The sequence below is a fragment of the Desulfovulcanus ferrireducens genome (assembly GCF_018704065.1).
In the GTDB taxonomy this organism is placed as follows: Bacteria; Desulfobacterota; Desulfovibrionia; order Desulfovibrionales; family Desulfonatronovibrionaceae; genus Desulfovulcanus; species Desulfovulcanus ferrireducens.
Genome location: NZ_JAGUQP010000022.1, coordinates 6,615 through 47,432 on the forward strand (window position 1 = coordinate 6,615; position 40,818 = coordinate 47,432).

The 40,818-nt window shown below is 45.8% G+C and carries 31 protein-coding genes and 2 tRNA genes; 19 read left to right on the forward strand and 14 right to left on the reverse strand.

Annotated elements, in window-relative coordinates:
- Positions 1 to 13 precede the first annotated feature (13 nt).
- A complete protein-coding gene (locus KFV02_RS08480; RefSeq protein ID WP_252381113.1) occupies positions 14 to 5,125 on the forward strand; it encodes a cadherin-like domain-containing protein in 5,112 nt (1,703 codons plus the stop codon).
- A 104-nt stretch (positions 5,126 to 5,229) separates the two neighbouring features.
- The gene (locus KFV02_RS08485; protein ID WP_252381114.1) at positions 5,230 to 6,543 is read left to right on the forward strand and encodes an HlyD family type I secretion periplasmic adaptor subunit; all 1,314 of its coding nucleotides are present in this window, start codon (positions 5,230 to 5,232) and stop codon (positions 6,541 to 6,543) included.
- Positions 6,544 to 7,131: 588 nt separating this feature from the next.
- On the opposite strand, the gene KFV02_RS08490 is transcribed toward KFV02_RS08485, so the two are convergent.
- The 6 genes from KFV02_RS08490 to KFV02_RS08515 all read right to left on the reverse strand — a co-directional run bounded on the left by KFV02_RS08490 (position 7,132) and on the right by KFV02_RS08515 (position 11,039).
- Positions 7,132 to 7,208, reverse strand: a tRNA-Asp gene (locus KFV02_RS08490).
- 11 nt (positions 7,209 to 7,219) lie between these two features.
- A tRNA-Val gene (locus KFV02_RS08495) sits at positions 7,220 to 7,295 on the reverse strand.
- Between the two features lie 67 nt (positions 7,296 to 7,362).
- Positions 7,363 to 8,130, reverse strand: coding sequence for a glycosyltransferase family 2 protein (locus KFV02_RS08500; protein WP_252381115.1), 768 nt, complete (start codon positions 8,128 to 8,130; stop codon positions 7,363 to 7,365).
- 2 nt (positions 8,131 to 8,132) lie between these two features.
- Complete coding sequence (locus KFV02_RS08505) at positions 8,133 to 9,311, reverse strand: DegT/DnrJ/EryC1/StrS family aminotransferase (RefSeq protein ID WP_252381116.1); 1,179 nt, start codon at positions 9,309 to 9,311, stop codon at positions 8,133 to 8,135.
- 55 nt (positions 9,312 to 9,366) lie between these two features.
- Complete coding sequence (gene tmk, locus KFV02_RS08510; protein ID WP_252381117.1) at positions 9,367 to 10,029, reverse strand: dTMP kinase; 663 nt, start codon at positions 10,027 to 10,029, stop codon at positions 9,367 to 9,369.
- Positions 10,005 to 11,039 carry a 3'-5' exoribonuclease YhaM family protein gene (locus tag KFV02_RS08515; protein WP_252381118.1) on the reverse strand — a complete coding sequence of 345 codons (1,035 nt, stop codon included), beginning with the start codon at positions 11,037 to 11,039 and terminating at the stop codon, positions 10,005 to 10,007. The genes tmk and KFV02_RS08515 overlap by 25 nt, the downstream gene beginning before the upstream one ends.
- Positions 11,040 to 11,179: 140 nt before the next feature.
- Here KFV02_RS08515 and surE point away from each other — a divergent pair, with 140 nt between their 5' ends.
- The 3 genes from surE (at position 11,180) to gap (ending at position 14,052) form a co-directional block, all read left to right on the forward strand.
- Entirely contained in the window at positions 11,180 to 11,941 is a 762-nt protein-coding gene (gene surE / locus KFV02_RS08520) for a 5'/3'-nucleotidase SurE (protein WP_252381143.1), read from the forward strand.
- Between the two features lie 52 nt (positions 11,942 to 11,993).
- On the forward strand, positions 11,994 to 12,923 hold the full coding sequence (gene fba, locus KFV02_RS08525) for a class II fructose-1,6-bisphosphate aldolase (protein ID WP_252381119.1): 930 nt from the start codon (positions 11,994 to 11,996) through the stop codon (positions 12,921 to 12,923).
- Between the two features lie 130 nt (positions 12,924 to 13,053).
- Entirely contained in the window at positions 13,054 to 14,052 is a 999-nt protein-coding gene (gene gap / locus KFV02_RS08530) for a type I glyceraldehyde-3-phosphate dehydrogenase (RefSeq protein WP_252381120.1), read from the forward strand.
- A gap of 78 nt (positions 14,053 to 14,130) precedes the next feature.
- Here the strand turns inward: gap and KFV02_RS08535 are convergent, their stop codons facing one another.
- From KFV02_RS08535 to KFV02_RS08555, 5 genes are all read right to left on the reverse strand, one after another.
- A complete protein-coding gene (locus KFV02_RS08535; RefSeq protein WP_252381121.1) occupies positions 14,131 to 15,084 on the reverse strand; it encodes a tetratricopeptide repeat protein in 954 nt (317 codons plus the stop codon).
- A gap of 403 nt (positions 15,085 to 15,487) precedes the next feature.
- Positions 15,488 to 16,234, reverse strand: a complete 747-nt coding sequence (locus KFV02_RS08540; RefSeq protein ID WP_252381122.1) for a hypothetical protein — start codon at positions 16,232 to 16,234, stop codon at positions 15,488 to 15,490.
- A 58-nt stretch (positions 16,235 to 16,292) separates the two neighbouring features.
- Positions 16,293 to 16,925 (reverse strand): isoamylase early set domain-containing protein, encoded by a 633-nt coding sequence (locus KFV02_RS08545; protein WP_252381123.1) that lies wholly within the window; start codon positions 16,923 to 16,925, stop codon positions 16,293 to 16,295.
- Between the two features lie 3 nt (positions 16,926 to 16,928).
- A complete protein-coding gene (locus KFV02_RS08550; protein WP_252381124.1) occupies positions 16,929 to 17,480 on the reverse strand; it encodes an RNA polymerase sigma factor in 552 nt (183 codons plus the stop codon).
- Between the two features lie 226 nt (positions 17,481 to 17,706).
- Positions 17,707 to 18,537, reverse strand: coding sequence for a hypothetical protein (locus KFV02_RS08555; protein WP_252381125.1), 831 nt, complete (start codon positions 18,535 to 18,537; stop codon positions 17,707 to 17,709).
- Between the two features lie 546 nt (positions 18,538 to 19,083).
- Between KFV02_RS08555 and KFV02_RS08560 the strand changes: the two genes are divergently transcribed.
- The 7 genes from KFV02_RS08560 to KFV02_RS08590 all read left to right on the forward strand — a co-directional run bounded on the left by KFV02_RS08560 (position 19,084) and on the right by KFV02_RS08590 (position 26,795).
- Positions 19,084 to 20,769: a sensor histidine kinase gene (locus tag KFV02_RS08560; RefSeq protein WP_252381126.1), complete on the forward strand. Its 1,686-nt coding sequence runs from the start codon at positions 19,084 to 19,086 to the stop codon at positions 20,767 to 20,769.
- 11 nt (positions 20,770 to 20,780) lie between these two features.
- A complete protein-coding gene (locus KFV02_RS08565; RefSeq protein ID WP_252381127.1) occupies positions 20,781 to 21,215 on the forward strand; it encodes a response regulator in 435 nt (144 codons plus the stop codon).
- Between the two features lie 4 nt (positions 21,216 to 21,219).
- On the forward strand, positions 21,220 to 21,636 hold the full coding sequence (locus KFV02_RS08570) for a response regulator (protein WP_252381128.1): 417 nt from the start codon (positions 21,220 to 21,222) through the stop codon (positions 21,634 to 21,636).
- Positions 21,626 to 22,045: a response regulator gene (locus tag KFV02_RS08575; RefSeq protein WP_353617325.1), complete on the forward strand. Its 420-nt coding sequence runs from the start codon at positions 21,626 to 21,628 to the stop codon at positions 22,043 to 22,045. The genes KFV02_RS08570 and KFV02_RS08575 overlap by 11 nt, the downstream gene beginning before the upstream one ends.
- A gap of 48 nt (positions 22,046 to 22,093) precedes the next feature.
- Positions 22,094 to 23,341, forward strand: coding sequence for a sulfite exporter TauE/SafE family protein (locus KFV02_RS08580; protein ID WP_252381129.1), 1,248 nt, complete (start codon positions 22,094 to 22,096; stop codon positions 23,339 to 23,341).
- Positions 23,342 to 23,344: 3 nt separating this feature from the next.
- Positions 23,345 to 24,049: a hypothetical protein gene (locus tag KFV02_RS08585; protein WP_252381130.1), complete on the forward strand. Its 705-nt coding sequence runs from the start codon at positions 23,345 to 23,347 to the stop codon at positions 24,047 to 24,049.
- A 136-nt stretch (positions 24,050 to 24,185) separates the two neighbouring features.
- Positions 24,186 to 26,795: a PEP/pyruvate-binding domain-containing protein gene (locus KFV02_RS08590; protein WP_252381131.1), complete on the forward strand. Its 2,610-nt coding sequence runs from the start codon at positions 24,186 to 24,188 to the stop codon at positions 26,793 to 26,795.
- Here the strand turns inward: KFV02_RS08590 and KFV02_RS08595 are convergent.
- On the reverse strand, positions 26,772 to 28,118 hold the full coding sequence (locus tag KFV02_RS08595) for a glycerate kinase type-2 family protein (protein ID WP_252381132.1): 1,347 nt from the start codon (positions 28,116 to 28,118) through the stop codon (positions 26,772 to 26,774). The two genes, KFV02_RS08590 and KFV02_RS08595, sit on opposite strands and share 24 nt — an antisense overlap.
- Before the next feature lie 313 nt (positions 28,119 to 28,431).
- Here KFV02_RS08595 and KFV02_RS08600 point away from each other — a divergent pair, with 313 nt between their 5' ends.
- From KFV02_RS08600 to KFV02_RS08630, 7 genes are all read left to right on the forward strand, one after another.
- Positions 28,432 to 29,691: a glycosyltransferase family 4 protein gene (locus KFV02_RS08600; RefSeq protein WP_252381133.1), complete on the forward strand. Its 1,260-nt coding sequence runs from the start codon at positions 28,432 to 28,434 to the stop codon at positions 29,689 to 29,691.
- 310 nt (positions 29,692 to 30,001) lie between these two features.
- On the forward strand, positions 30,002 to 31,741 hold the full coding sequence (locus KFV02_RS08605) for a sugar phosphorylase (protein ID WP_252381134.1): 1,740 nt from the start codon (positions 30,002 to 30,004) through the stop codon (positions 31,739 to 31,741).
- Between the two features lie 19 nt (positions 31,742 to 31,760).
- Positions 31,761 to 32,138 carry a phosphomannose isomerase type II C-terminal cupin domain gene (locus tag KFV02_RS08610; protein WP_252381135.1) on the forward strand — a complete coding sequence of 126 codons (378 nt, stop codon included), beginning with the start codon at positions 31,761 to 31,763 and terminating at the stop codon, positions 32,136 to 32,138.
- Positions 32,139 to 32,495: 357 nt separating this feature from the next.
- Positions 32,496 to 33,665: a zinc-binding metallopeptidase family protein gene (locus tag KFV02_RS08615; RefSeq protein ID WP_252381136.1), complete on the forward strand. Its 1,170-nt coding sequence runs from the start codon at positions 32,496 to 32,498 to the stop codon at positions 33,663 to 33,665.
- Positions 33,641 to 34,612: a glucosyl-3-phosphoglycerate synthase gene (locus tag KFV02_RS08620; protein WP_252381137.1), complete on the forward strand. Its 972-nt coding sequence runs from the start codon at positions 33,641 to 33,643 to the stop codon at positions 34,610 to 34,612. Before KFV02_RS08615 ends, KFV02_RS08620 begins: the two co-directional genes overlap by 25 nt.
- A gap of 84 nt (positions 34,613 to 34,696) precedes the next feature.
- Entirely contained in the window at positions 34,697 to 36,166 is a 1,470-nt protein-coding gene (locus KFV02_RS08625) for a glycosyltransferase family protein (RefSeq protein WP_252381138.1), read from the forward strand.
- Position 36,167: 1 nt separating this feature from the next.
- Positions 36,168 to 37,127, forward strand: a complete 960-nt coding sequence (locus tag KFV02_RS08630; RefSeq protein ID WP_252381139.1) for an HAD family hydrolase — start codon at positions 36,168 to 36,170, stop codon at positions 37,125 to 37,127.
- Positions 37,128 to 37,444: 317 nt separating this feature from the next.
- Here the strand turns inward: KFV02_RS08630 and KFV02_RS08635 are convergent, their stop codons facing one another.
- Together KFV02_RS08635 and KFV02_RS08640 are read right to left on the reverse strand one after the other, a co-directional pair.
- On the reverse strand, positions 37,445 to 38,881 hold the full coding sequence (locus KFV02_RS08635; RefSeq protein ID WP_252381140.1) for a sigma-54-dependent transcriptional regulator: 1,437 nt from the start codon (positions 38,879 to 38,881) through the stop codon (positions 37,445 to 37,447).
- Positions 38,863 to 40,350, reverse strand: a complete 1,488-nt coding sequence (locus KFV02_RS08640) for a sensor histidine kinase (RefSeq protein ID WP_252381141.1) — start codon at positions 40,348 to 40,350, stop codon at positions 38,863 to 38,865. The genes KFV02_RS08635 and KFV02_RS08640 overlap by 19 nt, the downstream gene beginning before the upstream one ends.
- Positions 40,351 to 40,818: the final 468 nt, after the last annotated feature.

Genomic DNA, 40,818 nt, shown 5'->3' on the forward strand with positions numbered 1-40,818 from the left:
CATCGGCAACGAGTTGAATAACGTAATCCGGGGCAACTCTGCGGCCAATGTTCTCACAGGTTTGGCTGGTGACGATACTATTTACGGTAATTCCGGTAATGACTCCCTGTTTGGTGGTACAGGCAATGATTACCTTAACGGTGGATATGGTGCTGACGCCATGAGCGGCGGCACTGGCAACGATACCTATATCGTTGATCATAGCAGCGATGTGGTTACCGAGCTTGCCGATGAGGGTATTGATATTGTCCATTCCAGCGTCAGCCATACCCTATCGGATAATGTCGAGAACCTGACCCTGACCGGCTACGGCTATATCAACGGTACCGGTAACACTCTGGACAACGTGATCATCGGCAACACCCGCAACAATACCCTGAGTGGTTTGGCCGGCAACGATACCCTGATTGGTAACTCCGGCCACGATACTTTGGACGGTGGCACGGGTGCCGATACCATGAGCGGGGGCTACGGCAACGACACCTATGTTGTGGACGATAGCGGCGACGTGGTGAGCGAGTCCTATAATCGGGGCACCGATCATGTACGTTCCAGCATTGACTATACTCTGACCGATAATGTGGAGAACCTCACTCTGACCAGCACAGCCGATATCGACGGCACCGGCAACAATCTCAACAATGTGATCACCGGTAATTCGGGCAGCAACATTCTGGATGGCCGGGGAGGCCACGATACCATTTATGGTAATGCGGGCGACGATACCCTGATTGGCGGTGACGGTAACGACCGGCTGTACGCCGGGGACGGTGCCGACCAACTCTTCGGCAATGCGGGCAGCGATACCCTGGACGGCGGCAGCGGTGTGGATACCATGGTCGGCGGCACCGGTGACGATACCTATATTGTTGACGCGACCAGCGATGTGGTGGTCGAAAACGTTGGCGAGGGAGTTGATCTTGTCCAATCCTCTGCCACCTATACCCTGAGCGATAACGTGGAGAACCTGACCCTGACCGGTTCCGCCTCGATCAACGGCACCGGCAACGAGTTGAATAACGTAATCCGGGGCAACTCTGCGGCCAATGTTCTCACAGGTTTGGCTGGTGACGATACTATTTACGGTAATTCCGGTAATGACTCCCTGCTCGGCGGTGATGGCCTCGACTATCTCGACGGCGGCACCGGTGCCGACGCCATGAGCGGCGGTACTGACGATGACACCTATATCGTTGACAACGCGGATGACACCGTAACCGAGCTTGTGGGCGAGGGTACGGACACCGTCCGTTCCAGTGTTAGCTATACCCTGAGCGATAACGTGGAGAATCTGACCCTGACTGGCTCCGCCTCGATCAGCGGCACGGGCAACGAGTTGGATAACGTGCTTACAGGCAACAGCGGCAGCAATATCTTGAGTGGTCTTGCAGGCAACGACACCTTGTTGGGTAATTCCGGCCCCGATACTTTAGACGGAGGCAGTGGTGCCGATATCATGAGCGGCGGCTACGGCAGCGATACCTATGTGGTGGACGACGCCGGCGACGTGGTCAACGAATCCTACAATGCAGGCACCGACCATGTGCACGCTGGCATCGACTACACCCTGGGTGAAAATGTCGAGAATCTGACCTTGACCGGGACGGCGGATTTGAACGGTATCGGCAATAATCTCAATAACGTGATCACCGGTAATGTGGGCAATAACGTGCTTGACGGCGGTAGCGGCGCCGACACTCTGATCGGCGGAGCCGGTGACGATACCTATATGATCGATAACTCAGCGGACGCCATTGTCGAGTTGTTTGACGGCGGTATCGATACAGTACATTCCAGCGCCAGCTTTACCATAAGCGACAACATCGAGAACCTTTACCTTACCGGTACAGCATCTATAAATGGTACCGGCAATGATGTAGATAATCTTATTGTCGGTAATAACGGTAACAATACTCTCTCCGGCAAGGGAGGCAGCGACACCATCTATGGTGGTAATGGCAACGATGTCCTGAACGGTGGAGATGGCGTTGACCGGTTGTTTGGCGAGAGCGGCAACGACACCATTAACGGTGGCACCGGTGCCGACATGATGACGGGCGGGATTGGTGATGATATCTATGTTGTCGATGATGCGGGAGACATGGTCATTGAGAATGCAGGTGAAGGCATTGATACCGTTTGGGCCGGTCTTGATTACACATTGGGAGATCACGTTGAAAATCTGGTTCTGACCGGTAACACTGCTATAAACGGCACTGGTGACGAATTCGGCAATGTGATCTCCGGCAATGATGGATCCAACGTCCTGAATGGTCTAGCAGGCGACGACACTTTGATCGGCAACGGCGGCGACGATACGTTGATTGGCGGCTTGGACGCCGACATCATGCAAGGCGGCATTGGCAACGACACTTATGTAGTGGACGATGCCGGTGATACGGTTGTTGAGGCTGCCAATGCCGGTAGAGACACCGTTCAGGCGAGTATCGACTATACCTTGACCGACAATGTCGAAAACCTGACCCTGACCGGCACGGCTAACCTTAAAGGTACCGGCAACGCACTGTCTAATACCATCACCGGGAATGAAGATGCCAACATCATTGACGGCGGCATGGGGGCCGATACCATGGTTGGCGGGAGCGGCGACGATACTTATCTGGTCGATAATACGGCTGATGCGGTGATTGAAGCGGCCGATGCCGGGACAGACACCGTCCTGGCGAGTATCGACCATACCTTGGCCGCCAATGTCGAAAACCTGGTATTAACCGGTACTGGTGAACTTGCCGGGACCGGCAACGCCATGGATAACGCCCTCACCGGCAACAGTGGGTCTAATATTCTTGCCGGTGAAGATGGCAACGACCTCCTTGATGGCGGTTTGGATGGTGATACCCTGGTTGGCGGCAGTGGTGATGATACCTATGTCGTCGATAACGCGGGCGATACCGTAGTGGAATCAAGCGGGCAAGGAATCGACACCGTGCTGGCGAACGTCAGCCACACTCTCAACGCCAACGTAGAGAATCTGGAACTCACAGGCGAGGATGACATCAACGGGACCGGCAACGACTCGGATAATGTCATCATCGGTAATAGTGGCGGCAATATCCTTGCCGGTGGCGGTGGTAACGATTACCTCGATGGCAGTCATGGCGCTGATACCTTGGCAGGCGGCGGAGGTAACGACTTTCTCGAAGGTGGCTTGGGCGACGATATTCTACAGGGCGGGGCGGGTGACGACCGCTACGTTTTTCAACTCGGTGATGGTAATGACCGTATCGTGGATGACCTGGGACAAAATACCCTCTACGTGGGCAGCGGCCTGACCGAGTTCGACCTGAAGGCGGACCGGGTGGGCAACGACATGTTCGTGCAGGTTCTCGGCACCACCGATACCTTTGTGCTGGCGGACGGGTTTCTGCAGACCGGGGAAGGTCTCAACACCATGGAATTCGACGACGGCACGGTGCTTGACCGTACCGGTATCGAGATGCTGATGAATCGTCCGCCAGTGGCAAACCTCGACCAGATTACTGCATATGAGGACGGCGGTCCGCTGGTTTTCTCGACAAGCCATCTTCTGGCCAACGATACCGACCCAAATCCTTGGGATGTGCTCACGGTGACATCCGTCGGGGCATCGGAAACGGGTGTATCGGTTTCCCTGGAAAACGGTGAAATTACCTACGACATTGGCGACGGCTTCCAGTCGTTGGCCGAGGGTGAGGTAGCGCACGACCGCTTTGCCTACACCATAAGCGATATCAAGGGGGCAACCGCCAACGGGATAGTGGAAGTGGACATTGTTGGCGTCAATGATATTCCGGTTGTCCAAGATGCTGAGCCGATTTTTCTTAAAGGGGTTCTTACGGCCAACGGCACCGTGGATGCATCTGATGTGGACGGCGATACCCTCTCCTACTCTGTGAGCGGCGCACCGGAACACGGTATACTGAGCATCGATGAGCAAGGCAGCTGGCTTTACACCGCCAAGGACGGTTATTACGGTGCTGACCGTGCTACCATTACCGTGGACGATGGCAATGGCGGCATGGTCACAACCTCGCTCGACTTCACGGTGAATGTTTACGAGGAGGGTGACTGGATCATCAATGGCGACGGGCCGGATGGCATCCAGCTTAAAGGGGTGAGCAAGGATGACCTGCAGCTTTCCAGGATCGATAATGATCTGTTCGTCGCCATCCGGGAACGCGGCTCCATTACCATGCGTGGCTACTTTGCTGCTCCGGAAAACGGCGTCAAGCTGATGGATACCCTGGAGGGGCCGCTGCATCTCACCAAGGACCAGATTTGCGAAATGGAGACTGGCTCGCGTTGGAGGCGGAGACCTGTCGAGTTCGGCGAATGGGGCGCCAAAAACCTGATCCACGGCACCGACTCCAGCGACCGTATTTTCGGGGCCGATCAAAACGATGTTCTCTTTGGGGGGGATGGCCACGATACCATGAAAGGCCATTGCGGCGACGACTCCCTGTTCGGCGGCTTTGGCCATGACCTGCTTTATGGCCAGTGGGGGACGGACACCCTCTATGGCGACAGCGGCGATGATATTCTTTTGGGCGGCTCCGGTAACGATGTCCTCGTTGGTGGAGATGGCAATGATCGCCTAAAAGGTGGCAGCGGTGATGATTGGCTCTGGGGTAACCAAGGTCGTGACAGGCTGTATGGCGGTAAAGGTAACGACAAGCTCACGGGTTCGCAGGGGAACGATCTTCTTAAAGGCGGCGCCGGGGATGACATCTATTATTTTGAACGCGGTGACGGCCTGGATATTATCCGGGAGGATCACGGCGGTTATGGAAAACACTGCCATAAACATGGCGACAATGACACGGTTAAGTTTGGAGAAGGAATCGTCAGGGATGATATCTCTGTTTTCATGAAAGGCAGCACCCTTTTTCTTCAATATGGAAACGATGATATCGTCACGGTCAGGAACCCAAAAAACAAGAAGAAAAGGATCGAACGGTTTGAACTTTCAGACGGCGCATACCTAACCGATACCGACATCAATCAGATCATCCAGGAAATAAGTGCCTTTGCGGTGAACGAGGGGATCGACATGAATTCTGCCAACGATGTCCGGCAGAGTGAACAACTCATGAATATAGTCGTCAATTCCTGGAATTATGCATAAATAGGCGTTCAGTCATCAGCTTGCAGCTTTCCTTTATCTTGTTGTTGGCTTACTGAATACTGACCTTTGACCACTGTTCGCTTGCAAGGAAAAAAACACCAGTTATGCAGAGCTCATCATCTGACGACAGCCACGAATTCAAACCGTTATTGGTCGAAATTGAGGATAGGCCATTAAACCCTCTGGGCAGGACTGTTTTCTGGGTTATCATCGCGGCGCTTGTCTTTTTTACGATTTGGATGTTTTTCGGCAAGGTGGACGTCGTCGTTACAGCAAGGGGCAAGGTCATTCCCGACGGCGAGGTGAAAATACTCCAGCCGCTCACCACCGGCGTGGTCAGCGGTATCCTCGTGAAACCGGGGGATTTTGTACAAAAGGGCCAAGTGCTCATGGAAATAGACCCTTCCGACATCGAACCTGAACTTGAATCGATGAAGGCCAATCTCAAGCAACTCGAACTAGAAATATTGAGACTGGAATGCACTCTGGCGCATAAACCGTTCGCTCCTGATGTCTCTAAATATGATGAGTCAATAATAAAGGTGCAAAACGAAATTTATTATTCCACCATAAAGCGACTGCAAAAACAACTTTGCGTTAAGGCCGAGGAGTTGAAACAGGTCGAGGAACAGTTAGAATCAGTGAAAACTACAAGGGCACAAGACGTCTATCTTTTAAATCTTAGCCAGGACAGGCTAAACAGGCTCAAGGAGGTAAAAGATATCCTCAGCAAGGATGAATACGACAAGGCGGAAAGCGATTATAAAGATAATGAGAAGAGTGTTAAAACGGCTGGTCATAAAATTAACGAGTTGGTTGCTGCTAGGGCCCGTATTTTTAAGGAGATTGATTTTATTAAAGAGGATGAAAGAAACAAACTTCTTACAGAACTTGTCGAGAAACGTAAAAAATATAAATACTTACGGGCGAATATGGATAAGGCGGCATATATCAGCGCCAGACAGCAGATCGTCACGCCGGTCAACGGCTATGTGAATAAATTATTTATTCATACCATAGGTGGCGTGGTAACCCCAGCGGAAAAACTTGTTTCGATAGTGCCGGCAAACTCGCCGCTGGTAATCAAGGCCTTGGTGAGGAATAAGGACATAGGTTTCGTATCAGTCGGCATGAATGTAAGTATAAAAATAGACACCTTCAGTTTTCAGAAATACGGACTGCTCAAGGGGACGGTTAAGCATGTTTCCAGGGATAGCATTGAAGACGAAAACCTCGGTCTAGTTTACGAAGTATATATAAATCCGTCAGAGACATCTTTGCTGGTTGAGGGTGTTGAGACTCCAATTACCACTGGTATGAGTCTAACTGCCGAGATAAAAGTCGGTAAACGGCGGGTCATAGAGTTTTTCATCTACCCGCTGATCAAGTACCTTGATGAAGGGATAAGTGTGCGATGAGTTATTACCAGTCACAGAGAGAACGGAAATCAGATTTTTTTTTCATCAGACCTTCGTAGTTCATTAAATGTAACACCCTACCAATTTTGAAAGCGTTCAGCTATCAGCTGACAGCTGTTTCTGACTGTTTTTCTTAATAAGTTTCACTGGAAACTCCATAAGATAGTTATTTGCTATTTCCGCGCAAACTATTCCAGGGACCGACGGGGCTACTTTGTGCCGTTTAAGTAGTAGACCACCCTGATTTTTGACCTCCTGTTAGTTTACTATCCATCTGATCATCAATCAAAAATTTCACCAAGCCTTGCGTCAGTGTAGCCTAAAGCCAAGTCAGCCAATATTTGGCTACTAGCCTTTGCTTTTGCCTATTATTTCAAAACTAGTAAAGTGGTAGGTAGTCCTGTTTTCTGCTTCAGGTAGTCAGGTAAAATAGGTGTAGTTTGGAGAGTAATTGAAAAAATGATGATAGCAAAGGGATAAAAAAGGTAATTTGCGGCAAATTTGCGACACTAAAGGGGAGAAATTTTGAGAAAATCAAAAAATAAGGGCTCAGGGAATTTCCCTAAGCCCTTGATTTTGTTGTTTTTATGGCGGAGCCGACGAGACTCGAACTCGCGACCTCCGGCGTGACAGGCCGGCGTTATAACCATCTTAACTACGGCTCCGCTTAAAACCGTGGTGGGCGGAACAGGGCTCGAACCTGTGACCCTCGGCTTGTAAGGCCGATGCTCTCCCAACTGAGCTATCCGCCCCCGCCCAACGGAGAATGTCTATTTATAGGTCTCAAGTTTGTTTGTCAACAATTTTTTTTTAAAAATTTTAATTTTGGGTTTCATTTTTGTTTGTGTGGAGTTCAGCCAGACGAATATACTTGTGAAAGGCGTAAAAGAAAGAATTTATGGCCAGAATGAATCCGGCCTGTCCGTCCAGAAAGCCTCTTTTTAAGATATAGAGCTTTAAAAATCTGCCCAGACCATGTCCCAGGGCCTTGAGCAGGGATGTTGTTTTCCCCTGGGCGAACATCTCTTCAGCTGCCACTTGTGTGTAATAGTTAATCTTGTCCATGTGTTCCTTAAGATTTTTGTATGGATAGTGAATGATGTCACCGCGAAGCTTTCTGGTTTTTCCTCTGGTACGGAATCCGTAATGAGGTCCTGATGTATGGATATAAGTCTTTTCCAGAAGAAAGACTCGCAGCAGATAATCCGGGTACCATCCGCTGTGGCGGATAAAGCGGTCAAAATAAAAAGAGGTGCGCGGACAGTAGAAAGCGGTATAATCTTCTGGCCTTTGCAAAGCCGCGACTATTTCCTGCCGGAGCCTGGGCGAGAGAATTTCATCCTGGTCCAGGGAGACAACCCATGGGGTGTTGATGTGCTTAAAGGCAAATTCGAATTGCTTGGCCGGCCCCGGCCAGGGATTAACAATGACTCTAGCGTCGCATTCTCGGGCAATGGCCACTGTTTGGTCAGTACTTTCCGAGTCCACAACCAGGATCTCGTCGCAAAAGTTTAGGCTTTTTAGACATTCTTTGAGATGGCGTTGGCCATTAAATGTGAGCACAAGGCCGGTAACCTGGGATGACATAGTCAGTTCGCACCTGCTTTCGTTAAAATGGTTTTTACGGCCAGAATAACATCCTGGACATCCTGCTCGCTTAGCTTGGCAGAGAGAGGAAGGCTGACAGTTTGCCGACCAATACGCATGGCATGCGGGTAGTCTTCTGGTTCCCAGCCAAATCTTTTCTGATAATAAGGGTGTTCCGGAATGCTTAAATAGTGGACCCCGGTGCCTATATTGTGGCCATGCATGGCCTTGAGAAATTCATCGCGGGTTATACCGGTTTTTTCTTCATCTATTAAAATAGTATACAAATGATAGCCGTGTCTGGTTTCTGGTTCTGGGTCTGCAGGCAGGGTCAGTGGCAAGTTTTCCAGAGCTTTATTGTATGTGTGCCAGATAGATTGCCTCTTGAGCCAGTTTTCTTCCACCCGTTTTAGTTGGTGTAGACCTATGGCTGCCTGTAGGTCCATCATGTTGTATTTAAATCCTGCTTCTGTAACCAGGTAGTGTTTATATCCTTCATCTGAAAACCTGCGCCAGGCGTCGCTGCTCATGCCATGCAGAGCCAGCACTTTTATCCTGGCAGCGTATTCTTCCTTTTGGGTGAGAACCATCCCCCCTTCACCAGTGACTACGTTTTTGGTCACATAAAAGCTAAAACAGCCAAAATCACCAAACGTACCACAGGGAGTGCCTTTGTATTCGGATTCAATTGCATGAGCGCAGTCTTCAATCACCATCAGGTCAAATTTTTCAGCCAAATCCATTATGGCTTCCATCTCGCATGGCCGGCCTGCAAAATGGACTGGCAGGATAGCCTTGGTTTTGGAGGTTATTTTGGAAGCTATTTGCTCAGGATCGATATTCATGCTTTCGGGGTCGACGTCTGCCAGAACCGGAGTGGCTCCGCTATGGATAATGGCGTTTATTGTGGCGCAAAAGGTCAGGGGGGTGGTAATGATCTCGTCTCCAGGGCCGATACCGGCGGCAATAAGGCTTAAATGCAGTGCAGCAGTACATGAATTTAGAGCTACAGAATAAGAAGCCTGTTTATATTTTTTAAAATTTTCTTCAAATTTTGCTACTTTGGGGCCGGTGCCCAGCCAGCCAGTTTTTAAGCAGTGCACAACTTCGGCAATTTCATCTTCTTCAATCAAAGGTGCACCAAAGACCAAAAAATTATCTTTTGAGCGAATTGGTTGCATGTTTCTCCTTTACTTATGAGTGACTAAAGTAAACTAAATTTTTTAAGTTGGAGCTTCAAATCTGATTTGATACGCCCTCTACTCTTTTCTCTTCAAAGCTTGTCACTTTATTAAGGATCTGTGTAAAAATTTCGTCAATCTCGCCAGTGGCGTCCACTATCACAAACCTGTTTTTATTAAGCGCGGCCCAGGTCAGGTAGCCTTCCCGGACCCTGTTGTGAAATTTAATACTCTCCGCCTCGAATCGGCCCTCATCTTTTGTCAGTTTTTTTTGAATGTTTCTGGTCACGGCCCGTTTCAAACCAATTTCTACTGGCAAATCAAGAAGAATTGTCAGGTCGGGCCATAAGTCTTTAGTGGCAATTTCATTAAAAGAATGCAAAGTTTGAGGGTCCAGCCCTCTGCCATAGCCCTGGTAGACAATGGTCGAGTCAGCATATCGATCGGAAATGACAATCTGCCCCCTGGCAAGAGCCGGGCGGATAACCTGTTCGACATGCTGGGCCCGGTCAGCCAGATAAAGAAAAAGTTCTGCCTCTTTGGTCAGGTCCTGACTTTCCATGGATAACAAAATCTTGCGCAGGGTTTTGCCTAACCTGCTCCCTCCGGGCTCTAACGTAACGAGAACATCTTTACCCTGAGACTCAAAATATTCTTTTAGCTTGTTCACCTGGGTGGTTTTCCCACATCCTTCTATGCCTTCAAAGGTAATAAACATCGATTTGTCCTTTTTTCTTTATTTTTTGGGGAGTTAGGCTCTTTTGGAGTACGCAGTGGCCGATACACGGGCCTGGCCAGGGAGCGGTTATAATCTGACCAATAAGGGGTGTTACTATCATCTTCGCCCAAAGGTTCAAGAGCCTGATCTATGGTGTTCATCTTTGCATCCAGGTTGTCCGCATAGTGGAGGACAAACGCCTCGTGAGTTTTAGGCCGTTTGGGAGAACCAAATTCGAGTTCCCCATGATGGCTGATAATAATGTGCTTGAGATGGAGGATGAGTTCAGGGTGAACGTCACCCAGTTTTTTTAAATGTGGTTCCAGGATCTCCAGGCCCAAAAAGATATGCCCCAGAAGCTTGCCTTGATCTGTGTATTCGCGGCTTAACCCCGGGCTAATTTCAAAGGCCTTGCCCAAGTCATGTAAAGCGGCGGCTAAAACAAGAATTTCCCGATCCAACCCCGGATATAAATCACAGATGGAAAGGCAGATTTTGCATACGCTCAAAGTGTGTTCCAGAAGCCCGCCCACATAGGCATGGTGGATAGATTTTCCACCCGGGGCATTGAGCAGGGCCTCCTTGATTTCAGGATTGGAAAAGATTTTTTTGCTAAGTCTCTTCCAGGCTGGAAAACTAAGCTCCTGTTTCAAAAGCTGGCAAAGTTGGGTATAAAGTTCTTCAGGTGGTGTTTTACTCGCCGGCACAAAACTGGCCAGGTCTACCTGGTCTAAATCAAGGAACTCCATCTGCTCAACATTGATTTGCAAGGTATCGCCAAAGAGTTGGACATTGCCTCGGACAAAGACAAATTGTTCGGGTTTTAAGTCCGGAAAGTTCTGACTTAACGGGCTCCAGATTCGGGCCTGTATCTGCCCTGTTTTGTCCTGAAAGGATAATTGCCAGTAAGGACCGTTTTTCGCCTGGGCCAGTCTGGCCGTGGTAATAACGAATATATCCGCTATTTGCTGGCCTTGCTTTAAGTCTTGTACATATATTTTTTTCTTCATCTTCTGTTGCCAATCCTTGAGTCCTGAGTTAATTGCGCATCAGATTCTATTGTTAAAAATCTGAGATTAGCTTAATCAAGCATGGATTAGGAAGCAAGCAATAAAAACTATGTAACCAGGAATTCGTTATTATGAAAAAAATGGACATTCTCTTGACCAATGATGATGGTATCCATGCCGTCGGTCTCAGATGTCTGTACCGGTCACTGACTCAGGCCGGGCATAATGTTTGTGTGGTGGCGCCGCTTACAGAACAAAGTGCAGTGGGTCACTCCGTAACTATTTTTTCTCCTGTGCGGGTAAAGGAAATAAAAGAAGACGGTTTCCGGGGGTTAGGGCTTTCCGGGACACCCGTGGACTGTGTAAAATGGGCAGTAAGCCATTATTTATCCAGCCGGCCAGACTTGATAATTTCAGGGATAAATAACGGGGCCAACGTAGGAGTAGATGTAATTTATTCCGGAACTGTTTCAGCGGCTACTGAAGGGGCACTGGTAGGTCTGTCCGCTTTGGCTGTTTCTGTTGATAATTTTTCTCCCCAGGACCTGACAGATCAGGCAGAGTGGGTATCCAGGTTTGTGGCCAAATTTTCTTGGACTAGCCTGCCTGAGCGTTGTGTATTAAATTTGAATTTTCCAGCCATAGACCTTGATGAATGCGCAGGGTTAAAAGTTTGTCCGCAAACAGATGTTGCGTATAAGGACTTTTATGATCATCGCCAGGACCCCAGGGGGCGTTCCTATTTCTGGCTGGGGGGAGAGATACCCATGCACAAGGTGCAGGAAAATACAGATCGTTATCTTCTCTCAAAAGGTTATATTACTCTGACTCCTTTAAGATTTGATTTGACTAACTGGGAACTATTAAAGGAGTTGGAGAAGTGGAGTATAAATGAAGGATGAACGGCCGAGTTAGGTTAGGCGGTGCGAAATTTTTTAACAAGGAGGAAAGATTATGCCATTAACATCTCCCAAGGAAATGTTTGCCCGGGCCTATAAAGAGGGTTTTGCTGTTGGTGCTTTTAATGTGAATAATATGGAGATCATCCAGGGTATTATTATGGCTGGAGAGGAAGAAAGGTCTCCTCTTATCCTGCAGGTTTCTGCAGGGGCACGTAAATATGCTGGCCAGAATTATATAATTAAATTGGTGGAGGCTGCTTTAGAGGAGACTGATCTGCCTATTGTTTTGCACCTGGACCACGGACAAAATTTTGAAATTTGTAAGGAAGTTATTGATGCGGGGTTTACTTCGGTGATGATTGATGGTTCTCATCTACCCTTTGAAGAGAATATCGCATTGACCCGGCAGGTGGTTGAATACGCCCATGACAAAGGGGTATGGGTCGAGGCCGAATTGGGTCGTTTGGCTGGAGTTGAGGATGAAGTCAGCTCAGAAGAAAGTATTTATACTGATCCAGATGAAGCCGTGGAGTTTGTGGAGCGCACTGGATGTGATTCTTTGGCCATTGCCATTGGAACCAGCCATGGAGCCTATAAGTTCAAGGGAGAACCGAAATTAGATTTTGAACGTCTGGAAAAGATTTCCAGCATGCTGCCAGGATTCCCCCTGGTTTTGCACGGAGCTTCATCCGTGCTGCCTGAGTTTGTCGAGATGTGTAATCAATATGGCGGCGATGTGGCTGGCGCAAAGGGAGTACCGGAAGAGCTTTTGCGCAAAGCTGCCAGCATGGGTATATGCAAGATTAATATTGATACGGATATTCGTTTGGCCATGACAGCGGTCATTCGCAAATACCTCAAGGAGAATCCAGGTGTATTTGATCCGCGTAAATATTTGGGGGCTGCCAGACAGGCTGTTAAAGATATGGTTCAACATAAAATAAAGCATGTACTTGGTTCATCCAATAAGGTAGATGGGTAATGGGGAGATGGGTAGATGAGTGGGTGGATGGTTTTGTTGGTGTTTTTGATTTTGCTGGCCGACAACCATATCTGTTTATATCCCATAAACTCGTTTACCCATTAACCCATAAACTCAAATGGAGGTAAGCATGGCTTTGAGAATTGGCATCAATGGATTTGGTCGGATTGGACGCTATATGGCCAGGTTGTTGGCTGGTAATAAGGAGCTGGAGTTGGTCATGGTAAATGCCAGGGCCGATAACAACACCCTTGCCCATTTGCTCAAATATGATTCTGTGCATGGCCGGTTTAGCGGCCAGGTAAAGGCCAATGAAGAAGGTTTTATTTTAGAGGGTAATCAGGTCTATGTAACCAGAAAGGCGCCAGGAGAATGGGTCTGGGGAGATTACGGCATAGATATTCTTTTAGAGACTACTGGCAAATTTCGGGATAGAGAAAGCTGTGAAAAACATTTGGCTTGTGGTGCCAAAAAGGTGGTTATTAGTGCGCCAGGAAAAGATCCTGACGTTACCATTGTTATGGGCGTTAATGATCATGAGTACAAGCCGGAATATAAGATTATCTCCAACGCCTCATGTACTACCAATTGCCTGGCCCCGGCAGTTAAAGTTATTCATGAAAATTTTGGCATTAAGCACGGTGTAATGACCACTGTTCATTCGTACACTATGAGCCAAAGGATTTTGGACGGCTCACACAAAGATCTGCGCCGGGCCCGTGCCGCAGCCATGTCCATGATTCCAACTACAACTGGAGCGGCCAAGGCAGTGACCAAAGTGATCCCGGAACTCGAAGGGAAACTGGATGGAATGGCCGTGCGTGTTCCCACCCCCAATGTTTCCTTGGTGGACTTTGTAGCTGAAGTGGAAAAGAAGACCACGGCGGAAGAGGTTAATGCGGTTTTAAAAGCTGCCGCGGAAGGCCCGCTTAATGGTCCTCTGGGTTATACTGAGGAGCCTTTGGTGTCTATTGATTTTAACGGGAGCATACATGGAGGGGTGGTTGATGCCCTGTGCACCAGGGTTATGGACGAGACCATGATTAAATTGATTGTCTGGTATGATAACGAGGCAGGTTTTTCTAATCAGCTTCTCAGGCTGGTCAAAATGATAGCTAAAGATATGTAAGAAGCAGTCCCGCTTGTCAGCGGGACTGCTTCTTTATTGCTGCCTACAAGACAATAAAACTTAGTCCTATAAATCAGCTTATTTCCGTAAAGTAACAAAGGAAATAGATTCGTTAAGAAAATATGTTTTATTTTCGAACCTAACACGCTCAGCCCTGCCAAAGCCATCGTATGTGAGGCGAGCCGGATCAATATCCGGAAAATTTTTCAATAAAAAGTCTTTCACAGCCTTTGCTCTTGCCTTTGCCAGAACAGGATCTCCTTTTTTATACCCTATGATCTTCAGGACAATTTTTTTATTGATGCTCAAGATGCCGCCAAGAACTTTCAATGAAGGTTTTGCTTCGAGAAGGATATTGTCGGTGCCGGGTGTAAAAGAAATGTTTTTCAGAGTAACCCGCCGGTAACCAATGGTGAAGTTGCGATATGAGAAGTCGCCGAGGGCGTTAAGATGATCCACGGCCTGCAACGCCCATCTTCCTCTCGGGTAATACTTTAAGTATTTTTTCCATGCATTGATTTCCTCAACTGGTTTATTCAATTTTTTGAGTGCCAATCCTCGATTATAGAGAGCTTCTGGATTGTACGGATCGTTTTTTAACACCCCGTCATATTCTTTCAGGGCTGCTTCCCACTGACCACTATCCAAAAGGTTGTGGGCAAGATAAAGCCTGGCTGGGACGTGGTCTTTGTTCAGCTTGAGAGCTTGCCGGTAGCTTTTGCGTTCATTTTCAAAATCTCTGACTGCCCAATAGGCAACTCCAAGCCAAAAATGATAATCTGCCTTGTCTGGAGCAAGTTGTACGGCGCGGCGCAAATAGGGCAGAGCCTTGTCTGGTTTTTCCTGGGCAAGGTAAAAACGACCTATGTAATAATTTGCCTCGTGGTTTTCCGGGTCTTCCTGGAGCACTTGTTCAAAAGCGCGGATGCCCTCTTCGTAACGCTCCTCAACGAGAAACCGTTTGCCGTTCGGTAAGCAAGCGCATAGAAGCAAGGTTAAACTGATGACTAATAACTGGAGTCTTTGGCACATACACTTCCTCCTCTTTTTGGGGATGGGTATCTTAAGTTTATTGGCCTTGTCTGCTGGTTTAGTCTTTTTTTAATACAGGAGCCTGTGGCCAAACCTTTTTATCAACTTAATTTCCATAGTTTATTTCAATCCTGGTTTCTTTCATGCTGTATAAGTACCTGGACCTGTTCTCAAAACTTGCTTGCGGACAGAGCATAATGGGATACTTTGGGTAAAAAAATATTCTTTTATTATCGATAGTTATGGTCAGTATCGCAAAATATTTAGCCCATTCATCCCGATGCTCTGTTCTTCCGCAAGTATCACTAAGATTGGGTTACCCAAGCCGTTTGTAATGCATTTCAGAAACCAAGACTTTCAATCAGCGGCTAAAAATGGGGGTTTGGCCACAGACTCAGGAGCACTATTGTGGCGTCTGTGTATTATCAGGCTGCCCCATAGTTGGCCCATGGCGCAGGTTACGACCAGTAAATCCGAGCGAGTTCATAAGGCCTTTGAAATCGTCCTTTTTGCGAATGGTCTGCAATGTTATCTTAGCAATATCCTGGTCTGAAATGCCCCTTTCCCGGGCAGCAGCAATCACCCTGGCGAGATAACGCCACGATGGTGTAAAACATTTGAAACGTAAACCAGTGAAAAGAATTTGTTCAGCGAGCTCCAGATTAAAGTTTATCTGCTTCAATAACGCTAAGTTCTCCACTGCAATAGCAAGCATAGGCAATGAGGCTGAAGGGGCTAACTCGATGAAACGCGCCAACTCAGGGCGAGAAATACCTAAATTGAGACTATCTACCAACACATTAAAGTCTTCACTGGATATTATTTTGTCCGCAGGCTCAGATATTACCCCAAGGAGCAGTTCTTGGACATAGCAATAGTTGTCTATTTCCTGTTGCAGCGCCTGGGCTATGATCCGGGGAGGGACCCTTTTGGCCAGGCCTTCCTCGATTTTGTCCATTAAGTGATTAAGAGGAATTTTTTCTTTTTGTGCAGAAACCAAGGCGTGCAAAAAGAGATTGATGTCTGCCGAAGAAAGTTGATGTGCCGCCCCCAGTGAAAGCACCCGGTTCAAGACAGCCTCTGATACTCCAACTGTGCGCGCCTTGTTTATTAAGTTACTGTTTGCTGCTGGGCTTTGGGCGTAGGTCATGGATGGATTAAGCCACAAAGCTAGTAAAAATACGCACAAAATAGCGAGCAAACTGTTCTTAAATAGAGTTTTCGTGTCCATCGCTGACAAAAATGATAGAGTTTGTATTGCCGAATAGATCTGGTTTGCGAAACGCGGCGTTAGGGTCGGCCACCACCTCTTTATCGTTTACAAGAAAAGCGTATTCGTGGCGGCCTTTAGGGAGTTTAATTTCCAGGACCCAAAAGTCTTTCTCTTTTTCCTTGCGCATTTCGAATCCGGCTGGATTCCATCGGTTGAATGAGCCGATGACGCTGACAGCCTGCGCCTGCGGATAATGCAATATGAACGTGACAGGAACGAGATCCTCGCCTCGTTCGTTTTCGCTGAGAAGATTTTTGTGGCCTGGCAATGTGTTGAAGAGTACAAACAGTATAAGGCCTAGAGAGACCGCTGCAGCAGGCATGAGTTTCACCGGGGAAATGGTTATAGAACGCGGAGAAACAGCCCAAAGGTATAAACGTCGCCATACAGAGAGTTTTTTGGGTTTAAGTGAGCGTAGGACCGTATCGGCCAGATTTGGAGGTGGTTCATGATCGGGCATGTCTCGCAGCATACGGGTGAGGTGGAGCAGTTCCTCCATTTTGTCTTGTTCGTTCAAGTCTTTGCCGGAGATATCTGTTTTGAAGTTATCTGGTAAATTTTTGTTCATCACTCACCCCCCCCCCCCCTTGAGAGATCGGCGAAGCATTTCTAGCCCGCGGCTAACGCGCATTTTGGCGGCGCTGACCGAAATTTGCAGGGCTTGAGCAATGTCTCGCATGGACATCTCTTCACGGTAGCGCAAAATGATCGCCTCGCGGTACTTTAGCGGCATCCCGACAAGGGCTTTTTCTATCTGCTGGAAATCCAAGCTGTCGTTCATACTGTCCTGCTGGTCTGACAAATGGCTTAATTCAGGCAGCTTCTCAGAGTTCTCCTCAGAATATAGGTGGCGTTTGTTTTTGCGTATTAAATCTTTAGCATGGTTTATCCCCACTGCATACAACCAGGGGAAAAATTTTTTTCCAGGCTGAAAATGCTCCAACTTTTCATAAGCCTTGATAAAGGCTTCTTGCGTCAGCTCTGCAGCTTCATCAAGGGATCCTGACATCCGATACATGAGGTTAAAAATAGGTTTTTGATATCTTTTAACGAGGATACCGAATGCATTGGTATCCCCTTTTAAAACTCGGTTGATTATGCGCTGTTCGTCAGAGGCATCCATAAGTTGAGAATAATTAATTCGCTATATGCTAACTATAAGTTTCAGAGAGAATTTTGCTGTTTTATTTATAGCAAAAATAAATCTGGGTTGCTTGAATTAGTAAGCCCCATTTCTCTTGAACCTTGCGAAATATAATCTCATTAATATTTAATCTTTCGAAGGTAAAGGAAATGGGGCGGATTAATAATACTTGCGACTTAATTATAGAGTTGTAGCCTCTACAGAGTTAGCGATGGCCTCCACCACCGTGGCCGCCGCCACCTCCGCTACCTCCGCCGCTACCACCTCCGCTACTTCCCCCGCCGTGTCCACCACCGTGGCCGCTTTCATGGGAGGAGCCAAGGCCATGTCCTGTTCCGCCAGCACTATGTGATGATCGTGAACCAATGTTTGAGCTTCCCAGGCCAATACCTTCGCTACCTGAATCCATTTTAGATAGGCCATGTTTGGAAAATTCGCCCTTTAAGTCGCGGGAAGTAGCTTCCATACGTTCTCCGACCATTTCGCGCGTCCGTTCCCGTATTTGGAGTTCAGTTTCTTCTCCTTTGTTCCTAACACGTGCCTGTACCTGCACGGGTTCGTTTTTTTGGTGTCCAAGCCCCAGAAGACCGGGATGCAGCCCTAACTCCTGGGCTATTTGGCCCCATCCCAGACCTGCTTCACGCATTGCAGCGATATCTTCGGGATTAACACCGGCAATGTTGGCAAGATTTTGTTCCATGGTCTTTTGGGCTTCACTTTGGCGCTGGCGAGCCTGCTCGATCGCCTCTGTATCTCCCGACATTTCAGCCTGTTCCAGCTCCGAACTTGCCTCTTGGACCTGTTCCAGGGCGGTTGTTAACTCTGCAACCGGGTCAACTTCTGTTTCGGTGGCGACACTAACTTCTGTGTCTGTGGTGGTGACGGCTGTATCAGTGGTAACGCTAACTGCTGTGTCTGTGGTTACAGCTGTGTCTTCCGCCTGCACCCTGGTTCCGGCCAAAAGCAAGATCAAGCCGGCCAAAAAAAGTATGCCAGTTACTAACGAAGCTTTCATGGTGAATGATTTTGCAAACATGTAGTCCCCCTTTTTTTAATTAAAGATTAAACCTGAGCCACTAGAACGGCCGTTCTTTTTACTTTTACTTATATATACGAACCAACTGCGCAAAAAGTCACAAAAAAAATTGAAATTTGGAAAAGATGTTGTTTTTGTGTGGTCCCAAAAAAACCTATGTCCCCTAATCCGAGCGGTGAATTGCCAGTATTATTCACCTTTCTCCTACTTCAATACCTCTATGGTCTCTTGGCGAAAACAAATGGCTAGTAGAAAATGGTAATTTTAACGGAAGATGAAAGCCGTCCTTCAGCTCTGACAAGCAGAGAGGCAGGTTAGCTGCGGTTTATCTTTTGAGTGAGCAATGCTCTGCTTGTCCATTTTTTTTTACAAAGTGTAAAATATTCTGACACAAAAAAACACAAATTATTTTTTTCATCCCAAAATTTTTAGAAAAAAACTGGTTTTTCAAAAGGTTAGGTCTTTTATTTTTGGCATGGCTATTGCCTAATAATTGTGAGGGCTTCGCTCCATATTTAAGTATATCTGACAAGAGAAAGTTATTGTATGCAGGAACAAATTATTCATGATGAAAATTACTATCGTAGTCTGACCAGAAATATGGTCATATTAATTATTGTGGCTGCTTTTACTCCTCTAATTTTGATTAATGGTATTATTGGATATAAATTTAATACATCCTATAAAGAAAAAGTCATAGCTCATTTAAAAGAGATGGTGGAAAAACATAAACAAAGTATTGATTCGTTTTTGAATGAAAAGTTATCTGATATTTTGGTTTTATCTGAATCATATTCATACGATAAGTTTTCAAAAAATGAATTTTTAGCGAGAAAATTACACATATTAAAACAAGAATACGGACAAGTGTTTGTAGACTTGGGAGTTGTAAATGAGCAAGGGATACAAATGGCTTATGCTGGCCCTTTTAGACTGGCCAGGGCAGATTATTCTAAGGCTAAGTGGTTTAAGGAAGTTTTAATAAATAAATTTTATATTAGCGATGTATTTTTAGGTCTTAGGGGACTTCCACATTTTATTATCGCCGTTCTAAAGGAGGAAAATGGTCAAAAGTGGATTTTACGAGCCACAATTGATTTCGTAGCTTTTAATAATTTGGTGGGGAATATTCGCATTGGTAAAACAGGATTGGCCTATATTTTAAATAGACAGGGAGAGTTTCAGACCAAGCCGCGGGTAACTCTGTCTTTTGATCAAGAGTTTTACAGAACATTAGTGTCCCATGTCCGCGCGGAGAATCTGGTTTATTTTCATCATATTAAAAATGAGATGGGTGATGAAACCATCTATCTTTTGACGCCTTTAAAAAAAGGTAATTGGGTCCTGGTTTTTCAGCAGGCTGATGCCGATGCCTTTTCAGATCTCTATCAGACCAGAAATATCTCTCTGCTACTTCTAGCCATTGGCGGATGCTCTATTGTATTTATTGCCATTTTTTTATCCCGAAAAATGGTCAAACAGATCCGCAAAGCAGACCTGGAAAAGGAGATGACGAATGAGCAGGTTATCGAGGCTGGTAAGTTGGCTTCTTTGGGAGAACTGGCTGCCGGTATTGCCCATGAGATAAATAATCCTGTGGCTATAATGGTTGAGGAGGCGGGTTGGATTGAGGATCTTTTAGAAGACGAAGACTTTAAACAGAGTGAGAACCTGGAAGAGTTTATACGAGCTTTGAAGCAGATCAAAACCCAAGGGGCCAGATGCAAAGAGATTACGCACAAGCTCTTGAGTTTTGCGCGCAAGATAGATTCGAGGGTGCAAAGCCTGCAAATCAACGATTTAATAGACGAAGTCGTTGCACTGTCTGAGAAAAGGGCCAGGTATAATTGTGTGCAGATTGAAACCAGACTCACTCCTGCCCTGCCTAAAATTAATGCTTCGCCTTCGGAGATGCAGCAGGTTCTTTTAAATTTGATAAACAATTCTCTTGATGCCATTGAGCCTAAAAAAGGAGGCAAGATCAGCATTACCAGCAGACGCGAGGGAGACTACGTGGTTATAGCCGTGGCTGACACCGGAAAGGGAATTCCCAAGGCCAATTTGCAGCGTATTTTTGAACCTTTTTTTACGACCAAGCCCGTGGGTAAGGGCACGGGCCTGGGCCTGTCCATTTGCTACGGGATAATTAAAAAAATGGGTGGTGAAATTACGGTTAACAGTGCCGTAGGTGTAGGCACAACATTTCATATAAAGATACCAATAAACAAATAGGAGGGATGGATATGGCCATTAACTTGCTTTTAGTCGATGATGAAGAAGGCTTTGTGACCACCATGACTAAAAGGTTGGCTAGAAGGGGGTTTCAGGTGGAATCTGCCCTTAGCGGTCAAGAAGCTTTAGAAAAGATTAAGAGAATGCCTTTGATAGATGTGGTAATTCTGGATGTAAAGATGCCAGGCATGGATGGCATCGAGACCCTGCGAGAAATCAAAAAAGAATTTCCCTTGGTGGAAGTGATCATGCTGACCGGTCATGCCACAGTAGAATCAGCAATTGAGGGCATGAAATTGGGTGCTTTTGATTACTTAATGAAGCCGTCTGATCTGGATCAGCTTATAGCCAAGATCGAGGAGGCAAAAGACAAAAAATTAAAACACGAACAAAAGATTATTGATGCTCATATGAAGGAAATTACATCCAGAAAATCGTGGGATTAAAGCCATGCAAAAAAATGATAAAGACACCCTTCATATTCTTCTTGTAGATGATGAGCAGGGGTTTGTGGACGTTTTATCAAAAAGGCTAGCCCGCAGGGGAATAAGCGTCCGTAAGGCTTTAAGCGGGACAGAAGGTATACAGGCCTTGCGCAAACAGGATTTTGACCTGGCTGTGCTGGACCTGAAAATGGAAGATATGGATGGGCTAGAAGTTTTGAAAATATTTAAAAAAATGGCTCCGGGTATGCCAGTGATCATGCTCACCGGACATGGTTCAGAACAGGCTGCCCGTGAAGGATTGGCTTTAGGTGCTTTTGATTACTTAATGAAGCCATGTGCTTTTGAGGAATTGATAAGCAAAGTCCGCTCAGCAACCAGGAACAAAGCCGCTGAGAAAGATGGGGAGGAGAATGATGTCTAAATTTTCTATCCTGATCGTAGATGATGAAAAGGATTTTCTCGACACCCTGACCAAGAGGCTTCGGCGCAGAAATTTTGATGTTCAAGGAGTGACCAGCGGTGAGCAGGCCCTGGAATATTTGACTAATGATCCCATGGATATTGTGATTTTGGACGTTAAGATGCCCGGTATGGATGGCATCTCTGTTTTACGGGAGATAAAAAGGTGCTTTCCCCTGGTGGAAGTGTTCATGCTTACTGGCCATGCCAGTCTTGAAGCTGCAGTAGAGGGTATGAAACTGGGAGCGTTTGATTATTTGCTAAAGCCTGTGGGCCTGGATGAGCTCTTGTTTAAAATGGAGGATGCCTATCAAAAAAAGATTTTACAGGAAAATAGCAAGGTGGGAGGGGGATGTGTGGCAACTTGGTAAATAGTGAATGGTATTAATTGTAGACTATCAAGAGGAGGAAAATAGAAGATGAAAAGACTTTATCAGGGACTTATGGCTGCGGCCAAGGCTCATGCCAGGTGGGACTATGAGACTTCTATGAATATATTAAAGGACAAAAGAAAACTGTGTATTCTGGGCATAATGCTTTTACCCATCATCCTGGGGTCCATTGCTTTTGCCACTGACCTGCCGACTGTTTTGGGTGGCAAAAAGGCTTATGCCCCTGCTTTTTATACGCCATTCATTTTTTTGGTATCTATTCTCATTGGCCTTTGTGCCGGTCTTATTACCGGCTGCATTGGCGCTGGAGGTGGATTTATTATTACCCCTGCCTTGATGAGTGCTGGTATCAAAGGAATATTGGCCGTGGGCACAGACCTTTTTCATATTTTTGCCAAAGCCATTATGGGTACAGCTGTACACAAAAAATTAGGCAATGTATCCGTTGGGCTGGCAGTGGCCTTTTTAGCTGGCTCCATTGGCGGAGTTTTAGGGGGGGGAATTTTAAACAGGTTTATTTATGAACTCAATCCGCTCTTAAGTGATGTGTTTATCAGTATTGTCTATGTTCTTTTGCTTGGATTCTTGGGCAGTTATGCCATGATTGACTTTTTAAAATCGCGTAAAAGCGATATTGGTGGGGATGTGCATGGCGGTCCTTCTACTGAGCCTGGGCTACCAGCCAGGTTGCAAAAGGCCCATATCCCCCCCATGATCACTTTTGATGAGGATTTAGTTCCCGGAGGCAAGAAGATTTCCGCCTGGTTTGTGGCCATGTGCGGATCTATTGTTGGTTTTGTGGCCGCGATTATGGGTGTTGGGGGTGGCTTCCTAACCTTCCCCATGTTTGTCTATATCCTGGGGGTGTCTTCTTTTACTACCGTAGGCACGGATATCCTACAGATTATCTTTACTGCCGGATTTGCTTCTATCAGCCAGTATGCTATTTATGGTTTTATTTTCTATACCTTGGCTATGGGCATGCTCCTAGGCTCTCTTTTGGGTATTCAGATCGGAGCTTTGACTACTAAAGTGGTCAAAGGCGTCTATATCCGCGGCTTCTACGCATTGGCCATTCTTTCAGGGTTCGTGAACCGTCTTTTTGCCTTACCTGGAAAATTGGGAGAAATGAAGATTATCCCAATATCTCCAGGCACAGCTGAGACATTGACCATGATCGGTAATTGGGGGTTCTTTGTGGTCATCTCAATTTTTGCCATCTGGGTTATCGGAACATTTTTCAAAAAAATAAAAGTACTACGCGGGGAGGCATAACTCATGTTAATTAAAGATAAAAAGCATTTTAAGCTAGGATTAACTTTATTGGTGTTCTTTTTTGCGGTGCTCTATTATATGTTTACACCCTCTTTTAATGGTCAAAATGCCTTTCATGCCTCGGACAACCTGTTTAATACCATTGCCAAGGGCTCGACCAATTATTTTCCCCAGTTAAGAGATATGAACAAGCCATTTTCGGGGCATAAGATTGATGTGACTATAACTCTAACTGATGAACTAAGTAATAAGGCCCAGGTTATGTTATCCAGGATTGGCGTGGAAAGCCAGGCCAGAGGGCAGGAGTTAAATGTCCGGGGAGATCTGGGCAGGCTCATTGAACAGGTTTTAGAAGACGCTCAGAATATGTTTGCCAACAACGACCAGGCAGTGAAAGCGAAATATACTTTGAATGGAAAAGAAACCTTGTATATCTGGTGGAAGCTGCTTAAAGAACTCGATAAGGAACTTAAGCTGCAAAAAGATTTTAAGGCCGCAAAATTAATCTCAGAAGTGGTCAAGCGGGGCGTGGAAGTAGGATATAATTTTTATGGGATCCAGGCTCGAAGTGCAAAGGAAAAGGCCGGAGTCCTGACTTTTGCCCTGATTTTTTATGTGATCTATACGTTGTGGTTTGGGTATGGTATCTTCTTTGTTTTTGAAGGGATGGGACTTGAGATGAGTTCAGGGGCTAAAAAAGAAGTCTAGTTTTTTTAAAACGTAGAAGAGTCTGTGGCTAAACCTTACTCAGCGGACCACTTTTCATAATTTTTTCAAATCTGGTAGTCAAAATGAGGTTTGGCCACAGACTTTTAATGTTTAGAGAGCGTGGAAGTCATAAGGTATGGCGGGATTCGATTTTTTTAAGAAAATTTTTTCCAAAGAAAAAAAAGACCAAAAACTTTCTCCGGAAAGGACCAGGCAGTTGCGACTTAAATTCAAGGCCCGCTATTATAGTTTTAAACAACTTTTGGGAGCCAATAACAAGGCCTTGGAAATTATGTCAGAATTAGAAGAGGCCTTGCATGGTTGCAGACCTTTCGGCATGACCTTTGTCCGCTCCAGATGCACATTGGTTTGCACAAATGTATATACAATGGTTCAAAACCTATGTCAGCTGGCACCAGGCAAATATGATGATTTAAAGGTGGTTTTTCATGAACTAAACACCAGGATAGACAATATTCTCAGGGAAAGAAAGATTGGAAAGGGCAAAAAACCGATACTATTTCTGGATGAGATTGATAAGAGTTTTGCCCATGAAGCGGGTTCTAAAATGGCTAATCTTGGGGAACTGAAGAATAAACTTTCCTTCAATGTCCCTGATGGATTTGTGATTACTGCCTCGGCTTATGTTCGTTTTCTGGAAAAAAATAATTTATTGGATGAGATTGCACGGATGCTTCAAGCAACACCCATTGAGCGGACAGAGAAACTTTTTGAATTGTGTTCTCAGATTCAGAATATGATTTTAAAGGCCTCTTTGCCGCAGGACCTTGAAGCCGCCATATTTGATGCTTATGCCAGGTTGGAGGAAAAATGGGGAAGTGGTCTGAAAGTATCGATGCGTAGTAGTGCTCTGGGTGAGGATTCGGCAGAGACCTCTTTTGCCGGTCAGTATCGTTCAGAGTTAAATATTTCCAAACAAAGCCTTATACAGGCCTATAAAGATGTTGTAGCCAGCAAATATACGCCCCAGGCCGTATTATACCGTTTTAGCCTGGGTTTAAAAGACGAAGACGTGGCCATGTGTGTGGGGTGTATGCCCATGGTCAATGCCCGCTCTTCCGGCGTCATGTATTCCATGAATCCTACTAATTTTGAGGACAAACGCATCCATATCTCTTCTACCTGGGGTGTTGCCAAAGCTATTGTGGACGGTCTTGTTGAACCGGATATGTTTTTCATTGCCAGAGACCCTGAACTCCGTATTGATAAGGCTGAATTAGGAGCAAAAAAGCTAATCTACCGTTTAGTTCCTGATGAGGGAGTAATGCGTGAGCAAGTCAGTGAGTCAATGCAAAAAAAGTTTTCCATTTCCAAGAAAGAAGCTCTTGCTCTGGCTCGTTTGGCCCTGGCTTGTGAAGAACATTATGGGTTTCCACAGGATATGGAGTGGAGTATTTCTGAAGATGGACAGGTTTATATTTTACAAACCAGGCCGCTTATACAAAATTTGATTGAGAATATAGATACAAAGCTGGAAGATATACCTGCTAAACCCTTGTTTACAGGAGGCCAGACAGCAGCGTCAGGAGTCGGTTTGGGAGAGGTCTACAAAGTTGAAAAGGATGTAGACCTGGTGCTCTTCCCTGAAGGAAGTATCCTGGTAGCCAGGAATTCGTCGCCAAGGCTAGCCATGGTTTTACCCAAATCTTCCGGGGTTATTACCGAATATGGTAGCGTAACCGGACATCTGGCCAATGTTGCACGTGAATTTAATGTGCCTGCCCTGGTTGGAGTCAAAGGGCTCATGGATAAGTTAAAACAGGGAGAAAAAATAACCTTAGATGCAGATTTGAGAGCTGTTTTTCCAGGCAAGGTGGATATGTTAACTTGCAAGAGAGAAGATGCTAAAAAATTCAATCAAAATTATCCGGTCTATAGAACTTTAAAAAAAGTTTGCCAATATATTGTACCTTTAAACCTTTTGGAGCCTGAAGATATTGAATTTAAACCTTCTTATTGCCGGACCCTGCATGATATTACCAGGTTTGCCCATGAAAAGGCGGTCATAGAGATGTTTAATTTTGGCCGGGAGCATGATTTTGCTTCATTGGCCCCTAAGCAGCTTAAGTCCATCGTGCCTATGCAGTGGTGGGTCATTGATTTAGATGATGGGTTCAAGGAAGGTGTGCAGGGAAAGTACGTGCATTTGAAGGATATCCGTTCTGTGCCCATGCTTGCCCTATGGCGGGGTATTGTGGCTGTGCCCTGGGAGGGCCCACCCCAATTGGACAAGCATGGCTTCATGTCGGTGCTCATGCAGGCCACGACCAATCCCAATCTGGTTCCTAGTCTTAGGTCTGATTTTGCCATGCGAAATTATTTTATGATTTCCAGAGATTTTTGTCACCTTCAGTCAAGGTTTGGTTTCCATTTTTCCAGTATTGAGGCCTTGGTTGGTGAGCGGAGGCAGGAAAATTACATTCGCTTCCAGTTTAAGGGTGGAGCAGCTGATCTCAGGCGACGCAAAACGAGGGCGGAATTTGTTGGCCAAATATTGGAAGAGTATGGTTTTGAGGCCAAAGTCAGAGAAGATGCCCTGTTTGCCCGCATAGACCGCTTTGAGCGCAAGTTTATGGTTAGCAGGCTTAAAATTTTAGGTTACCTGCTAATCCACACCAGGCAACTCGATATGATCATGGGCAACAGAAATAGTCGTGAATATTACTGGCGGAAAATGATTCGGGATATTGATGAGAGGATTTTAACTAATTCTTTGACCCACTAAAACCAGATGAATGTCCATGACATTGGTCAAAGTAGGCCCGGTTATTATTAGCTCGCGTGTGCGGTTAAAAAAAGTATAGGCATCATGCTCGTGGAGAAACTTTCTGGCATCAAGGTTTAATTTTTTGGCTCTGGCTGTGGTTGAACCTGTCACCATCGCGCCAGCAGCATCAGTAGGCCCGTCAGTACCATCAGTACCGGCCGACAATATAAGGACATTTTTTAATCCTTCCAATTCCAGAGCGGCTGAGAGGGCAAATTCCTGATTGCGGCCACCGAGCCCATATGACTCGCCTAGGCTCACTGTGGTCTCTCCTCCGCTGATTACACAACAGGGAGGGGCCATTGGATGACCACTTTCTAAGATCTCTTTTGCTATACTGACATGCACACGGGCAATGTCTTTTGTCTCCCCTTCTATACTGGAACTTAAGATAAGAGGAGCATATCCTAGAGAGGAGGCAGCCCGGGCTGCGGCCAGAAGGGCTTGGCGATTGGAGGCTATAATGTGATGGGAAACATTTTTAAAACACTCTTCGTCAGAAAATGGCGTATCAGGAATAATGCCTTTCAGGCCCTGTAAAACCAGTTGTTGCACAGATTCCGGAAGTTTGTCCCAGAGGTCATATCGAGTGAGAATCGCATGACAGTCTGCCCAGGAACTGGAATCTGCTGCTGTCGGTCCTGAGCCAATAACATCCAGCCGATCACCAACCACATCACTGATAATCAGGCTTATTGTAGTTGATGGGTGTAGGTGACGGGCTAAGCGCCCGCCTTTAATCTGACTTAAGTGCTTGCGTATGGCATTGATTTCCTGAATATTGGCTCCGCTTGCCAGGAGAAGTCGCGTTACTTTTTGTTTGTCCTCCAGGGTAATACCTGGGGCAGGCGCAACCAGTAAAGAGCTAGCTCCGCCAGAAAGAAGAAAGAAAAAAAGGGTGTCTTTAGACCTGTGTCTATCCACAAACGCCAGAATCTCTTGGCCTGCCCTGATACTTCGTTCATCAGGGACCGGATGGGCAGCCTCTAAAAGACGTATCTTTTTCGTGGGCAGGGTGTGGGCATCCTTTACTACTACCAAGCCACCATTAAGCCGTTCTCCAAGAAGAGATTCCACGGCCACGGCCATGGCAGCACCTGCTTTGCCAGCGCCAATGGCTACGATTTTTTTGTAAGTGTTGAGAGCATAATAGTGGGTGCCGGTTTTCAACTGGGAATCTCTATAGTTCAGGGCACCAGAAATGGCAGCCTGGGGTTGCACAGATTTAAGAGCGGCAGCGAGGATATGACTCGCATGCTGGCGTAACCTCTTTTCATACATAAATATGGCTCCTTTTAACCTCTTAACAGAGTTTCCGTATCTAAATTGACGCTAAAATAACCAAAGTTTTGAAGCAATAAAGCAAAATTTTTACTTTTTTACTTGTTTGTCCCGGGAAAGGCAGGGCTTACTAAAGACATTCTTTCTATTGAAACCAACAGAGCAGACGTGATAAAATAAAAAATTAGATGCGCTTGCCCTGAACTTCTTAGCTTCTTTTGTAAATTCTAGTCTTAACCTTGCTTGACACAAAGTAAATGGCTTGAGTAGTGACAACTTGATTTTTATTTTATTATTAAAACGGGTAATCAGTATGTCTGAAAGAATAGGTTTTATTTCCACTCGCTTTGCCGGGACTGACGGCGTATCCCTGGAAGCTGCCAAATGGGCAGAGGTATTACAGGAGCAAGGCCATGTCTGTTTTTGGTATGGCGGACTTTTGGAGAGGTGGCGCAAGTTTTCTATGTGTGTTCCTGAGGCCTATTTCAAACATCCTGCAAACGAGTGGATTAATGAACATATCTGGGGGCGTACGCATCGCTCCCCTAAAGTTACCCGCTACATCCACGACCTGGCTGAATATCTGAAAAGCACCATTTATGATTTTGTCAAAGAGTTTGACCTCACTCTGCTCATCATTCAAAACGCCCTGGCAATACCCATGCATCTGCCCCTAGGTATTGCCATTACAGAATTTCTTTCCGAAACCGTGATGCCGGCCATAGCTCATCACCATGATTTTTACTGGGAACGTAGCCGCTTCCAGGTCAATTGTGTCCCTGATTTTCTGGACATGGCCTTTCCACCGCGCGATTTCCATCTGCAACATGTGGTTATTAATCAGGCGGCCAGGGAAGAATTGGCATTACGTAAGGGAGTTTCTTCTCTTCTCATTCCCAATGTTATTAATTTTCATCGCCCGCCATTACCTCCTGATGAGTACTCAGCTGATCTGCGTCAGGAAATAGGTCTTTCTTCTGATGATAAACTTATTCTGCAGCCAACCCGTGTAGTGCCTCGCAAAGGCATTGAGCACAGTATAAACCTGTTGCAACGATTAAATGATCCACGCTGTAAGCTGGTGGTTTCTCATCCGGCCGGAGATGAGGGCTCAGAGTATCAAGAACAGTTGATGGCCCTGGCCGAGTCCGTGGGAGTGGACATCCGTTTTTTTGGGGAGCGGGTCAACTATCGGCGCCATGTCAATTGTCAGGGAAAAAAGATTTACGTTTTGCACGATATCTATCAGCATGCCGATCTGGTCATTTATCCCAGCATCTATGAAGGGTTTGGCAATGCCCTTCTGGAATCCTTTTACTTTAAAGTCCCCGTTATTGTAAACCGCTATCCTGTATGGGTGCGAGACATTGAACCTAAAGGATTTCGCGTCCCTGTAATGGATGGTTTTATCACTCCCCACGTGGTAGAAGAGGCCAAAAAGCTTTTATACAACCACGAATATCGTCAACAACAGGTTGACTACAACTATGAACTGGCAAAACGCTATTATAGCTATCCAGTGCTTCGCTATGGATTGCAAATATTAATTAATAACATAAAAAATCAAGTTTAAAACAAATTCTCCTCTCTTAAGGGGCAAGATCTAGCCCCTTTTAATTTCCTGTCTTTTCTACTTTCCCAAAATTTAACTGGCGTTTAGGATCTAGCTTTAATAGATATGGGAAATCAATATTTTTAATTGGTTAGAAGCATTGTAAAGCAATCATTGCACCTAATCCTATACAGTTAATCTTTTGCTTTCCTGAAAATTACTCCAGAATAATTAAAAAATCTTACCACCTCTTGAGTTAAAGTAAAAAACAGGTTAATTTTAAAACCACACTATATTTAGAATAAGCCAGATATCTTATGGAGAATAGAACATGTGGAGTTCTACTGACGTCTTGAAACAACGATTAGAGAAAAGGCTGCAATTTCTTTATGGAGAAAAATATAAAAAGCGGCTCATGAAACGTATTGGACTCTTGTTAGCCCGGTATGACTTTTTAAGAGAACAATGTCGTCCTGACAAACTGTGGGACGAAAAGACTTGTCTTCTTATCAGTTATGGCGACATGGTGAGAAAAAAGGCAGAAAAGCCACTTCTTACCCTGCACCGTTTTTTACAGGATTATGTGAAGGGGACCATTGAATGTCTCCATATTCTGCCATTTTTCCCCTACAGCTCTGATGACGGCTTTTCTGTTATTAATTATAGAAAGGTTGATCCTGCTCTGGGAGAATGGGAGGACATAAAAAAAATCAGCCAGGACTTCCGCCTCATGGTGGATCTGGTTTTAAACCATGTTTCCCGTTGTTCAAGTTGGTTTCAGGATTACATTGGTGGAATTGCGCCAGCCATGGATTATTTTATGGAAGTTGATCCTGGCGATGATCTTGCTCAGGTAGTAAGGCCCAGGACCACGCCTCTTCTTACCAAGGTGCAAACTGTTTATGGAAAAAAATATGTCTGGACTACTTTCAGCTCTGACCAGATGGATTTAAATTACGCCAATCCCGATGTCCTGATGGAGATGCTGGACATCCTGCTCTTTTATATCTCAAAAGGGGCCAGGATTATTCGCTTGGACGCCATTGCCTATTTATGGAAAATGATAGGGACACCGTGCATTAACCTGCCGCAAACCCATGAAATAGTGAAGTTGTTCAGAGACATAACAGACTATTTGGCGTCTGGAGTTCTTCTGTTGACAGAGACCAACCTGCCGCACTCGCAAAACATCAGCTATTTTGGGGAGGGAGACGAGGCCCATCTGGTATATCAATTCAGCCTGCCTCCTCTTTTACTCTATACACTGCACCGAGGTTCAGCCAGGCATTTGCGTGAGTGGGCGGCCGAACTCACTGCCCCTGGCCCCCGATGTACTTACCTCAATTTTACAGCCTCTCACGATGGGATAGGTGTGCGGCCTTTAGAGGGATTAGTGAAAGAAGAAGAGATTGAAGAACTGGTTCAGACAATCCGCTCTCTTGGCGGACTTGTATCCTGTCGTTCTTGCGCAAATGGCGTGGAAAGACCCTATGAGTTGAATATTACCTATTTTGACGCTCTAAAAGATCCCAAACAACCCCAGGATGTGAATCGGCAGATAGATCGTTTCATTTGTTCCCAGACCATTATGCTAAGTTTGCAGGGTATCCCTGCCATTTACTTCCATAGCCTCATGGGCACTGGCAACAACTATGAAGGAGTGCAAAAGACCGGTCAAAACCGGGCTATTAACAGAGCACGCTTTCAGGATGAGGAGTTAAGAAAGCTCCTCTCAGACCCTAAAACGGTAACCTCCAGAGTATTTTCCAACTATATCGACCTGTTAAGAAAACGGAGCCAGGAGCCTGCTTTCCATCCCGACGCCGTTCAGGAGGTTCTGGATTTGCCAGATGAACTGTTTGGGGTTGTCAGAAGGGCAATTTTGAGAAACGGGGAAACGAGAGATATTTTTTGTCTTCACAATGTGAGCGATAAAGAGCAGCGTATTCGTCTTCCTGATTTAGATGGTACGCTGAAGGGTAAAAAAATGAAAGATATTATAAGCAATATTGTGATGGAGGACGATGTTTATCTCAGTCCCTATCAAAGTTGCTGGTTGAAAGAGCGTTAGTGTTGGATGGAGGGCAACTATGACGGCTCAGATAACAAAAGAAGAATTTATCCAGTTAACCGAACGCCGTCCCTGGGGAAGTTTTACCGTATTGGCTGATGAACCAGACCACAAGGTAAAGCGGATTGTGGTCAAACCAGGCCAGAGACTTTCTCTTCAGCGGCACAAGCGCCGCCAGGAACACTGGCTGATAGTCAGGGGGGAGGCAGTTGTCACTCTTAATGACAGAGAGCTTCAACTCAGGGCGGGGGATGCGGTGGACATTGGTTGCGGAGTAATTCACCGGGTGCAAAATAAAAGGGTCGAAAATTTGGTTTTTATTGAAATTCAACTGGGAGATTACTTTGGCGAGGACGATATTGAGCGACTGGAGGACGACTATGGTCGAGCACCTTAAGAGTCAGGGGCCGAACCTTACTTAAGAGGGCAAATTTTCATAATTTTTTCAATCCTGATTTCTTTCGTGCTGGTGCAAATGTCAGGACCCATCTATAGCTTGCTTGCCCAGTCCTTTGCAATTCATTCAAGAAACCAGGATTTCTAATCTGGCAGTCAAAATGGGGTTTGGCCACAGACTCTTAAAAGGACTAATAATTTTCTCAACCTTTATGGGCGATAACCACTTTAGGTGCTCGCTGAAACGAGGACGGGGGAATGTTGTAACAGAGAAACGGTGATGGGGAGGAGCGGAGAAAAAATCCCCGATTCTTTGTTTCTTCCATTCTCCGTTTCAACATCAGGGGGGAGGTGAATAATGAATGAAAAGGACTTGAGTAAAGTTCTGGAGCGGGTGAGGGGGCTTACTGCTGTACTGGAACCCTTGCGAGAGGTTCTTTTGGCCAACCTGGTTTTAATCGGTGAAATACCGGCTCCTACCTTTGGTGAACAAAAAAGAGTTTCTTTTCTGGAGGAGCGTTTTGTCGAATGTGGGTTGCAAAATTGTTCCACAGATGAACTGGGCAACGGACTGGCCATTTTGCCTGGAACAAAAGGAGATGAGACTATCCTTCTCACAGCACATGCGGACACTCCTTTTGCAGCCAATGAAGACCATACCTATACCTTGAATTCACACCGTGTTCTTGGGCCGGGAGTTGCTGACAACAGTCTGGGACTGGCTGTTCTGGCTACTTTGCCCATCCTGCTTGAGAAATTGGATATTCAACTGAAAAACAATCTTCTCTTAATGGCCTCTGTACGCAATCTGGATCAGGGCAATCAGGAAGGATTGAAATTTTTTCTTGCTAACAGCAAACAACCCATCCATGCGGCCATTGTCATTGAAGGCTCACCCCTTGGCCGGCTCAATTTCCGCTCCATGGCCTCTCTTGGCGGGATGATCACCTGTCAGATAAACCGCAAGATAAGTCAGGAGAGTGCAATTAATATTTTATGTCAGATTGTAGCGCAGCTTAATGCTATTCATCTGCCACAGGAAAACCATACTTTTTTTACCCTTGGTTCTATTGGAGGGGGGATTTCTTATAAATATCCAGCCCGCAACGGTTTTCTCAAGTTTCAGTTGCGTAGTAACTGCGACCGGACAATTGAGGAGATAACCGGCTCCATTTATAATATTTTGGATGGCATTGCCCAGCAGCCAGGTGTGTCGGCTCACCTGAAGCAGATCGCCAGCACTAAATCAGGCGGTCTGGATTCAGGTCATCCTTTTGTCCTGCGGGCACGACAGATATTGGATGCCCTTGACATATCTCCACAGGATAGCATCTATTCTCCCATTATTTCTGCCTTTGCGGAGTACCAGGTACCGGCCCTATGCATAGGCATAACCCATGCGGAAAATGTCAACTATGTGGATGAATTCATTGAGATTGAACCCATTATGAAAGGAGTTGCACAGTTAATTGGTATTCTTATGGCAATTGACGGAGGTCATCAGTGCAGAACATCAACAGCTGGTTAAAGTCAAATACTTTTCATCATAGTCAATTTAAAGATATTTCCCGGCTCGTAGAAGAAAAGGAGAAACAAGGCTTAACCATTTCTTTGTGTATTCCAACTTTGAATGAAGAAAAGACCATTGGCAAGGAAGTGGTGATTTTTAAATCAGAGCTGATGGATCGTTACCCATTGATAGATGAATTGGCTGTAATTGATTCCGGCTCTACAGACAGAACCCTGGAAGTGGCGGCCTCCTTTGGAGCGGATGTGTATCTGTCAGCAGAGATACTGCCTCAGATGGGCGCCAAGCGCGGTAAAGGTGAAAATTTATGGAAGGCCATTTATCAACTAAAGGGCGATATTATTGTCTATGTTGATGCGGACATAAAAAATATCCATCCCCGTTTTGTCTATGGCCTGGTTGCACCCCTCATTTATCGTCGCGAGATCAAGTATGTGAAAGCCTTTTACGATCGCCCACTGGCCCTTTCCGGTCAAATCAGGCCATCGGGAGGCGGTCGGGTAACAGAGATCCTGATCCGGCCTCTATTTTCTTTATTTTTCCCCGAACTGACTGCCCTGGTGCAACCTCTTTCTGGAGAATATGCGGCCAGACGGGAGATCCTGGAAAAGATCCCTTTTCCGATAGGTTATGGAGTGGAGACATCCCATCTTATTGATGTCTATTCAGAATGGGGCTTGGATGCCCTGGCCCAGACCGACCTTGACCGCAGAGTCCACCGCCACCAGACTACACAGGCTCTCGGCAAGATGGCCTTTGGCATTCTGCGCGTGTTTTTTAAACGGCTTAAACAAAGAGGGATCGTGGAGTGTTTACCTGAGCTGCCCACTTTTTTGCGTCAGTTTCAGGCCCATGGCGAACAACATGAACAGATTGTCTATGAAATATTTGAGGAAGAAAGGCCTCCCATGATTGAACTAGAGGTCTACCGCAACCAACATAAATAAACATTCACCCTGTTAAAAAGTGTTAGCACTGGCTTTGCCAGCCCAGCTACACTGGATTTAGCAGGGTGAGCACTAACTATCATTATGCGCGTTGCTTTAATTCACTATCATCTTCAACCAGGAGGCGTAACCCGGGTTATCAACCATATCTTAAGGTCGTTGCAGTGTAGCGAGATCAATTTTGTGGTTTTAACCGGTGGGCCTCCGCAGGAAGATATTGACGGAAAATGGCGTCTTATCCCCGGACTACAATATGAGCACTGCCGTCCGGAGATTAGTGCTGACCGACTGGTGCAGGAAATAGAAGAAGCTGCTTATGAAGCTCTGGGCGGGAAACCTGATTTGTGGCATGTGCACAATCCCTCTTTAGGCAAAAATCTTGTCTTACCGTGCGCTTTGCACAAACTGGCTCGGAAAGGTGAGCGTCTTCTTTTGCATATCCACGATTTTGCCGAGGATGGTCGGCCTGGAAACTATCAAATGATGCTCCGGAAATTAGCTGAGGGGGACAGGGATAAACTTTCTTCTCTGCTCTATCCAGTGGCCACGCATATCCACTACGCGCTCCTGAATAGCCGCGATTTGAATTTTCTCATGCAGTCTGGCGGGGATAGCCGCCAGCTTCACCTTTTACCTAATCCCGTAGGCATTGAGAACTTAGAGGAAGGGGAGCAGGCAGGAGCAGGCAGGGTTTGCTCTCTGTTGCAGGGAAAAAAATTGTGGCTCTATCCCACAAGGGGCATACGTCGCAAAAACATGGGCGAGTTTTTGCTCTGGGCAAGTTTAGCTTCGCAGGAAAATATTTTTGCTACCACCCTGGGGCCACTAAATCCTGTTGCCAGAAGGCAGTTTGAAAAATGGAAAACCCTTGCCCACACCCTCAATCTGCCTGTTCATTTTGAACTGGCACTTCAATATGATTTTACTTCTATTTTGCAAAAAGCATATTGTTTGCTAACTACCAGCATAAGCGAAGGTTTTGGTCTGGCTTTTTTGGAACCCTGGCTCTTAAATCGTCCCCTTTTTGGAAGAGACATTCCGGAGATAACATCTGACTTTAAAAAACAGGGACTAACCCTGCCCTGGCTTTACAAACGGCTGGAAGTACCTGTAAAATGGCTGGGGCTGGATGTAATTGAACGTAAAGCCAGAGAAGGGTTGCAGAAGAGTTTTCATGCATACGGCCGTGAACCCGGGCCGGATGATGTAGAGCGAGTTCTTTCCGTATGGGTTAAAGATAAAAACGTGGATTTCGGTTGCCTGGATGAGGAGTTACAGGCCAGTGTCCTGCACCGGATAGTAAATAGTCCCGGAGAGGTTATGTGTCTGCACCCCTGTAGCCTGCCGTCTTTTAAAGATATTCAGGCTTGTCTTGCTATCCATCGCCAGATCTTAAAAGAAAAGTATAGTCTTAAGCGTTATGGCCAGCAACTGGAAGCAATTTATAATCAGGTGGCTGCAAGTCCGGTCTCGTCTTTATCTTGTTTGAATGGTGAAGAATTGCTGGACTTATTCCTGGCGCCAGAACGCTTAATGCTGTTAAAAGTTGATTGATATGGACGACATAAAAGAGTTATGTCAGCTTATACATAGTTTAAGCCGTCCTTTAAACCCCATTCCCACCAATTGCCCGCCAGAACTTGCTTCATTACACGCACGGGCCGTTATCTTTGATGTCTATGGTACCATGCTCGTTTCCGCAGCTGGCGATATCGGCACTGACACTGGAGATGCGGCAGCAGGCGCTGACGCTCATGAACATATCTTCTGGCAGGCAATAGAAGATGCAGGTCTGGTGCCTAGCCTCTCCGTGTCTCCGTGTCCATCCGTCTCCGCGTCCCACTTTCCTCGTGTCAAAGATATCAGGGGCACGAGCATCCTACAGCAGTTGATTAAAGAGGAACATAACAAAAAACAGGAACAGGGGATAGACTATCCTGAGGTCAATATTCTTGATATCTGGCGCCAAGCAAGTGCTGTCCTGGGGATAGAACAGCTGGATGAGCTTTCCCTGCAGAAATTGGCCCTGGCCTATGAGCTCCGCGTTAATCCGGTCTGGCCCATGCCCGGGCTTAAGGAAACACTTGGCACTCTGCAGCAAAGAGGGATTGTCCTGGGTATCATCTCCAATGCCCAGTTTTATACTCCTCTTATTTTAGAGACCCTGCTCCATGCTTCCCTTCCAGATATTGGTTTTCAGGCAGAGTTTTGTATCTGGTCTTATGAGGAAGGCATGGCAAAACCATCGGTTAATCTTTTTTCCAGATTACAAAAAAGGCTCCAGAAAAAAAATATTTTGCCTCACGAGGTGCTCTATGTGGGGAATGATATGCTTAAAGATATCTGGCCAGCAATGCACATAGGGTGGAAAACAGCCCTGTTTGCTGGCGACAGAAGATCACTGCGCTGGCGGGAAGGAGATGAGCGGGTAACGGGCTTGAGACCCCGGGTGGTGATTAATGACTTACGGCAGCTTTGCGTGTGTTTGGATAGGAAATACAGTACAAGTTCTTAAAAAATGAGAAATCAATTTTTTCAACTTTCGGAGTTAATTTGCGTTTACATTTTCTTCAATGCTAACAAAGACTTGGACACATCTAAGGCTCGCTTGCGGGCTGTGCATAAAGGGGTTTTTTAGTAGTTAAATGTTATTCAAAGCTTTTTCTGTATTCATGATATATTTCGCAATTTTTGTGAGGTAGTCTCCCTATGCACATCTTTTCCGCAGGCTTCGCCAAGATGTGTTGCCCAAGCCGTCTGTAATGCATTTCAGAAAATCCGCTCTCCAAAAGTATTGAAATTATAGCGACTTAGACAACTCCGAAAGTTGAGTCAATTTTTTTTAACCACGGTTTTGGTCTCAATGCCTAGTTTTTCCATTTTCGACAGCAGTGTGGGCCGGGAAAGACCCAGGAGTTTGGCTGTTTGAGAGCGGTTGCCATTGCAGATTTTTAGGGCCTCGCCAATAACCAAGGCCTGAAATTTATCCACCAGGCGTTGAAATAGATTGTCTTGTCCTTCCTGAGCCAGGGCTTCCATGACCCAGACTGGAATATCTGACTCAGAAATTGTTTTTTGAATCTTATTTTTTTCTTGTTTGTTTTTTTGTGATATGGCCCGCAGAATATCTGATTCACTAATAGGACATCCTCGGCTAAAAATGAGCCCTCTTTGAATTACATTAGATAGCTCCCGGACGTTACCTGGCCAGGAATAGTTTTCCAGAGTCTTTATGGCCTTAGAAGTCAAGCCGGTGTTTTTAAGCCCCATCTGGTTTGCATGGATATTCATGAAGTATTTAGCGAGAAGAGCTATATCTTTTTTTCTGGAACGAAGGGGTGGAAGGTTTAGTGTGACAACCTTTAACCTATAATAGAGATCTTCCCGGAATTTGCCCTCGGAAATCGCCTGTTCAAGATCGCGGTTGGTGGCGGCAATGATGCGCACATCTACAGGAATAGAGTTTCCTCCTCCCAAACGCTCAATGCTTTTTTCCTGGAGTAACCTTAAAATTTTAGCTTGAATGCTCTGGGGCATGTCCCCGATCTCATCCAGAAAAACTGTTCCTCCGTTAGCCTGTTCGATTTTTCCTATGCGTCTGTGAGCTGCTCCTGTGAATGCCCCTTTTTCATAGCCAAAAAGTTCGCTTTCCAGCAGGGTTTCAGGGATAGCCACACAATTTATGACCATAAAAGGCTTGTTACTGCGCAGACTATGCTGATAAATAGCGCGGGCAATAAGTTCTTTGCCCGTGCCTGATTCTCCGCGGATGAGTACTGTGGCGTCAGTGGGCGCTACCCGGCCAATGGCCTTGTAGACTTCCTGCATGGCCCTGGATCGACCAACAATGCTTTCCGGGTCTGCCAGCTCCAGGCCGGCATCCATGACTACCTTGGAGCGCATTAGCCTGCCTGCTTGAATGCCTTTCCGGATCAGGGAAAGAAATTCAGGAATATCAAAAGGTTTTAAAACATAGTCAAAAGCTCCAAGTTTAGTAGCTTCTATGGCCGTTTCAGTGGAACCGTAGGCAGTCATAATAACCACTGGCAGTTTGGGACTGATGCGCTTTAGGGCTTTAAATCCTTCAATGCCATTCATGCCAGGCAGACGTAAATCTAAAATAGCCAGGTCAAAAAACTCATTTTTGACTAGCTCCAGGCCTTTTTCAGCTGAAGAGGCAGCAATGACGTGATATCCTTCGTCTGAGAGGAGGCGGGCAAAGCTCTGCCTTAATTGCGGGTCATCATCTACTATGAGGATTTTAGCCATCTCTGTTCTCCCAAACTGGGTAAAGTAATGGTAAAAACAGTACCTTCGCCGGTTTTGGATTGGACATTGATCCAGCCGTTATGGTCTTCTATTATTCTTTTTGCAATGCTTAGGCCCAAGCCTGTACCTTCTTCTTTGGTGCTAAAAAAAGGCTGAAAGATTTTTTCCTGCAGATGGGCGGGGATCCCGGGGCCATTATCGGAAATTTTGATCCGGACCACATGTCCTAGAGGCTCGACTACCCCTTTTTGAATCTGTATGTGGATTTTGCCTCCTTGTTCCATGGCATCACAGGCATTTTCCAGGATGTTGACTATAACCTCTTTTAATTGGTCCATATCAAGCATTGCCCGAGGCAGAGCGGTGTCTTTTTCTATCTTGACTTTAACTCCGTAAGACTCAAGGCGATGGCGCATAAGTTGTAGGGCCAATTGTACTGGTTCGGAAGGGTCAAAAGGTTGGGTTTTGAGTTTGGGCCGCCTGGAAAATTCTAGAAAATTAGTCATGATGGTGTCTATATGCCTAATTTCTTCAGAGATAACCTCAAAATCTTTTTTTTGTACTTCATTGAGTTTGAGGGACCTTTCCAGAGAAAACAGACGCATTTTTACAGAGGTCAGGGGAGTGCGAATACTATGGGCAACGCCTGCAGCCAATTTGCCGACCATGGCTAGTTTTTCAGTCTGTTGCAAATGTTCCCGGCTTACTTCCAGCTTGTTTTTGGTTTGGTCCACATTGCGGATTAGAGTATGGATGTGCGTACTCAAGGTCTTGATTTCGTCTTCAAAGCGCAAAAATTGGCGTGGATTCTCTGTTTCTTGGACCAGCTGGCGGATTGGTTCCAGAACCTTTTTAAAAATCAAATAAGCTAGAAAGCTACCCAGTATAAGAGATGAGATGACAAGGGAAATAGCCAGGGCGTTGATGGTTTGGTGTTTTTTGTGGATGATGGCCAAGGTGTTTTCTATATTATTCTTATATAGATTTTTATATGTTGTGCACAAATCCACTAGTTCCAGAAACTGAGCTCGGATTTTCCAGTGTTCTTTGGCTCCTTGTTCTCTCTGACCCTGTTTGTATAAGACAATAACTTGGTCCCTGGCAAAAGTATAGCGGATATACTTGGATTCTATTTTATTTAAAATATCCAATGCCTGTTTCATTTGGGTATATTTCCTGGCTCTATGCAGCCAGTCAATAAATGAATTATTGTACTCATCCAGCTTTTCAAGCCACCGGGGATCATTTTGCAGAAAATAGTAGGTCACAAATCCTTTTTGCATGATCAGTGTATTTTGTAGCTCTTCAGCAACAAATAGGGAGGAGATGTCTTCACCAACAGCATCGGAAAAGAGGTGATCAATCTGGTAAGTGTACCAAATTGTTATCCCTGAGCCGCACAAGGTGATGATAACCAAACAAGTTAAAATCCAAAATAGTTTGGCCCGGAGGGTAAAATGTTTGCCCATGACAAATAAACCTCATATGTTTTCGTTCTTTCGATGATTTTTAATGGAGCTGTTCAGAGCGTTATGCTTGCTTTGAATGTTTCCGAACAGCAATGAGGCGAAAGCCTCCAAAGGCGTGCCAGACCGTTATTAACCTTCTTAGACGTAATTGCCGTGTAGAATGACTCAGGAGAAAAGTGAGGAGGGAAGAAATTTATTTCAATGACAATCTGTGGATATGCCAAAGCTTTGAAAGGTGGTTAAACAAGTACACCTGGTTCTATAAATATGAAGAGTCTCATCAATCTCCTGGGGTACAGGAAACCATGTGATGTATATTTCAATGAGCGTATAATATTAACTGACTCAACTTTCTCGTATGTTTACATCACCTGTTTTCAAATTTAAGAGATAAAGAAATAAGAATTTAGGCGTGACAGACCGTTCAACTTTCTGGTGCATCAAGACACCGTAACTCAGCTTTTGGTC

Coding starts and splice junctions, on each gene's coding strand:
- KFV02_RS08485 (WP_252381114.1), top strand. CDS start 5,230: ATGCAGAGCTCATCATCTGACGACAGCCACGAATTCAAACCGTTATTG.
- KFV02_RS08500 (WP_252381115.1), bottom strand. CDS start 8,130: ATGTCATCCCAGGTTACCGGCCTTGTGCTCACATTTAATGGCCAACGC.
- KFV02_RS08505 (WP_252381116.1), bottom strand. CDS start 9,311: ATGCAACCAATTCGCTCAAAAGATAATTTTTTGGTCTTTGGTGCACCT.
- tmk (WP_252381117.1), bottom strand. CDS start 10,029: ATGTTTATTACCTTTGAAGGCATAGAAGGATGTGGGAAAACCACCCAG.
- KFV02_RS08515 (WP_252381118.1), bottom strand. CDS start 11,039: ATGAAGAAAAAAATATATGTACAAGACTTAAAGCAAGGCCAGCAAATA.
- surE (WP_252381143.1), top strand. CDS start 11,180: ATGGACATTCTCTTGACCAATGATGATGGTATCCATGCCGTCGGTCTC.
- fba (WP_252381119.1), top strand. CDS start 11,994: ATGCCATTAACATCTCCCAAGGAAATGTTTGCCCGGGCCTATAAAGAG.
- gap (WP_252381120.1), top strand. CDS start 13,054: ATGGCTTTGAGAATTGGCATCAATGGATTTGGTCGGATTGGACGCTAT.
- KFV02_RS08535 (WP_252381121.1), bottom strand. CDS start 15,084: ATGTGCCAAAGACTCCAGTTATTAGTCATCAGTTTAACCTTGCTTCTA.
- KFV02_RS08540 (WP_252381122.1), bottom strand. CDS start 16,234: ATGACCTACGCCCAAAGCCCAGCAGCAAACAGTAACTTAATAAACAAG.
- KFV02_RS08545 (WP_252381123.1), bottom strand. CDS start 16,925: ATGAACAAAAATTTACCAGATAACTTCAAAACAGATATCTCCGGCAAA.
- KFV02_RS08550 (WP_252381124.1), bottom strand. CDS start 17,480: ATGGATGCCTCTGACGAACAGCGCATAATCAACCGAGTTTTAAAAGGG.
- KFV02_RS08555 (WP_252381125.1), bottom strand. CDS start 18,537: ATGTTTGCAAAATCATTCACCATGAAAGCTTCGTTAGTAACTGGCATA.
- KFV02_RS08560 (WP_252381126.1), top strand. CDS start 19,084: ATGCAGGAACAAATTATTCATGATGAAAATTACTATCGTAGTCTGACC.
- KFV02_RS08565 (WP_252381127.1), top strand. CDS start 20,781: ATGGCCATTAACTTGCTTTTAGTCGATGATGAAGAAGGCTTTGTGACC.
- KFV02_RS08570 (WP_252381128.1), top strand. CDS start 21,220: ATGCAAAAAAATGATAAAGACACCCTTCATATTCTTCTTGTAGATGAT.
- KFV02_RS08575 (WP_353617325.1), top strand. CDS start 21,626: ATGATGTCTAAATTTTCTATCCTGATCGTAGATGATGAAAAGGATTTT.
- KFV02_RS08580 (WP_252381129.1), top strand. CDS start 22,094: ATGAAAAGACTTTATCAGGGACTTATGGCTGCGGCCAAGGCTCATGCC.
- KFV02_RS08585 (WP_252381130.1), top strand. CDS start 23,345: ATGTTAATTAAAGATAAAAAGCATTTTAAGCTAGGATTAACTTTATTG.
- KFV02_RS08590 (WP_252381131.1), top strand. CDS start 24,186: ATGGCGGGATTCGATTTTTTTAAGAAAATTTTTTCCAAAGAAAAAAAA.
- KFV02_RS08595 (WP_252381132.1), bottom strand. CDS start 28,118: ATGTATGAAAAGAGGTTACGCCAGCATGCGAGTCATATCCTCGCTGCC.
- KFV02_RS08600 (WP_252381133.1), top strand. CDS start 28,432: ATGTCTGAAAGAATAGGTTTTATTTCCACTCGCTTTGCCGGGACTGAC.
- KFV02_RS08605 (WP_252381134.1), top strand. CDS start 30,002: ATGTGGAGTTCTACTGACGTCTTGAAACAACGATTAGAGAAAAGGCTG.
- KFV02_RS08610 (WP_252381135.1), top strand. CDS start 31,761: ATGACGGCTCAGATAACAAAAGAAGAATTTATCCAGTTAACCGAACGC.
- KFV02_RS08615 (WP_252381136.1), top strand. CDS start 32,496: ATGAATGAAAAGGACTTGAGTAAAGTTCTGGAGCGGGTGAGGGGGCTT.
- KFV02_RS08625 (WP_252381138.1), top strand. CDS start 34,697: ATGCGCGTTGCTTTAATTCACTATCATCTTCAACCAGGAGGCGTAACC.
- KFV02_RS08630 (WP_252381139.1), top strand. CDS start 36,168: ATGGACGACATAAAAGAGTTATGTCAGCTTATACATAGTTTAAGCCGT.
- KFV02_RS08635 (WP_252381140.1), bottom strand. CDS start 38,881: ATGGCTAAAATCCTCATAGTAGATGATGACCCGCAATTAAGGCAGAGC.
- KFV02_RS08640 (WP_252381141.1), bottom strand. CDS start 40,350: ATGGGCAAACATTTTACCCTCCGGGCCAAACTATTTTGGATTTTAACT.